We start from the raw sequence: 57671 nt of genomic DNA on the forward strand, positions 1-57671 counted from the left end.
TCTGATTCGGAGTCACTGTCAGATTCGGAGTCGCTGTCTGAGTCCGAGTCGCTGTCAGAATCCGAGTCGCTGTCAGAATCCGAGTCGCTGTCAGAATCCGAGTCGCTGTCAGAGTCCGAGTCACTGTCAGAATCCGAATCGCTGTCGGAATCCGAATCGCTGTCGGAGTCCGCATCGCTGTCTGAATCGGCATCGCTGTCAGAGTCCGAGTCACTGTCGGAATCTGAATCGCTGTCGCTATCCGAGTCGCTGTCAGCGTCAGAATCGCTGTCCGCATCCGAATCGCCGTCAGCATCCGAGTCACTGTCGGAGTCCGAGTCACTGTCCGCATCTGAGTCAGTTTCTGAAATCGAAGAGTGGTGATCTTTATTTGAGGTACCAGCAAACATTGCCGCAATACCCAGCAAAGCCGCGCCCGCCATTACCCATCCGGCAATACTTTGCCCTGCGCCTCCGGAGGCGATGACTTCTGAGAGATCGCTAATCAGCGAATAGTGGGCCCCATCGGTACCCGCACCTTCCAGCCACCATAGTGCGCCGGTCTCATCATCCATGAGCACCAAATCACTGTGCTGTCCATGCTCATCCACAACGAAAAAGTTTTTAATAGTAACGGTATCGCCGTTGTGGAGTTTTAGAACCAGATCATTACCTTGCCGGGTATACGAGCTAATATCTTCACGCTTGACGTGCAGGAGAACCACTGACTGCGTATTGAGATTAATTAGATTGCCATCAATGGTGTATTCAACACCTGTTTCTTTCACTGTCACATTTATATTTTTCATCAGGTTACACCCTTGAAATGAAGACGCAGTCAGAGGTATGAGATAATTCTTAATTAGGCATCTTATTAGATATACCAGAACTTGCAGTCCCGCAAGGAGAGGGAAAACATTCTATTCACATCCTGAAATAATATAAACCTCTTATATTACATAACGTTAAAATAATGAGCTTACATTTTGAGATGTTAATAAAAGAGATAATTAAAACGGTTACTCACGGTTATTACAATAAAGATAAAGTCATGGATAATACTTTTCTAATAGCGTTAAACCGCTATTTTTATGATAATCGAAAAATATCTGTGATATCTCTCAAAAAAATCATACAAGAAAAAGCAAAAAATAATTTAAAGTTTAAAGTAAATTTTAAGCAATATCCATTATATTTATAATGGTTTACTTATAAAAATAAATTGTTTGTGAATGAGGAAATTTATTAATAAGCAAGAGGGAATTCAGAGAGAGTCTTTTAAACCCACAAAGTTAATGTGAGTTACCGGAAATTAAAGAAACGTTTCGATGTAGTTTTAATTAAAATACTACCTACAAATAAATTAATGCATATGCATAATAAAAAACCCCGTCAAGCGGGGTTTTAGGTTTAGCGGGCTAATCCTAATCGCGGAATTTCTATCGCCGGACAGCGATCCATCACCACGTTTAGACCGGCATCTCGGGCGAGCACTGCCGCTTGTTCATTGATGACCCCTAGCTGTAGCCACAAAGTTTTAGCACCGATAGCCACCGCTTCCTGGGCAACGCCCCAGGCTGCTTCTGAGTTGCGGAAGACATCAACCATGTCCACTTTTTCCGGCACCTCGGCCAGCGTGGCATATCCTTTTTGCCCCAGCAGCGTAGTACCCGCAACCTTAGGAGAAACCGGAATGACGTGATATCCCTGCTCCAGAAGGTACTTCATCACCCGATAGCTTGGGCGATCGGGTTTGTCGCTTGCCCCCACCAGGGCGATAGTCCGGGTCGAGGTCAGAATACCTGCGATATCGTTCTCTTTCATCATCATCCTCCTGCTATTTAGCCCAAGTGTATGCTAATCCGAATAAACCAGCATTAGTGCTAACCCACAGATGCGTCAAATTTTTTCATCCCGATGCTTGCAGCAGCAGACACTTCCAGTAATCTGTCTGCAGGCCAAAATGCGGAATGAAATGATGGAACTAACAATACGTACACTGCCAGCACGTAAACATATTGCGCTGGTTGCTCACGATCACTGTAAAGATATGCTGATGAAATGGGTAGAGCGCCACCAGCAGCTTCTGGCACAACATACGCTATCGGCAACAGGTACAACCGGTAATCTGGTATCACGCGCAACCGGGCTGGAGGTGCACGCTATGCTGAGCGGCCCAATGGGCGGCGACCAGCAGGTAGGAGCCCTGATATCAGAAGGTAAAATTGATGTTTTGATTTTTTTCTGGGACCCGCTGAATGCGGTGCCGCATGACCCTGATGTTAAAGCGTTACTCCGTCTGGCAACGGTGTGGAATATTCCCGTTGCAACGAATGTTTCGACCGCCGACTTTATCATCCAGTCTCCCCACTTCAGCGATCCGGTCGATATTTTGATTCCTGATTACCAGCGTTATCTCGCTGAGCGTCTGAAATAAACCACGCTGGCGGCCTCGCCGCCAGTCATTACGGCTTTCTCGCAACCGGCACGTCCAGCGCCTTCAACATATCAACAAACGGTGACGGCTGCTCTTTATTAAACAACAACCAGACCCGCAGACGCGCGCGCGTAAGTGCGACATACAGCAAACGTCTCTCTTCAGCATCGGCAAAATCCTCCGGTTGTGGTAGCAGTGCCTGCTCCATAATCGACTCACGCGCCGAAGCCGGAAATGCATCATCACCGTCCTGAAGACCAAGGATAATGACGTAATCTGCTTGCTGCCCTTTGCTGGCATGAATAGTCATGAAATCGAGCTGAAGATGGGGCCAGCGTGTTGCAGCCTTTTCCAGCGCCGCTGGCTTCAAATGATGGTAACGCGCTAACAGCAAGATCCGCTGTTCCCGCTTGACGTAACCGCTCATTTTATCGAGCAGATCGTCGAGTTTATCCTCCGCTAACAACGTCACCGCTTTTTTGTCGCCTGCAATCAGACTGTTGAGTGGTTTCGTCAACTGATGCGGGTTTTGCTGGATAAATCCGTTTGCGACCTCGCCTATCCGGCTATTAAATCGGTAGGTCGTATCCAGCGCGCAACAATCCCCTTCGCCAAAATAGTGATTAAAAGCCGTCGTCAAAGAGAGTTGAGCACCGCTAAAACGATAGATAGCCTGCCAGTCATCGCCAACGGCAAACAGCGTGGTCTGCGTATTTTGTCGACGTAACGCGGCGAGTAGTGACGCCCGCTGCGGAGAGATATCCTGAAATTCATCCACCAGAATATGCTTCCACGGACTGACAAAGCGGCCTTTATCGAGAATATTTATCGCCTGATGAATCAGACCGGAGAAGTCGACGGCATTTTCATCTTTTAACGCCGTTTTCCAGGCTTTTAGTAAAGGGGCCATCAGCTTGACGCGTTTACTAAAAAGATCGCGTACCTCCTCAGGCGCCCCGGCAATCATCTCAGCCTGCGAGCCGCCATGCATGCGCATCAGGCTTACCCAGCGATCGAGGCGGCTGGCGATGCGGCGCTGCAGCTTTTTATCCTGCCAGAAATCCCCTTCAGGGATCGGCCAGCCCATTTCTTCCTCCAGCCACAGTCGCCAGCCTTTCGCCTGCGCTTTTTTCTCCTGACACTGCTGCTGCCAGCTTTCGAGCAGAAGTTTTTGCCGCGCAGCGCTGTCGTTTTCCAGCTTGCTAATCATCGGCGCTTTTTTACTGCCCTGCTGAATAATATGCAAAGCCAGAGCATGAAAAGTGCGCGCGGAGATCTCGTCGGTTCCGAGGCGTTCGCGAATGCGCTCATCCATCTCCTGCGCGGCCTGTCGACCAAAAGCCAGCAGCAAAATTTGCTCAGCTGCCGCTTCGCCCCGGGTCAATAGCCAACCTGCTCGCGCCACTAAAACAGAGGTTTTACCGCTTCCGGCCCCTGCCAGTACCAGCAATGAACGCTCGCCGTTCACCACGGCGCGCGCCTGAGCCGGATTCAGCGGCGATGATTCAACTGCAGCAAAAAATCCCCGATATTGTTCCAGCATTGATTCAGTAAATTTTTGGTTATGCTCAAGCCTGGCCTTTTCCGTATCCCCCAACCAACTCTGGCACTGCCGCCATAATTCACGGCAGTTTTCAAATCCCTCAAGGCGGCTTGTCGGCACGGGGAGCCCGCTAAGGGCATGGCGAATTTTCTGCTGAATATCGGACACCTGCTGACGCGTCAACCATTTACCCTCGGCGCTTGAACGCGCCACATCAGCCAACTGCTGGCGCAGCAGATCGGCGGAAATCTCGCTCATTTCCGCGCTCCACTGCTGCCAGAGAGCATTCAGATAATGGTAAAAACGCTGAGTTTCGGTCCATTCGGTACCATGCAATCGCACAACTTTCTCGCCCGGGAGGATAAATTCCAGCTCTCCCCACACTAGCCCACGCTTGCAATGAATAGATAATAACTGATTGAAAGGTATAAGATATTCATGGCTATCACCGGAAACCTTTACTCCGGCATTAAGAAGTTGCACCCTGTCATAAGGGTGTTGAGCCATGCGTTTGCCCAATGTTGTCGCTCTGAGTTCCATATAATGTCGAATTTCAATCAGGTTGGATGTTTTTAAGTTTAACCGCCAGCGACCGGGTGCTCCAGCGTAAAAAACGCTACAATGGCCGGACCTTATTATCTACAGAATTAAACCGAGGGTTTATGCGTACCGTTCTGAATATTTTAAACTTTATCCTTGGCGGATTCGCCACCACGCTCGGCTGGCTTCTGGCGACGCTGGTCAGCATAGTACTGATTTTTACGCTGCCTCTCACCCGCTCCTGCTGGGAGATAACAAAACTCTCTCTCCTTCCCTATGGTAATGAAGCCATTCATGTTGATGAACTCGACCCTCAGGGAAAGAATAGCCTGCTTAACGCGGGCGGAACGTTGTTGAATATTTTATGGTTTATTTTCTTCGGCTGGTGGTTGTGCCTGATGCATATCTTTTGTGGGATCGCCCAGTGTCTGACCATCATCGGCATTCCGGTAGGCATCGCCAATTTTAAAATCGCCGCGATTGCTTTGTGGCCGGTAGGCCGGCGAGTCGTTTCCGTTGAGACCGCTCGTGCTGCGCGTGAAGCCAACGCGCGTCGCCGCTTTCAGTAATTGAATGGAACAGAGAAATGCTCAGCCCCCTGCTACGCCGCTATACCTGGAACAGTGCCTGGTTATATTACATCAGGATATTCATCGCACTCTGCGGTACGACCGCATTTCCCTGGTGGCTCGGCGAAGTAAAACTCACCATCCCCTTAACGCTTGGCGTCGTGGCCGCGGCGCTGACTGACCTGGACGATCGTCTGGCAGGACGTCTGCGTAATCTGGCCATTACCCTTGTATGCTTCTTTATCGCTTCGGCCTCGGTGGAGCTTCTCTTCCCCTGGCCCTGGTTATTCGCGGCAGGATTAACCGTTTCCACTATCGGCTTTATTTTGCTTGGTGGTCTGGGACAACGCTACGCCACTATCGCGTTTGGCGCGCTATTAATTGCCATCTACACCATGTTGGGGGTAACGCTTTACAGCCAATGGTATCTCCAGCCGCTGTTTTTGCTGGCTGGCGCGGTGTGGTACAACCTGCTCACCCTCGCCGGGCATCTGATTTTCCCTATCCGTCCCCTTCAGGACAATCTGGCACGTAGCTATGAGCAGCTCGCCCGCTATCTGGAGCTTAAATCCCGGCTATTCGATCCGGATATAGAAGATGAAAGCCAGGCCCCGCTCTATGACCTGGCAATAGCCAACGGCCAGCTGGTGACTACGCTGAACCAGACCAAAGTTTCCCTGCTGACTCGTCTGCGCGGAGATCGCGGCCAGCGCGGTACTCGCCGCACGTTACAGTACTATTTCGTGGCGCAGGATATCCATGAACGTGCGAGTTCATCACATATTCAGTACCAAACGCTACGCGACCATTTTCGTTATAGCGATGTGATGTTCCGCTTTCAGCGTATGCTATCAATGCAGGCGCAGGCCTGCCAGAAACTGTCGCGTGCCATTCTGCTGCGCGAGCCCTACCTGCACGACACTCATTTTGAGCGCGCTTTTATGCATCTTGACGCAGCGCTCGATCGCGTTAAGGCCAGCGGCGCGCCAGCGGAACAGATTAAAGCGCTGGGTTTTTTGCTGAATAACTTACGGGCTATTGACGCCCAGCTGGCGACAATTGAATCGGTCCAGACCACCGAACAGTCCATTCACAGTACGGAAAACCTGTTAGCCGACGACCAGCCTAACGGATTTAGCGATATCTGGCTGCGCTTGCGCAGTAATATGTCTCCTGAGTCAGCCCTGTTTCGTCATGCGGTTCGAATGTCGATAGTCCTGTGCGCAGGTTATGCCTTTATCCAATTGACCGGGCTGAACCATGGCTACTGGATATTACTGACCAGCCTGTTTGTTTGTCAGCCAAACTATAACGCCACTCGCCATCGGCTGGCGTTAAGGATAATCGGGACCTTGATCGGTGTGGCCATCGGCCTGCCGGTACTGCTCCTCGTCCCGTCCGTTGAAGGCCAGCTGCTTTTGATTGTCCTGACCGGCGTGCTGTTCTTCGCTTTCCGTAATGTGCAGTACGCCCACGCGACAATGTTCATTACGCTCCTTGTCTTGCTCTGTTTTAACCTCCTGGGAGAAGGTTTCGAAGTTGCCCTACCGCGCATATTCGACACTCTGATTGGCTGCGCTATCGCCTGGGCCGCAGTGAGTTTTATTTGGCCGGACTGGAAATTCCGCAATCTCCCTCGAGTGCTCGAGCAAGCAATCAATGCCAACTGCCGATATTTAGATGCCATTCTTGAGCAATATCACCAGGGGCGCGACAACCGCCTGGCCTATCGTGTTGCACGCAGAGCCGCGCATAACCGGGATAGCGAACTGGCCTCTGTCGTATCAAACTTATCAACAGAACCCAAAGCGGGCTCACAAACGCGGGAAACTGCTTTTCGTTTGCTCTGCCTGAACCATACCTTTACCAGCTATATCTCTGCTCTGGGAGCCCACAGGGAAAAGCTGACAACGCCAGATATTCTGGCGCTGCTGGACGATGCCGTGTGTTATGTGGATGACGCGCTGCACCATTCGCCAGCCGATGAACTACGGGTACAGCAGGCTTTAGCAAGCCTGCAGACCCGGATCCAACATCTTGACCCTCGCGCCGACAGCAAAGAGCCTTTAGTTCTGCAGCAAATTGGACTGCTGCTGGCGCTACTGCCAGAAATTTGTCGGCTACAGCGACAGGTTGAGATTCAACCTGAGTAGGCCTCCATCTCCTGTACCTGTACCGCCGCCCACTCCTCAAGCTCCTGACGCTGTTGCGTCGGGAGCGTGGCCGCATGCACGCCCGCAATAGCTCCCTCTAATGAATAAAGGACGTTTACCGTTAGCGCTTTATTCATTTTTCGTAGTCTGAGCCAGGCTTCTTTCGCGCCAATTTTTCGCAGCGTTAATTCATCTTTGATACCTGAATTAATCAACTGGAGCTCCATGTGAAAACTAATATTTGGAAGATTCTTTAATCTTCCGGAATGTCGCTGCCGATGTTTTTCATTACGAGCGGTCTGTAATGATAGCGCTGATAAATGAAAAAGCATTTTGCTGTCACGCCAAAGCCCTTCATCTATATGATAGTACTTAAGCGCAACCAGACGACCATTCTTCTGCATCTTCAACAGCGGGTTTTTATGCGCCACGCGATACTGCGCACTCTGCTCACAAACCCGAAGATAGATCTCCCCCTCAGCCATCATGGCAAACACGGTATTATCTATCGCCAGGCTATAGCCACCAAATAAGGGCCGACAGCTTATTTTTCCTAATGGAGACAAACATGCCCGAAACTGATGGATCCTAAGACATACGAGTTTCTTCATGATTATTCCTTTGTTAATCATGTAAATAAGACATAAATTTGCTAACGGATCCGCTAATAAGAAAATAAGGGAGTTCCCTTTATGCAGCAACATGAATTATCTCTTTATTTTACTCAGCTTGTTTTTTTGCGAGCAGCTTTCCGAAAATAGCCTTTTGATGAAGTAAAAAGCAGGAAAGGTAAAATGCTTAATTAATATTAATCAACCCGGAGAACATAAAGCATGGCGTCACCCGCGATTTATAAATGGTTAACGTCATAATTTGTGGGAGGAATTTTTTAAAGAAGAAATGACCACAACGATGAATTCACATTCTGTACACCCCATCACTCAACGCTGTCAGCTTGTCTTCATTGCCAAAGATGTACAAATTTCATCCAGAAAACGAGAAAATAGAGTTGATCTTTCATCCTGTCGCATATACTGTATATGCATACAGTAACCCACAGGCGGGATAGACTATGTTTACATCAGCTCACGCAAATCGTTCACCACTGACTTCTACTTCAGTACGTCGTCGCTCTCATGACGCTGCCGAACAGCCAGCTAACGGGCTGATCAGTGAAATAGTCTATCGAGAAGATCAGCCCATGATGACGCAACTGCTACTGCTTCCTTTATTACAACAGCTTGGTCAGCAGTCGCGCTGGCAGCTCTGGCTGACACCACAGCAGAAGCTGAGTCGCGAATGGGTGCAGTCATCCGGTTTACCGCTATCCAAGGTGATGCAAATCAGTCAGCTCTCCCCTGCTAATACGCTCGAATCAATGGTTCGCTCACTGCGCACGGGAAACTATAGCGTGGTCATTGGCTGGCTGTCGGAAGAACTCACCGTTGAGGAACATGAACGACTGGTTGCCGCTGCAGAAGAAGGTCACGCGATGGGCTTTATCATGCGTCCGGTAAGAAATACCGCTCAGCCTGGCAGACAACATTCCGGGCTAAAAATTCACTCAAACCTGTATCATTAACTGAGTTTAGGATTAATCCTGGAATTTTTTTTGCCCGCGACTGAGATTGGCTTTCATCGCGGGCGTTTTTGTTAAAATGCTTGTCTGATGCGGGTTCGCGACTTTTTTTGCCTCGATTCAAGCCAACCCTATTTGTTAAACATAGCGTACACAACCCTTTTTTTTCATATGCCTGACGGAGTTCACACTTGTAAGTTTCTAACTAAGTTGTAGACTTTACATCGCCAGGGGTGATCGGCTTACGCTGCATGTATCAGCACAGTTAACAACAAGTCACGCCCCGGGTGAAGGATTTAACCGTGAGGTCTTCTGAACCTTCATGGCGAATTTTGGATGATAATGAGGCGCAAAAAATGAAAAAGACAGCTATCGCGATTGCAGTGGCACTGGCTGGCTTCGCTACCGTAGCGCAGGCCGCTCCGAAAGATAACACCTGGTATGCAGGTGGTAAGCTGGGCTGGTCCCAGTATCACGATACCGGTTTCTACGGTAACGGTTTCAAAGGTAACAATGGTCCAGTTCGTAACGATCAGCTGGGTGCTGGTGCGTTCGGTGGTTACCAGGTTAACCCGTACCTCGGTTTCGAAATGGGTTACGACTGGCTGGGCCGCATGGCTTATAAAGGCAGCGTAGACAACGGCGCTTTCAAAGCTCAGGGCGTTCAGCTGACTGCTAAACTGGGTTACCCAATCACTGACGATCTGGACATCTATACCCGTCTGGGCGGCATGGTTTGGCGCGCTGACTCCAAAGGTAACTACGCTTCTACCGGTGTTTCCCGTAGCGAACACGACACTGGCGTATCCCCGGTATTCGCGGGTGGCTTAGAGTGGGCTGTTACTCGTGACATCGCAACCCGTCTGGAATACCAGTGGGTTAACAACATCGGCGACGCAGGCACCGTTGGTACCCGTCCTGATAACGGCATGCTGAGCCTGGGTGTTTCCTACCGTTTCGGTCAGGAAGATGTTGCTCCGGTTGTAGCTCCGGCTCCGGCTCCGGCTCCGGAAGTGACTACCAAGCACTTCACCCTGAAGTCTGACGTTCTGTTCAACTTCAACAAATCTACTCTGAAACCAGAAGGTCAGCAGGCTCTGGATCAGCTGTACACCCAGCTGAGCAACATGGATCCGAAAGACGGTTCCGCAGTTGTTCTGGGCTACACCGACCGTATCGGTTCCGATGCCTACAACCAGCAGCTGTCTGAGAAACGTGCTCAGTCCGTTGTTGATTACCTGGTATCTAAAGGTATCCCGGCCAGCAAAATCTCCGCTCGCGGTATGGGTGAATCCAACCCGGTTACTGGCAACACCTGTGACAACGTGAAAGCACGCGCAGCTCTGATCGACTGCCTGGCGCCGGACCGTCGCGTAGAAATCGAAGTTAAAGGCTACAAAGACGTTGTAACTCAGCCGCAGGCTTAAGTTATCTCGTTAATAAAAAACCCCGCGATGCGGGGTTTTTTTTGCTTCAACTGCTGTCATCAAAGTCAAAGCTGCAGAACGTTGAGGCGCTTATACCCTCGCCCCAATTGCTACTCTTTACCTAGCAGCACCTGCAAATCATGCTTCAGGCTCGACATCTTGCTGGCATACTTCTCTTTATGCTCAGCATCCTCAATCAACTGCACAATGGTTTCCGACAGCGTTTTACCCCGTCTTTGAGCCAGACCGGCGAGGCGTTGCCAGACCATAAACTCCAGATCGATAGACTTTTTACGCGTATGCTGATGCTCCGCGTTAAAATGACGTTTGCGTCGCGCGCGGATCGTCTGCTTCATGCGGTTAACCAGCTCTGGGTTGATATGATGCTCAATCCAGGTATTCACCAGCACGGGTTCATTTTCAAGCGTCAATAATAGATCGACCGCGGCCTGCGCAGCGCTGGCTTCAATGTAGCGGGTAATAAGCTCACCTTCCCGATGCTTTTTTACCAGATATGTCCATTTCCAGCCGCTTTCGAGATTTTCCAGTTGTTGATATTTCATTGCGATCTCAATGTGACCGTGTAACTCATTTCAGGATATCAGTTTTTTCTCGATGTGCTGAGAATAAATCATCTTTCGTGATGTTGGTAGATGGCCGATCGCCGTGACAATCGCAATCCCCCGTGTGCTCAGACGCCGCATAATGTATAATCGCGCGTTTTACATCTGACTAAAAAACAGCGACTTTGACCATTACGAAACTTACCCGAAACGACCTCGCTCCTGATACGGAAAGTTATCAGGCGCTGTTTGCACAAGCCGACTTAGCTCACGCAGAGGCATCCCTCTCAGGCGAACTGCAACCCCGTTTATTCTATGCCCTGGAGCAGCTTCTGGTCACTCCAGCCATTTCGCCATTTATGCTGGTTAAAATTCCGGAAGAGCCGGAGTACCTGCAATGGCTCGCTAACGAAACTCGTACTTTACATCAACCGCCGGAATCCCTCTGCGGAGTACGCTATCAGATTGATGGCGGAAAAATCTCGCTCTCGCCGGCGCAAACCGCTGAAGATAATTTCGCAAGCGTCGCGCCGGTCGAAGCGGCAGATTGGGTCGAAGCGGAGCAGCTATTTGGCTGCGTGCGCCAGTTTAACGGCGAGATCGCTTTACAACCGGGTCTTGTCCATCGGGCTAATGGCGGCGTACTGATCCTCTCCTTGCGGGCCTTACTGGCTCAGCCTCTGCTATGGATGCGGCTAAAAAATATGGTGGCTCGCCAGCGTTTTGACTGGCTGTCATTTGATGAGTCTCGCCCTCTTCCGGTGAGCATTCCCTCTATGCCTTTGAGCCTGAAAGTGATCCTGGTCGGCGAGCGGGAATCTCTTGCTGATTTTCAGGAGATGGAGCCCGAGCTTTCTGCTCAGGCTATCTACAGCGAATATGAAGATAACCTGCAAATCGCTGATGCAGAGACGCTTAAGCAGTGGTGTCAATGGGTCTGGCAAAATGCCCAGCGGCTCGAACTTCCGGGGCTGTCCGCTACCGCCTGGCCGCTGTTGATTCAGGAAGGCGCTCGCTATACCGGTGACCAGGAAACCTTGCCCCTGTGCATACTGTGGATCGCCCGCCAGCTTCGCGAAGCCACCGCCTTCTGTGAAGGTGACGAGATTAGCGCCGAAGAGATGCAAACCATGCTTGAGCGTCGTCTGTGGCGCGAAGGCTATCTTGCCGAACGCATCCAGGATGAAATCCTGCAGGAGCAAATCCTGATCGAGACGGAAGGCGAATGCGTAGGGCAGATCAACGCCCTCTCAGTCATCGAGTTTCCGGGCCATCCGCGCGCGTTTGGCGAGCCTTCTCGTATCAGCTGCGTCGTGCATATTGGCGACGGTGAATTTATTGATGTTGAGCGCAAGGCGGAACTGGGTGGCAATATTCATGCGAAAGGCATGATGATTATGCAGGCATTCCTGATGTCCGAGCTGGAGCTTGAACAACAGCTCCCCTTCACCGCATCTTTGACCTTCGAACAGTCGTACAGTGAAGTGGATGGCGACAGTGCATCCATGGCCGAACTGTGCGCCTTAATCAGCTCTCTGGCCAATGTGCCGATTAATCAAAGTATCGCCATTACCGGCTCGGTCGATCAGTTTGGTCGCGTACAGCCGGTAGGCGGGCTCAATGAGAAAATTGAAGGCTTCTTTGCTATTTGTCAGCAGCGTGGGCTGACCGGTAAACAAGGCGTCATTATTCCTTCCGCCAACGTTCGTCATCTGAGCCTGGCGCAGGAGCTGCAACAGGCGGTTGCGGATGAACAGTTCTTTATCTGGGCGGTCGATGACGTAACCGAAGCGCTGCCCATTCTGACCCAGTTACTCTGGGACGGCGAAGGACAAACTTTACGGCAAACCATACAGGAGCGGATTGCGCAGGCGACACAGCAAGAGAGTCGTCATCGCTTTCCGTGGCCGCTACGCTGGTTAGGCGGTTCAGGTTCGAACTGATCGGACTTGTTCAGCTTACACGTGTTAGCTATCCTGCGTCCCGAACTCAAAATAAGGCTTACTGAAAACATGGTAGATAAACGCGAATCCTATACAAAAGAAGACCTTCTTGCCTCCGGTCGTGGTGAACTATTTGGCGCGAAAGGCCCTCAACTGCCGGCGCCAAATATGCTGATGATGGACCGCGTCATCAAAATGACCGAAACCGGTGGTAACTATGACAAAGGTTATGTCGAGGCAGAACTCGATATTAACCCGGATCTGTGGTTCTTCGGTTGCCACTTCATTGGTGACCCGGTAATGCCGGGCTGTCTGGGTCTGGATGCCATGTGGCAGCTGGTGGGCTTCTACCTGGGCTGGTTAGGTGGCGAGGGTAAAGGTCGTGCGTTAGGCGTAGGTGAAGTCAAGCTCACCGGCCAGGTACTGCCAACGGCGAAGAAAGTAACCTACCGCATTCATTTCAAACGCGTGATAAATCGTCGTTTGATTATGGGCCTGGCGGATGGTGAAGTGCTGGTTGACGATCGTCTGATCTACACCGCAACCGATCTGAAAGTGGGCCTGTTCCAGGACACTTCCTCATTCTGATATAAGCAGTCACGCTTATAAACGGCGAAGCCCCCGCGCAGCGGAGGCTTCTTTTTAAAGAGACAGTCAGGCAATTTGTACCCTGTCCTCCATGGCCTCTCGCCAGCCTCCCAGCCAATAAGACCTCTGGTTTAAGGTCTGGTAAGGACACATTTCCTTCGACCTTCCGGTAATACCGGCCTGGTACCCACGCTGATGTGCCCGTTCCAGGCGATCTCGTTTTTGTCTCTTCATGCCTCGTTTCCCTCATTCTTTGATCTGGTGGAAAAGAAAACAATGGTCACTAAATACGCAACCACGGTTAACGAATACCGCGAATCGGGGATAGCGTCAATGCGCAAAATTCACGCCATTGTCATATTTGTGAGCTACATGAAACTTCATTTGTACAAAAACTGTGAACCAGCACAAGTAACAATCTGATGAGGCAAATAAAAAAGCCGCTGCGATTTTCATTTTCGCCGCGGCTTTTTTTCTTATTAATTTTACTTATGGCAAGCGGTTAATCTCGCTGGCAATCGCCGCCGCTTCCTGAGTCCAGGCCTGAGCTAGCGTTTTCACCATCGCATCGTAGCCATCTTCTTGTTGCTTGAGCTCGATATGGAATGGCCGCTTAATCAGCTGTCCCTGATGCTTCAGTAACCACTCACCGCTAACGATAACCCGACCATCGTAACGACCGTGAAAACCGCTGACGGATACGTTTAGGGTATCCTGCTCGCTACCCAGCGGTTGAGAAGCCACGACCCAGCCGGGAAGCTGATTGCTAAGGTTCGCCACCAGCGTCGTTCTTAGCTGCTGATCGAGCGGACTCGCCCACAGATTGTTATTTGCAATCACATACTGAACATCGGTGGTCTGATAGACCACCCCGTTACCGGCAAGATAATCCGGAATACTGACCTGCTCGACCCAAAGCAAATTTTTGCTCTGGTGTGCGGCGCTTTGCGCGCCGCCCTGAGCCACGGGAAGCTGGTAGTAAGTTTTACTCTCACCGCCGCTGCTGCATGCCGTCAACGCGCATACCGCCGCCGCTATTAGCCATTTCTTCATTATTTCGCTCCCTTCGGCTGCGGATCTTTTTTATCCTTCGCCTCAAATACCAGCGCATTGCTCTTATCATTAAGCGTTTTCAGTACCGGCTGCAGTTCGCGCAGCACCTGGTCAAGACGCTGCATATCCGCAACCATCTTATTGTAAGCCGCGGAGCCAGGCTGGAAGCCCTGCATACTACGATTAAGTTCACGTAGCGTACTCTGCATATCACCCGGCAGCTGCTGCATAGACTGACTTGAGGTGATCTTATTCAGACTGTCGAGCGTCGCCTGTACGTGCTGCATGGTTTTTTCACTTTGCGCCAGCGTACTGGTTGCCTGCTCCAGCAGTGGATTAATTGGCAGATTATTAATCTTATCCAGCGCATCCATCAGGCGCTGCTGGATCTGCGCCAGACCACCGCTTACGGTCGGAATAATCGGATAACCGCCAAATTCCTGGATCTTGCCGCGCGCAGGAGCTTTCGGATAGAAGTCGAGATCGATATACAGCGCGCCGGTCACCAGATTGCCGGTTTTAAGCGAACCGCGCAGCCCGCGATTCATTAGATCATCGATATGCTTACGAATGTCAGGATCGGCGCCTAACTGATTGATCAGACGTTCCGGCTCAATTCGCACTTCTACCGGGATACGGTAATCGTCGTTTATGTTCTGCTTCAGGCCTGGAATAAAGAACGGTACCTTGCCTACGGTCCCAAGACGGATACCGCGGAATTCAACCGGCGCGCCGGGCTGCAGACCGCGAATCGAATCTTTAAAGAACATTACGTAGTCAATGTGTTGAGTGAACACCGAGTCCTGAATGCTGCGTTGATCGTCAAACAGATGATATTCGGTTTTATTCGCCACCGGTTCCCCTAGCGGGAGTCCTTCAGGGATATCAAAGCTGACGCCGCCGCCAAACAGCGTCGACAGCGATCCCATCTCAACGCGCATGCCGGCCGCGGTCAGATCCACCGCAATACCGCTATCCTTCCAGAAACGCACGTTATTAGTGACCAGCCGATCGTTAGGCGCGCTAATAAACAGCTGATAGGTGATATTGCGTTTTTGCGCATCGAAGGTGCTGGTTTCCACCGAACCTACACGATAGCCGCGGAAAAGCACCGGGTCGCCGGGTGACAGCTGACCCGCTTTGCTACTTTCCAGTAGAATACGAATGCCTTTCGCATCGGGTGAGGCCAGCGGCGGTGAATCCAGCAGTGGATACTGCGCAGGGACAGAGCCTTTAGTCCCCGGCTGCAGTTCGATATAGGCGCCGGACAATAGTGTGCCGAGGCCGCTGATACCTTCACGACCAACCTGCGGCTTAACCACCCAAAAAACCGAATCCTGATGAAGCAGTTTTTCCATGCCAGAATTCAGTCGGGCTTTAACCTCCACGTGAGTCAGGTCGTCCGTCAGCGTTGCGCTTTCAATCACGCCGACGTCAACGCTGCGGCTTTTAATGCGGGTCTTTCCCCCTTCAATGCCTTCGGCGTTGGTTGTGATCAGGGTCACTTCCGGCCCCTGGTGGCTATAGTGGTAAAAAAGAATCCAGGCGCCAATTAGCGCCGTCACTATCGGGAAGATCCACACCGGTGACCAGTTCTTCACCTTTTGCACCTTCGCTTCTCCGCTCTTATTTTCCATGCTGCAGTCTTTCCTCATGGCTTGAATCTGGCTCACGATCCCACAACAAACGCGGGTCAAAGGTCATGGCCGAAAACATTGTCATCACTACCACCAGCGCAAACATCACCGCCCCTATCGCCGGATAGATATTCATTAACCCACCTATGCGCACCAGAGCGGAGAGGACTGCGATGACAAACACATCAATCATTGACCAGCGGCCAACAAACTCGACGACTTCATAAATCAGATGCATGCGCTCTGAGTCGCGATCTCCCCTGCCGCTGGCGTTCCAGCAGAGCCAGCCAATGGCGATCATTTTTAAGGTTGGCACCATAATACTGGCGATGAATATCACCATCGCCACTGGATAAGATCCTTCGCTCCACAGCAGGATCACCCCCGCCATAATGGTGGAAGGCATTTTATCGCCAAGCAGATCGGTAATCATGATCGGCAGAATATTGGCGGGCATATAAAGGATTAGCGAAGTCATTAACAGCGCCAGCGTCCACTGCAGGCTGTTTTTACGCCGGGCAGTCCCCTTTGTATGACAGCGCGGACAGACGGCCTCATCAATCGGCAACACCGCTGTACAGCATGAGCATGAACGCAGCCCCTGACGCAGTCCAGACACGCCAACTTTCAGCGGCTGCTTGATAGCCGGCATTGGCGCAATATCATCCCACAGCCAGCGGCGATCTACGCACTGGAACGTCCGCAGCTGTAATACGCAGAACATACACCACGGGACAAAGCTCAGGCCAACGCCAATATCGCCATAGGCCATCAGCTTAACGAAGCTGACCAGTACCCCGGCGAGAAAGATTTCCGCCATTCCCCAGGTTTTAAGATGAAACAGGATACGCGCCAGAAACGCTTTCAGCCCGGATGGCATGCGCACCCGGTTGACCAGCAGGAGTATAGTGACCAGACAGAAAGCCGGCACCAGCTGGACGAAAAGCAAAAAGAACGTACCGAGGCTGGCATAGTCCTCGGTGAAGAGGACGTTCGGGATTTCCAGCAATTCAATTTCGCTGCTAATCCCCCCGACCTTCATATAGATGAAGGGAAACAAATTGGCCAGCAGCAACATGAACAACGCGACCAGCGCATACGCGGTAGGACGCTGCCGTGGCGCGTCCCATGACGTTGTCAATGTCGTTCCGCAGCGCGGACATGCAGCTTTCTGGCGATGCTCCAGCTGCGGCAAAGCCACCAGCAGATCACATTGTCGGCACAGAATATGCCGCGCAGCATGATGATGATCGCACATGAAAACTCCTCAGCTTATGCGCCGTTTTTTAGCCCTTCAAGATATTCCCAGCGTTCGAAGGCGGCTTCCAGCGCCTGCTCCGCTTCACTCAGCTGCGCCAGTACCTGCTGCGTATGGTCATGCGACTGACCAAAGAAAGAAGGGTCGGCAACCTGCTCTTGCAAATTCTGCAGCTGGGCTTCCAGTTCTTCCAGCTTCTGCGGCAGCTGTTCCAGCTCGCGCTGCAGGTTATAGCTTAGTTTGCTGGCAGCACGTTTGACACTTTCTGCTTTCGGTTGAGCAACTTCAACACTCTTTTTGGAAACCGGCTGCTTACGCGCGAGGTACTGCGCTTGCTGACCGCGGGCGTCATGATAGCCGCCAACGTATTGGCCAATTTGCCCTGCGCCTTCAAAGATCCAACACTCTGTTACCGTATTATCGACAAACTGACGGTCGTGGCTAACCAGCATCACGGTTCCCTGATAGCCGTCGACAAGTTCTTCCAGCAGTTCGAGGGTTTCGACATCCAGATCGTTTGTCGGTTCGTCGAGAATCAACAGGTTACTGGGCTTAAGGAACAGACGCGCCAATAGCAGACGGTTGCGCTCGCCGCCCGATAGCGCACGCACCGGCGTCATCGCGCGTTTCGGATGGAACATAAAATCCTGCAGATAGCCCAGGACGTGGCGCGGCTTGCCGTTCACCATCACTTCCTGTTTACCTTCCGCGAGGTTGTCCATCACCGTTTTATCCGGATCAAGTTCCGCGCGGTGCTGGTCGAAGTAGGCCACTTCCAGCTTGGTGCCTACATGAATACGTCCGCTATCCGCCTGCAGCTGACCGAGCATCAGCTTCAGCAGCGTAGTTTTGCCGCAGCCGTTCGGGCCAATCAGCGCAATTTTGTCGCCGCGCTGGATTTGGGCGGTGAAGTCTTTAACCAGCACCTTGCCATCAACCTGGTAGTTGACGTTCTCCATTTCGAACACAATCTTGCCCGAACGCGCGGCCTCTTCCACCTGCATCTTCGCGCTGCCCATCACTTCACGACGCTCGCCGCGTTCGCGACGCATGGCCTTTAACGCCCGCACGCGCCCTTCGTTACGGGTGCGGCGCGCTTTGATCCCCTGTCGGATCCACACTTCTTCCTGCGCCAGCTTGCGATCGAACTCCGCGTTCTGTAGCTCTTCCACGCGCAGCGCTTCTTCTTTATCCAGCAGATACTGATCGTAGTTACCCGGATAGGTCACCAGCTTGCCGCGATCGAGATCGACAATACGCGTCGCCATATTGCGAATGAAGGAACGGTCATGCGAAATAAAGATGATGGTGCCTTTAAACATCTTCAGGAAACCTTCCAGCCAGTCGATGGTTTCAATATCGAGGTGGTTGGTCGGTTCATCGAGCAGCAGCACCCGCGGCCCGCTGACCAGCGCGCGACCGAGGGCCGCTTTACGCAGCCAGCCGCCGGAGAGCGATGATAGCTCGGCGTTAGGATCCAGATTCAACTGTTCCAGCACTTCATTAATACGACTGTCGAGCTGCCACAGCCCTAAATTGTCCAGCTGTTCCTGCAGACGCGCCAGCTCATTGAGATTCTTGTCGCTCGGATCGGTCATCACCAGCTGCGAAACATCGTGATAACCCTTAAGGTATGCTGCTTGCTCAGCAATCCCTTCCGCCACAAAGTCATACACGGTTCCGGTGACGTCACGCGGCGGATCCTGCTGCAAACGCGCCACAACCAGATCCAGCTCATAGATAATGCGCCCATCATCAAGACCTTGTTCTCGGTTGAGGATCTTCATCAGGGTCGATTTACCCGCGCCGTTGCGCCCCACCAGGCAGACACGTTCGTTATCTTCGATATGCAGTTCAGCATTATCCAGCAGCGGCGCATCGCTGAAAGAGAGCCAGGCGCCGTGCATACTAATTAAAGACATTCTTTATTCCTTTCAGGCTGCGGTAATCAGCCAGCAGTTGTGAATCTGACGGTTGCGGGCAAAGTCCTGAGACAGCGTTTTTTGCGTAATCTCCTGCGCCTTCAGGCCCAGCTGCGCCAGCCCGTCATGATCCATACGGAAACCGCGTTTGTTGTTTGAGAACATAATCGTGCCGCCTTTACGCAGCAGACGTTTTAAATCGGTCATCAGGCGCAAATGGTCGCGCTGAACGTCAAAGGCGTCATCCATACGCTTCGAGTTGGAGAAGGTGGGCGGATCGATAAAGATCAGGTCGAACTGTTCGGTCGTCTCCCGCAGCCAGCCCAGCACATCGGCCTGCATCAGGCGATGCGCGCGACCGGTTAAACCATTGAGGCGCAGGTTACGCTCAGCCCATTCGAGGTAGGTACGCGACATATCAACCGTGGTCGTGGATCGCGCGCCGCCAAGGCCGGCGTGAACGCTGGCGCTGCCGGTATAGGAGAACAGATTGAGGAAGTCTTTACCTTTACTCATCTGCCCCAGCATGCGGCGAGCGATACGGTGGTCGAGGAACAGCCCGGTATCCAGATAGTCGGTCAGATTAACCCACAGACGCGCGTTATACTCCTGCACCTCAATGAATTCACCTTTTTCGCCCATTTTCTGGTACTGATTTTTACCTTTCTGCCGCTCGCGGGTTTTCAACACCAGCTTATTCGGCGCAATCCCAAGCACGGCAATGGTGGCAGCAATAATATCGAACAGACGCTGACGGGCTTTATGCGCGTCAACGGTTTTCGGCGGCGCATACTCCTGCACCACAACCCAATCGGCGTAACGGTCAATAGCGACGTTGTATTCCGGGAGGTCGGCATCATACAGGCGATAGCATTCAATACCCTCCTGGCGCGCCCACTTCTCATATTTTTTCAGGTTTTTACGCAGGCGGTTGGCGAAATCTTCCGCCAGCATCGCGGTTTTGCCGCCTTCGTTTTCCGCAAGGTGGTAATTCTTCTGTACACAGTCGAGCGGGCCGTTTTTCGCTTTGAACTGCTTATCGGCGCGCAGCTGCAGGCAGCTCAGCAGATCCGGCGAGGCGCTAAACAGCGACAGGTTCCAGCCGCCAAACTGGTTTTTCATAATCCGCCCCAGCAGGCTATGCAGGGCAATCAGCGCCGGCTCGCTCTCCAGACGCTCGCCGTATGGAGGGTTGCTAATCACTGTCCCGTAAGGGCCCTTCGGCAACGGGTTGCTCAGCTGGGCAACATCTTTCACTTCGAAGGTAACCAGCTCGCCAATACCGGCACGGCGGGCGTTACGCTGCGCGCGTTCGATAACCCGGGCGTCAACGTCGGAACCGTAAAAGCGCGACTCATACGCCGCCAGCCCCTGACGGGCGCGGGTTTGCGCTTCGGACTTCACCTCTTTCCAGATAGCATCATCATGCTGCGCCCAGCCGCCGAAACCCCAATGGCCGCGGTGTAAACCCGGCGCCCGATCGGTCGCCAGCATCGCCGCTTCAATCAACAGCGTACCGGAACCGCACATGGGATCGAGCAGCGGCGTACCGGTAGCCCAGCCGGAACGCATCACTATCGCCGCGGCCAGGTTTTCTTTGATTGGCGCCATACCGGTACCGTCGCGGTAGCCGCGCAGGTGCAGGCCCTCGCCGCTGAGATCCAGAGAGATATGCGCGGTCTCTTTATTCAGCCAGACGTTAATGCGCAGATCGGGGTTTTCGCGATCGACGTTGGGACGCGGCAAATTCTTACGCGTAAAGCTGTCGACGATGGCATCTTTAACCTTCAGCGCCCCATACTGGCTGTTGCGGATCTCTTCGTTCAGCCCGCTAAAATGCACGGCAAAAGTGGCATCCTGGCTGAAAATCTCCGTCCATGGAATGGCCTGCACGCCAAGATACAGATCCAGGTCGCTGTATACGCTGCACTGCCCCAGCGGCAGCATAATCCGCGAAGCCAGTCGGCTCCACATCAGGCTTTGATACAGCAGCCGCGTATCTCCCTGAAAATGGACCCCGCCCTGGACCAACTGGCAGTCCACCGCGCCCAGCCCTTCCAGTTCAGTTTTTAACAGCTCTTCCAGCCCACGAGCCGTACTGGCAAACAGAGAATTCATATCGTCACTTTTACTAAAAGAAAATTGGTGCGCATTATAGCCAATATGCGCCCCATGTCATAAAGTTAAAGGCTTATTTTTAAAGCCAGGGGCAGCGTATGGTAACCCTTTCGCGACTTTTTATTCATCCCGTCAAATCGATGCGGGGAATTGGCCTGAGCCACGCTTATGCAGACATCAGCGGGCTGGCCTTCGATCGTATATTTATGGTGACGGAAACCGATGGCACCTTTATCACCGCTCGTCAGTTCCCGCAAATGGTCAAGTTTACTCCCGCGCCGCTCCATGATGGTCTGCATCTGACCGCTCCGGACGGCAGTAGCGCGATCGTGCGCTTCAGCGATTTCTCCGTGCAGCAGGAGCCGACCGAAGTCTGGGGCAACCATTTTACAGCCCTGATTGCCCCGGCCGGGGTGAACCAGTGGCTAAGCGGTTTTTTCAACCGCAGCGTTCAGCTGCGCTGGCTGGGGCCAGAGCTTAGCCGTCGGGTAAAACGTCACGATGCCGTCCCCCTCTCCTTTGCCGACGGCTTTCCCTATCTGCTGGCCAATGAGGCCTCGCTGCGGGACCTGCAAAATCGCTGTCCGGCCAGCGTAAGCATAGAACAATTTCGCCCGAATCTGCTGGTGACCGGCGCGGCCGCCTGGGAGGAAGATACCTGGAAAGTGGTGCGTATTGGCGAGGTCGTTTTTGATGTCGCGAAACCCTGCAGCCGCTGCGTGTTGACAACCGTCAGCGCGGAACGTGGGCAAAAGCACCCTGGCGGTGAGCCATTAACCACCCTACAGGGATTCCGCACGGCGCTGGATAATGGCGATGTTGATTTTGGCCAGAATTTGCTCGCGCGAAATAGCGGCACGATCCGCGTCGGCGATGAGTTAGAAGTGCTGGCCCGCGGCCCGGCGAAGGCCTACGGCGCCGGGGAAAGCGACAATTCGCTGGCGCCTGAGACTCAGCAGAACGCAACGGTGGAAATTGAGTGGCAGGGACTGAGCTTTACCGGTAATAATCAGCAGATCTTGCTGGAGCAGCTGGAACAGCAGGGAATTCGCATTCCTTACTCCTGCCGGGCAGGGATTTGCGGCAGCTGTCGCATCCGTCTGGAAGAAGGGGAAGTCAGCGCGCTGAAGAAAAATGCGGTCGCCGCCGATGGCACCATTTTGTGCTGCAGTTGCGTACCGAAAACCGCGGTAAGGCTGGCGCCTTAAACCGCCTGGCCCAGGCTGTAGCTGGCGACGGCGGTCGCTGGCTGCAGTCGGTCGTTCATAATTTTAATCACGTCTCCCAACTGCATCACTCGCCCGGCAAGCGTCAGTCCCGGCTGCGCTAGCAGGCACAGCGCGGCGTTTTCGCCGGGCTCAACCACCAACAGATTAACCTGCTGACCGGTATCGCTCAGCCATGCGCTAGCGGCATCACCGGTACCGGGCTGCCAACTCTGTTGATGAGTAGTGAAATGCCAGCTTTTCGGCATCTGCGGCTTAAGGAAACGAATGGCGACCAGCGCATTGAGCACTAATTCAGCGCGCTGTTCTTTGGATAATTCAAGGTCGCGGCATTTTTCTTCAAATGAAAAATAGAGTGCGGCGTCATCAACGCAAAATCCGGAAGGGGCGAAGGCATCTGGCGTCAGCATCCGGCGGGGAAAACGGGATCGGAATAACATACCATTAGCCAGATCGAGCATCATGCGGTCATGCTCTTCATCGTAATACCAGCGCCAGTTATCGTCAGGTTTAATCCGCATTTCTACCCCCGTCCTCTTTCACATCCATCTGCAATAAACAGCAAAACTGCTACAGAATATTTCAAAAATTAAGAAAAGACTAAAATGTCTAAATAAGCAACAATGAAGGAATATAAAACAACCAGGGCTATAAATAAAGCCCTGGTGGAGTATCAGAAGGGGAAAAGATTAGATATGGGTAACAATTTCTTTAATCAGCGGCGGACCTTTAAAAATAAATCCGGAATAAATCTGCACCAGAGTCGCACCGGCGGCTATCTTTTCACGAGCGGCAATCACTGAGTCAATACCGCCGACGCCGATAATTGGCAGACGGCCATTTAATTCCTCAGATAGCATACGGATGATTTCGGTACTTTTCAGCTGCAGCGGACGCCCGCTAAGCCCACCGGTTTCATCGCAATGTTTCATTCCCTGCACCAGTGAACGATCCAAAGTGGTATTGGTGGCAATGACCCCATCGATATTATGTCGGACTAAACTGTCCGCAACCTGGATCAATTCCTCGACGGAAAGATCCGGAGCGATCTTTACTGCCAGCGGAACATATTTTTGATGTTTTTCCTGGAGTTCACGCTGCTTATTTTTAATACCAGAGAGCAGATCGTCGAGAGCTTCTCCGTATTGTAACGTACGCAAGCCCGGGGTATTCGGCGAGGAGATATTAATGGCGATATATCCGGCGTAAGCGTAGATTTTTTCCATACAAATCAGGTAATCATCTTTGCCTTGCTCTACCGGGGTATCTTTATTCTTACCGATATTAATCCCCAGAATGCCGTCAAAATGCGCTTTTTTTACGTTCTCTACCAGGTTATCCACGCCATGGTTATTAAAGCCCATGCGGTTGATCAAACCTTCGGCATCAACCAGGCGGAAGATCCTTGGCTTATCGTTGCCCGGCTGCGGACGAGGCGTTACGGTACCAATTTCAATGGAACCAAAGCCCATTGCGCCAAGGGCATCGATGCATTCGCCGTTTTTGTCCAGCCCGGCGGCCAGGCCCAGCGGGTTCTTGAATGTGAGTCCCATGCAGGTCACCGGCTTAGCCGGCACCTTCTGGCGAACCAACATTTCCAGCGGGGTACCCGAAACACGGCGTAATTGTTGAAAAGTGACTTCATGAGCGCGCTCAGGATCGAGCTGAAAAAGGGCTTTACGAACGAAGGGGTAGTACATGAACTCTCCTGGATTCCCGGTGTGCAAACCGGGGGCGTATTATGTGCGATCCACCCCGGAAAGGGAATTGACCTACGACAAAAAATCTTATCTCCGACGCAAACGTTTACTTTTCCCCCTCCGTTATGCGCTTTCTGACAATCCAACGCCGGATAAATCATTTAGGGAAAGATAAGCGCTCTGTCACACTGCGGCTAAATGTTATCAATTATAGATAAATGAAAATATTTGGTTATAAGGAGAGAATATGCGAGTCATAACACTTGCGGGTAGCCCGCGTTACCCTTCCCGCTCCAGCGCGCTCCTGGAATACGCCAGAGAGACCCTCTCCGCGGCGGATATCGAGGTTTGCCACTGGCACCTGCAGAATTTTGCCCCGGAAGACCTGCTCTATGCTCGCTTCGATAACCCCGCTCTTCACGCGCTTAATGAACAGCTTGCCGGCGCGGACGGGCTGATTATTGCCACGCCGGTCTATAAGGCTTCTTTTTCAGGCGCACTCAAGACGCTGCTTGATCTGCTGCCGGAACGCGCGCTGGAAGGCAAAATCGTTCTGCCGCTGGCTACCGGCGGGACCATCGCGCATATGCTGGCGGTGGATTACGCCTTAAAACCGGTACTCAATGCGCTGAAAGCTCAGGAGATCCTCCACGGCGTTTTTGCTGACGATAGCCAGGTCACGGATTATCAACATAAACCGCAGTTTACGCCGAATCTGCAGGGTCGCCTCGACCTGGCGCTGGAAACTTTCTGGCAGGCGCTGCATCGCCCCAGCAGCCGCGCGCCGGCGCTGAAAACCTTACAGCGGGTTGAGCATGTTTAACGACCAGCGTATTGCCCTGAACAGGGCAATACGCTAGCGAATAAGGAATACTCCATGGCGACGCTTTCGCAAAAATTTCTCATCCGCATAGCTCCCTGGCTTTTACCGGTGGGCAGCGTGATTATTTGGCAATTCGCCTCCTCCATCGGCTGGCTTTCCACCCGGATTTTACCGTCGCCGGAAGGCGTGCTCAAAGCCTTCTGGACGCTCTCCGCCAGCGGCGAACTATGGCAGCATCTGGCCATTAGCTCGTGGCGGGCACTTATTGGTTTCAGTATCGGTGGCTCCATTGGTTTGGTTCTCGGGCTTATCAGCGGCCTCTCGCGCTGGGGAGAACGCCTGCTGGATACCTCTATTCAGATGCTACGTAACGTGCCGCACCTCGCCCTGATTCCACTGGTCATTTTATGGTTTGGCATTGATGAAAGCGCCAAAATTTTCCTCGTGGCGCTGGGGACGATGTTCCCGATTTATATCAACACCTGGCACGGCATCCGCAACATTGACCGAGGGCTGGTAGAGATGGCTCGCAGCTATGGCTTATCGGGCTTTGCGCTGTTCCGTCACGTGATCCTGCCCGGCGCCCTGCCCTCAATTATGGTCGGTATCCGCTTTGCGCTCGGCCTGATGTGGTTAACGCTGATTGTTGCGGAAACCATTTCTGCTAACGCCGGTATTGGCTATCTGGCAATGAACGCTCGCGAATTTCTGCAGACCGATGTCGTAGTCGTCGCCATTATTCTTTACGCTATTCTCGGCAAACTGGCCGACTTCAGCGCACAGCTCCTTGAACGCGTCTGGCTGCGCTGGAATCCGGCTTATCACCTTCAGGAGGCCAGCGCATGACAACCGCGCGTCTTAATCCCGGAATTCCGCTGCTGTTAAACGGCGTAAGCAAGCGTTACGGCAGCAAGACGATTCTGAATGAACTCGATCTGCATATCCCCACCGGGCAATTCGTCGCGGTGGTCGGTCGCAGCGGCGGCGGTAAAAGTACGCTGCTGCGGCTGCTGGCAGGGCTGGAAAAGCCCAACGGCGGCCAGCTGCTGGCGGGCTCGACGCCGCTGGCGCAAATCCAGGACGATACCCGGATGATGTTCCAGGATTCCCGCCTGCTGCCGTGGAAAACGGTGATCGACAACGTCGGACTGGGGCTGAAAGGCCAGTGGCGTGAGGCGGCGCTTAAGGCCCTGGCGAGCGTTGGCCTTGAAGACCGCGCCGGTGAATGGCCTGCAGCGCTTTCCGGCGGGCAAAAGCAGCGCGTAGCGCTGGCGCGTGCGTTAATTCATCGTCCTGGATTATTGCTGCTTGATGAGCCGCTCGGCGCACTCGACGCGCTGACTCGTCTGGAAATGCAGGATCTGATCGTTTCTCTGTGGCAGGATCATGGCTTTACCGTCCTGCTGGTCACCCACGACGTCAGCGAGGCGGTGGCGATGGCCGATCGCGTATTGCTGATAGAAGAGGGAAAAATAGGTCTGGATCTGCTGGTGGACATCCCCCGTCCGCGGCGCACCGGCTCGGCGAAGCTGGCCGAACTGGAAGCGGAAGTGCTGCATCGGGTGATGCAGCGCGGCAAGAATGAATCCTCGCCACGCTTAGTGAGCCACGGTTAACGACTGCGACGTTCCCCCGCTCGCGCAGCGCGAGCGGGGCGACAGGTTTGGACTCGTGCGGGCGTTATGCCAGCGCTTTACTGATTTTCTCGAACAGATCCCCGGAAAGATTCTCCAGACCTTTCAGCTGCTCAAGCGCCCCGCGCATCAGCGCCTGACGCTTGTTATCATAGCGTTTCAGACGAATCAGCGGTTCAATCAGACGCGACGCAACCTGTGGATTACGGCTGTTCAGTTCAGTGAGCATTTCCACCAGGAACTGATAGCCGCTGCCGTCTTCGGCATGGAACGCCGCCGGGTTGCTGCCGGCAAAAGCGCCGATTAGAGAACGGACGCGGTTCGGGTTACTCATGCTGAACGAACGATGATTCAGCAGGCCGCGAACCGTCTGCAGGACGTTATCGGCCGGGCTAGTTGACTGCAGGATAAACCATTTATCCATCACCAGGCCGTCCTGATGCCATTTATCATCATACTCCTGCATCAATGCATCACGGCACGGCAGCTGGGCAGCGACTGCCGCCGCCAGCGCCGCCAGCGCGTCGGTCATGTTGTCCGCATGGTGATACTGCGCGCTAACCAGTTTATCCGCCAGCTCCGCGTCGCCAAACGCCAGATAGCGCAGGCAGGTGTTACGCAGAGAACGCTTGCCGATATCGGCATGCTCAACGCGGTAGCTGTCAAGCTTGTTGGCGTTGTAAATCACCAGGAACTCGTCTGCCAGCTCTTTCGCCAGCGTACGGGTCAGCGCTTCACGCACCGCGGCGATAGCTAGCGGATCGATAATCGCAAACAGCTCAGCAATTTCATTCGCCGAAGGCAGCGTCAGGATCTCCGCCGCCAGCGCCGGATCGATCTTCTCATCCAGCAGGATGGCGCGGAAAGCATCGGCTACGTGGATCGGCAGCGACAGCGGTTGCCCCTGCTGGTGGCGGTTAACGTTGAGTTTGATATAGGTTGCCAGCAGGCTCTGCGCCGCGTCCCAGCGGGAAAAATCATTACGCGCGTGGCGCATCAGGAAAGTCAGCTGCTGATCGCTCCATTTGTACTCCAGCTTCACCGGGGCAGAGAACTCGCATAGCAGCGCCGGTACCGGCTGGAAGTAGACATTATCGAAAACAAAAGTCTGCTCCGCCTGGGTCATGTTCAGCACATGATGCACCGGGTGACCGCCCTTCTGCAGCGGGATGACTTTGCCTTCGTTGTCGTAGAGTTCGATATCGAACGGAATATGCAACGGCAGCTTCTCAGCCTGCTCAGCGGTCGGCGGCGTGCGCTGGCTGATGGTCAGCGTGTACTGCTCCGTTTCTGGATTGTAGTCATCATGGACGGTAACGATCGGCGTCCCGGACTGACTATACCAGCGGCGGAAGTGGGATAGATCAACGTTCGAAGCGTCTTCCATCGCCTGGACAAAATCATCGCAGGTCGCGGCGCTGCCGTCATGGCGTTCAAAGTACAGCTGCATTCCTTTCTGGAAATTCTCTTCGCCCAGCAGCGTATGCAGCATGCGGATCACCTCAGCGCCCTTCTCATACACCGTCAGGGTGTAGAAGTTGTTCATCTCGATAACCTTATCCGGCCGAATCGGATGCGCCATCGGGCTGGCATCTTCAGCGAACTGCAGACCGCGCATAGTACGCACGTTATTAATGCGGTTGACCGCACGTGAGCCGAGATCGGAACTGAACTCCTGATCGCGGAAAACGGTCAGGCCTTCTTTCAGGCTGAGCTGGAACCAGTCGCGACAGGTTACGCGGTTACCGGTCCAGTTATGGAAATATTCGTGGCCAATGACGCGCTCGATATCCAGATAGTCTTTATCGGTCGCGGTATCGGTGCGCGCCAGCACGTATTTAGAGTTAAAGACGTTAAGCCCTTTGTTCTCCATGGCGCCCATGTTGAAGAAGTCAACGGCGACAATCATATAGATATCAAGATCGTACTCGAGGCCAAAGCGGGTTTCGTCCCATTTCATTGAGTTTTGCAGCGAAGTCATCGCCCATGGAGCGCGATCGAGGTTGCCGCGGTCTACATACAGCTCCAGCGCAACCTCACGTCCCGAACGAGTTTTGAAAGTATCGCGCAGGACGTCGAAATCACCGGCCACCAGCGCAAACAGGTAGCACGGTTTGGGGAACGGATCCTGCCACTGAACCCAGTGGCGACCATTCTCCAGCTCCCCCTGGGCTACGCGGTTACCGTTGGAGAGCAGGAACGGGTATTTGGCCTTGTCGGCGATAATTTTGGTAGTGAAGCGCGCCAGCACGTCCGGACGGTCAAGGTACCAGGTAATATGGCGAAAACCTTCCGCTTCGCATTGGGTACACAGCGCTTCGCCGGACTGATACAGCCCTTCCAGCGCGGTATTGGCCGCCGGGCTGATTTCATTGACGATAGTAAGGGTGAAATGTTCCGGCAATCCGCCGATCGCCAGCTGGTTATTTTCTTCCTTATAGTCGCTCCACGGCTGACCATTAACCAGCAGAGAAACCAACGTCAGGTCTTCGCCATCCAGACGCAATGGCACATCAGACGCAGCCGCGTGGCGGGAGACCTTGCTCTCAGCCGTAACAACGGTTTTCGCGGCATCCAGGTCAAAGGTCAAATCGATATCGCTAATCAGATACTCCGGCGCACGATAGTCGTGGCGGTATTTGGCTTGGGGCTGTTGTGTCATAAAAAACCTTTAGCATGTCCTGTAAAGTGTCGACTCAGTCTATTCCTGTTGCGCAAATCTCGCTATGCAGAATCTTCATCTTTTCAATGCTAAACATGAAAATTGCTACATTCTGATAACACCAGAGGCACGAAATGCGCTCGACCAGGCGCAAAGCTTGTGGTGTGATGCGTGTTCAATATATTAAACTAGGCCTCGCAAATGACCGTTAGCGTCGCCATCAGCCGTCGCCGCGGGACAGAGTCGGGTATTACAGGTATACTCCGCCTCCTTTTACCGCTTTGGTTTTGATGGAAACGCTCCAGTGAGAGGATGCTACTGCGCACCATGACCCAATTCACTTCTCCTGTACTGCATTCGCTGCTTGATACGGATGCCTACAAGCTGCATATGCAGCAGGCTGTCTTCCACCGCTACAATGATGTACAGGTTGCGGCGGAGTTCCGCTGCCGCGGGGACGATCTGCTCGGCATCTACGCCGATGCGATTCGCGAGCAGGTTGAGACGATGCGCGACCTGAGGCTGCAGGACGATGAATATCACTGGTTGTCGAGCCTGCCCTTCTTTGCGCCAGATTATCTCGACTGGCTACGCGGCTTCCGCTACGATCCGCGCCAGGTTACCGTCACTAATGACAACGGTAAGCTGAATATTCGCCTGTCCGGGCCATGGCTTGAAGTCATCATGTGGGAGGTTCCGCTGCTGGCGGTGATAAGCGAGCTGGTGCACCACTACCGCTCGCCGGAAATCACCGTGACGACAGCGCTGAATACCCTTGAACATAAGCTGTCCGACTTTAACCGTCTCACCGCTGATGTCGATATGTCCGGCTTCCGCCTGATGGATTTCGGTACTCGCCGCCGCTTCTCACGCGAGGTGCAGCAGGCCATTGTTCAGCGTCTGCAGCAGGAGCCGTGGTTCACCGGCACCAGCAACTACGATCTGGCGCGTCGGCTTAACCTGACGCCAATGGGAACCCAGGCGCACGAATGGTTCCAGGCGCACCAGCAGATCAGCCCGAACCTGGCCAGCAGCCAGCGCGCGGCCCTCGCGGCCTGGCTGGAAGAGTATCCCGATCGGTTAGGTATCGCACTGACTGACTGCATCACGATGGACGCTTTCCTGCGCGATTTCGGGCCGGAATTTGCAACCCGCTATCAGGGGCTGCGCCACGACTCCGGCGACCCGGTAGAATGGGGCGAGAAGGCTATTGCCCATTACAAGAAGCTGGGCATCGATCCGCTGAGCAAAGTGCTGGTATTTTCTGATAATCTCGACCTGGCGAAAGCGGTCGATCTTTATCGCCACTTCTCCTCACGGGTCAATCTGAGCTTCGGTATCGGCACACGTTTAACCTGCGATATTCCCCAGGTTAAGCCGCTGAATATTGTTATTAAGCTGGTGGAGTGCAACGGCAAGCCGGTAGCGAAACTTTCCGATAGCCCGGGTAAAACGATTTGCCACGATAAAGCCTTCGTGCGCGCCCTGCGTAAAGCCTTCGATCTGCCGCCGGTCAAAAAAGCCAGCTAACACTATGCGAAAAAATGCGTCCGTAAAACCGGACGCATTTTTATTATCATCCCCCTTTCCGTTCAGAAAAGTGTTTCATATTCACCGCCCTGTTTTCATTGCGAAATGCCCTGCGCGGGATAAAGGCAATGCTCAAAACTCTCTTAATATCAGGCTCTCCCGTCGTAAAGGAGACAATCTCCTTATTTATTTCCTAAAACACCCCTTTCTTGCGCGAAATCTACTTGTCTGATGGAAGATGACAGGTAACATAGATATCCCCCTGTCGAAGGGGTATACAGATTTTTCTATTGGACTAACAAGAGAGACTATTATGAGCGTTGTGCCTGTAGCCGACGTACTCCAGGGCCGCGTTGCCGTTGACAGCGAAGTCACCGTGCGCGGATGGGTGCGTACCCGCCGAGATTCTAAAGCTGGCTTTTCTTTCCTCGCCGTCTATGACGGTTCCTGCTTTGATCCTGTACAGGCCGTTATTAGTAATTCTCTTCCCAATTACAATCAGGAAGTGCTGCGCCTGACCACCGGCTGTTCAGTCATCGTGACCGGTAAAGTCGTGGAATCCCAGGGTCAGGGCCAGAGCTTTGAGATTCAGGCCAGTCATGTTGAAGTAAGCGGCTGGGTAGACGATCCGGAAACTTATCCGATGGCGGCTAAACGCCATAGCATTGAATACCTGCGTGAAGTTGCCCACCTGCGCCCGCGCACCAACCTGATTGGCGCCGTGGCGCGCGTTCGCCATACCCTGGCGCAGGCGCTGCACCGCTTCTTTGACGAACAGGGTTTCTTCTGGGTTTCTACCCCGCTGATTACCGCTTCCGATACCGAAGGCGCGGGCGAGATGTTCCGCGTTTCCACGTTGGATCTGGAAAACCTGCCGCGCAACGATCAGGGCAAAGTCGATTTCGATAAGGACTTCTTTGGTAAAGAGTCATTCCTGACCGTTTCTGGCCAGCTGAACGGCGAAACCTACGCCTGCGCGCTATCCAAAATCTACACCTTCGGCCCAACCTTCCGTGCGGAAAACTCCAACACCACCCGCCACCTGGCAGAGTTCTGGATGCTGGAGCCGGAAGTCGCCTTTGCTAATCTGAACGATGTGGCAGGTCTGGCGGAAGCGATGCTGAAGTACGTTTTCAAAGCCGTTCTGGAAGAGCGGGCAGATGACATGCAGTTCTTTGCCGAACGCGTTGATAAAGATGCGATCGATCGTCTGCAACGTTTCGTTTCCGCGGATTTCGCTCAGGTGGATTACACTGACGCGGTCACCATTCTGGAAAATTGCGGTAAGCAGTTCGAAAACCCGGTGTACTGGGGCGTGGATCTCTCCTCCGAGCACGAACGCTATCTGGCGGAAGAGCATTTTAAAGCGCCGGTAGTCGTAAAAAACTACCCGAAAGAGATCAAGGCGTTCTATATGCGCCTTAACGAAGACGGGAAGACCGTCGCCGCAATGGACGTTCTGGCGCCGGGTATCGGTGAAATTATTGGCGGCTCCCAGCGTGAAGAACGCCTGGACGTACTTGACGCGCGCATGGCGGAAATGGGTCTTAATAAAGAAGACTACTGGTGGTACCGCGACCTGCGCCGTTACGGCACCGTGCCGCACTCCGGTTTTGGTCTGGGCTTCGAGCGTCTGATTGCCTACGTGACCGGCGTACAGAACGTTCGTGACGTGATTCCGTTCCCGCGCACTCCACGTAACGCCACATTCTGATTTTTTTGTTATCTCACGCAAAGGTCGGCGCAAGCCGGCCTTTTTTTATGTCAATTTACGTTAATGAATTTCAGGAAATTTAAACATCAACCCGCGATATTCATAAATATGTTACGCACTATTTCGCTCATACCTGAAGTTACAAACCGCACTTAATGTCCAAAAATCGTCAAACCTGCTGATTATATTGCTCACTATTTAACCAACCACCGCACATCTTGCAACGACAAGATCTGAATAAAAAAAAAGCAAAAAGCAGCTGTAAAATGCGCAACCCCTCTGTTATCTAAATTAATCATAATTAATTCATATAGATATATAAAGAGAGCTGATTTTGTCAGCGAACAGGGACGGAATGTTGATAGAGTTCACAAAGTTCCCAAAAATACACATTTAGTTACATAGAATTTCCTTTTGTTACTCATATGCGATATTGGTAGCATTTTCAGGCTAGCGAAACGTTGTTCTGAATGGAAAGATGCCTCCAGACACCAAACTATCATCAATAGTTCCGTAAATTTTTATTGACGAAACGTATTGGCGGCAGTGGCAAGTGTTCATAAAAAAATATAAATGAGGGTAATAAATAATGATGAAGCGCAAAATTCTGGCAGCGGTAATTCCTGCCCTGCTGGTAGCCGGTGCAGCTAACGCTGCAGAAATCTATAACAAAAACGGCAATAAACTCGACTTTTACGGAAAAATGGTTGGCGAGCACGTCTGGACCACTAACGGTGACACCAGCAGCGACGACACCACCTACGCCCGTATCGGCCTGAAAGGCGAAACCCAGATCAACGATCAGCTGACCGGTTACGGCCAGTGGGAATACAACATGGATGCGTCCAACGTTGAAGGCTCCCAGACCACGAAAACCCGTCTGGCTTTCGCTGGCTTAAAAGCCGGTGAATACGGTTCATTCGACTACGGTCGTAACTACGGCGCCATCTACGACGTTGAAGCGGCGACCGATATGCTGGTTGAATGGGGCGGCGACGGCTGGACCAACACCGACAACTTCATGACCGCGCGTACCAACGGCGTTGCGACCTACCGTAACTCTGATTTCTTCGGTCTGGTTGATGGCCTGAGCTTTGCGCTGCAGTACCAGGGTAAAAACAAAGAACGCGCTGTGAAGAAACAAAACGGCGACGGCTTCAGCACCGCGGCTACCTACGCGTTTGATAACGGTGTAGCGCTGTCCGCTGGTTATGCTAACTCCAGCCGCAGCGGCGACCAGAAAGCAGACCGTCAGGGCGAAAAAGCTGAAGCATGGGCAACCTCCGCTAAGTATGATGCGAACAACATCTACGCTGCAGTCATGTACTCTCAGACCTACAACATGACTCCGGAAAACGAAGGCAACTATTTCGCTAACAAAACTCAGAACTTTGAAGCCGTTGTTCAGTATCAGTTCGACTTCGGCCTGCGTCCGTCCATCGGCTACGTACAGACTAAAGGTAAAGACCTGCGCTCCCGTGCTGGCTTCTCCGGCGGCGATGCTGACCTGGTTAAATACGTCGAAGTGGGTACCTGGTACTACTTCAACAAAAACATGAACGTCTACGCTGCGTATAAATTCAACCAGCTGGACGACAACGACTACACCCGTGCTGCGAAAGTCGCGACCGATGATCAGGCAGCGGTTGGTATCGTTTACCAGTTCTAATTTGCAGTACACCCCTTCGTGATATGCCTAAAAAGCAGGACTTCGGTCCTGCTTTTCTGCGTTCCTGAGAGGAAGATCGTAACTTTTAAAAACCTTCTCGCTTTTTGTCGCAAACGGTTGGCAATTAACATAACTCCCGTTAACCTGATAGCGGATTTCCCTTCAGTAATCACAATGGAACCTCGTCATGTTTGAGAACATTACCGCCGCCCCTGCCGACCCAATTCTGGGCCTGGCCGATCTGTTTCGTGCCGATGACCGCCCAACAAAAATTAATCTTGGAATTGGTGTTTATAAAGATGAAACGGGTAAAACACCGGTCCTGACTAGCGTGAAGAAAGCAGAACAGTATCTGCTGGAAAATGAAACCACCAAAAATTACCTGGGTATTGATGGTATTCCAGAGTTTGGTCGCTGCACCCAGGAGCTGCTGTTTGGGAAAGGCAGCGCAATTATCAATGATAAACGCGCTCGTACCGCCCAGACTCCCGGTGGTACAGGCGGCCTGCGCGTCGCCGCTGATTTTCTGGCGAAGAATACCGACGTTAAACGTATTTGGGTGAGCAACCCAAGCTGGCCGAACCATAAAAGCGTGTTCAATTCAGCCGGACTCGACGTTCGCGAATATACCTACTACGATGCCGCAAACCACAAACTCGACTTCGATGGACTGCTGGCCAGCCTGAACGAAGCGCAGGCCGGTGACGTGGTTCTGTTCCACGGCTGCTGCCACAACCCAACCGGTATCGATCCAACGCTGGAACAGTGGCAACAGCTGGCGCAGCTCTCCGTAGAGAAAGGCTGGCTGCCGCTGTTTGACTTTGCCTACCAGGGCTTTGCCCGTGGCCTGGAAGAGGACGCTGAAGGCCTGCGCGCTTTCGCCGCGCTGCATAAAGAGCTGCTGGTAGCCAGCTCCTACTCGAAAAACTTCGGCCTGTATAACGAACGCGTAGGCGCCTGCACGCTGGTTGCCGCTGACCAGGAAACGGTAGACCGCGCCTTCAGCCAGATGAAGTCCGTTATCCGCGCAAACTACTCTAACCCGCCGGCTCACGGCGCCTCGGTAGTGGCGACCATTCTCAGCAATGACGCACTGCGCGCCATCTGGGAACAAGAGTTAACCGACATGCGCCAACGCATCCAGCGCATGCGTCTGCTGTTCGTTAATACCCTGCAGGAAAAAGGCGCCAGCCGCGATTTCTCTTTCATCATTCAGCAAAACGGGATGTTCTCGTTTAGCGGCCTGACCAAAGAGCAGGTCCTGCGGTTACGCGAAGAGTTTGCGATTTACGCCGTGGCATCCGGGCGTATTAACGTCGCGGGCATGACGCCAGACAATATGGCGCCGCTATGCGAAGCGATTGTTGCCGTACTGTAAGCCCGCTCTGTAGCAAAAGCAAAAGGCCGCATTCGCGGCCTTTTCATCTATTTTCTTCCGGCAAATTTACCAGACAGGCATCTCATCCTGCAGGAATGGGTTATGCAGACGCTCATACCCAAGCGTCGACGTAGGGCCATGGCCAGGAATAAACGATACGTCATCGCCCAACGGCAAGAGTTTGCGTTTAATCGCATCGATCAGCTGGCTATGGTCGCCACGAGGGAAATCGCTACGCCCCACCCCACCTTTGAATATGACATCGCCAGAAATCAGCAGTCGGGAAGCGGCATCGAAGAAGACCACGTGCCCTGGAGTATGACCGGGACAGTGCAACACCTGCAGAGAGACGTTCCCCACGCTGACTACATCGCCTTCGTTCAACCAGCGATCCGGCTGCAGCGGCTGGCAATCTTCCAGACCAAACATCCGGCTCTGCGCCGGTAATCCTTCCAGCCAGAACTCATCTTCTTTTTCCGGCCCGATAATCGGCACGCCATAATGTTGCGCCAGCTCCGCCGCCGCACCAACGTGATCGAGATGGCCATGCGTCAGCAGAATTTGCATCAGGCTGACGCCTGCCGCGGTAACTTCCTGTTTAATTCGCTCAGCATCACCGCCGGGATCCACCAGCGCCGCCAGCCTGGTTTGTTCGCACCAGATTAAAGAACAGTTCTGCGCGAACGCGGTAACCGGAATAATACGATAGTTCATGAGGCTCCTTTCGTTACCAGTGCCGTACCGGCCCGGTATCAATATGCACAAAGTTGCTACGTGGGTAGTATCCTACACCACCTGTACGCATAGATAACGCGGCTTTGCGAACATTGCTTAACGAAACGCCTTCAATATGGAAATCCATGGCCTGGCCTTTGGTGTGGTAGCTGTGTTTCGCTACTCCCCGGCTGCGCGCGCGAAGCTCATTATTGGTATCAACAGAGCGATAACCGGAAATAAGCTGGACAGGCTTGTTCGTACCAAGTAATCCCTGCAGACGATAGAGTTGATCGAACAAACCGGGATCGATGGACTTAATCTTATTCGCGCGATAGTCGCGGAAAAAATGATTAAGTCTTGCTAATTCATCCTGAATATAGCCTCTGCCATCGAAAAACTCCGCCTTGAGTGATTCACCAGTATGCAGGTTGTTCAGCGTCAAAATACGCGGTCGTGGGGTCGAGAGGGTGGCAAATGCCGGCGCAGGCAGAATGGCAGCAGCACCGAGCGCGGCTCCACCTAACGCCAGCAGTTTGCGGCGATTAGCGTCAAATTTGTCCATGATAATCAGGTCTACAGGTAAATGAATCGTAATATACTTTTCCCGCAATCCGCCCGTTAGCCGCCAGCATACGCTCGTTCTCCGGCGGCTAATCGATATCAGCGACGAAGACCTGGCTTGCTCACCACCATTACGCTTTTGCAGGATTATATGTATATGCACTTCTGGCGCACGAAAGGCACCTTACCGGGCATTATTGCCAACGTCAAGGCAGCCTCCCCCCAGTAAACTCGGGCCTTGCAGACTGCAAGACCCGTTTTCACACACAGATAGGACAACCGAATCCGTTGAACTACTTCATTTATCTGATTAATTGTTCAGCTTTAGGCAGGATTTGTGCGCTGGATCGCGCGGTGAGATCGTAATTGTAAATATCTGTTCGATATTGTGTACGTCCATCAGCCCCGACAAAGGCGGTCAAATAATAGAGATTAACCGGGATATTCTGACGAATATTCACATAGCGGGTATTTCCCTGCTTGAGGGCATCCGAAATACGCGCGTCGTTCCAGCCCGCGTCCTGCAACAGCATATTCGCCAGCTCTGAAGCTTTATTCACCCGCACACATCCAGAGCTCAGCGCTCGCCCATCCCGTTGGAACAGAGTGTGATTTGGCGTGTCGTGCAAATATATGGCATCTGAGCTTGGCATATTAAATTTATAGCGCCCCAGCGAATTACGCGCGCCGGGAGCCTGCTGGAAGCGGAACGGCAGATTCGATGCGGTTATCGTCTCCCAGTCCACCTGATAAGGATCGATGGCCTCTTTGCTGTTCCAGCCGCGCATCATCGTATAGCCGTGTTGTTCAAGATAGCCGGGGTTATTGCGCACCTTCGGCAGGATATCTTTGCGCGCCAGCGTCGGCGGCACGTTCCACGGCGGGTTGACCACCACATTGTTTAGGGCACTGCTCATCATCGGCGTTTTGCGGTCCGGGCGGCCAACGATAACCCGTGATGCCAGCACCTCGCTGCCATCCTGGTAATAAACCAGCGAAAAGGCTGGAATATTAACCATAATACCGGTCGCAAGATTACCCGGCAGCAGACGCAAACGCTGGATATTTAAGGCCAGCACGCCGGCGCGCTGCGCGGGAGAGACGTTGAGCCAGTCGCGGGTCGCCTGACCGATCACGCCATCAGCGCCCAGCCCCTGCCACGCCTGAAAGCGCTTAACGCCTTCAACCAACTGGCGATCGTAAACGCCGCGGCCGCTGTTTTTAGCCTTTTTCCCGGCGGATGGGCTCACCACGTCATCGCCCGGCAGGGCAATTTTCGCCGAGTCATCGAGCATACCGGTGCGCTGTAAAATTTCCCTGAGCGCACCGGCATCATTGCTCCACTCCCCGGGACGTAGCGAGGTCTTACCGGTGAGCTGCGGCCACGGACGCGAATCGGCAACCTGCGCCAGTAGCGCCTGATGCATTGCGGCATACTGCGGATGCTGCGGCGCCAGGCCCGCAATGAACTGCGGCAGCGAACCGCTATCCAGCGCCACCTGCCACTGATTAACCACCGATAGCGGCGGTGTCGACATGGCATACGGTTTGGTGCCATACAGCCAGCGGTTGCCCTGAGTGGGAATACCACTAATAAAATGCAGATAGCCCATCATGGCGTCAGACAAAACAACATCCCGCGCCAGACCGTTCACCGCCGGGTCGGTTAACAGCTCAACCCAGGTGGTGAACTGCGGCTGAAAACCGGCAATAGCGACTTCAGCCAGCTGCTGCTGAAACGCCTGCACCGCCTCACGGTTATCCCACATCGGCTTCATATCCCTGGCCGCATACAGCGAGACCAGCGGATTCATAAAGACGGGTTGATAACCGGACGGCAGTACCGCCTCAATATCGGCACGGCTTTTCGCCGCCGCATCGGCAGGTAGCGCCTGCTCGCCAGCCATTTTGGCAACCGCCGCAGACTGGTTTGCGCTTTGGCTGAGTGCGGAAGAGAGCTCGCTGATGGTGGCTGAGCTATCCGATGGTACAATTTCAGGCTCTTCGGCCTGGACATTGAACAGTGGAGCGAATGCAAAAGCCAGGCCCAGACTGAGCGCTGACAATTGACGACCATACCGTTTCTTAAGCAACATCCCTTGCCCCCTGTTAACACATTGCTGCCCGCTAAAATGGGGCTTACTTTCAGTATATGAAGACGAAAACGCTTTTGCCTTCCCAAATGTAAAGAAGTTAAAAGATTATACAATCCTAAAATACAGGTACGGATAACAAAAAGGGCGACATCATGTCGCCCTTTGGCTACTTATTGTACAACCTTATGAAGCATTAGCCGTTCCCGGCAGCGTTTCAGGCAGCTGCGGCGCGAAGCCACGCAGACCTACTACATGCACATGCTCGTGATTGTTCACCACTTTACGCACCAGTTTGTAGGTGGTGCCTTTTTCCGGGCTGATATTTTCCGGCGCTGCGATAATCAGCTGCATCTCCAGTCGATCGCACAGTTCGAACAGCGTGGCGATAGAACGGGCATCCAGACGCGCGGCTTCATCGAGGAACAGCAGGCGGCACGGCGAAATATCCTTGCCGCGCAGGCGCATGGATTCATCTTCCCAGCTCTGCACCACCATAACAAGAATCGACATCCCGGTACCGATAGCTTCACCGGTCGATAGCGCACCGGATTCAGCGCGCAGCCAGCCGTCGGAACCGCGGTTAACTTCCACTTCCATCTCCAGATAGTTGCGGTAGTCCAGCAGCTCTTCACCAATGGTCTGCGGCGTACGCTGCCCCATATCAATTTGCGGATTCAGGCGCTGATACAGCTTCGCCAGCGCTTCCGAGAAGGTCAGACGATTGCTGTTGAACAAATCCTGATGCTGTTCATGCTGCTCGGACAGCACGTCCAGCAGCATCGAGTGGGTTTCCCGCACGTTGACGTTCAGCCGCACGCTGTTGACCTGGCCGAAGGAGACGCTCTGCAGCCCCTGGTTGAGCATGCGAATACGGTTCTGCTCGCGCTGGATTGTCTTGCGGATGATGTTGGCCACGCTGCGAGAGCTGATGGCCAGCTTCTGCTCGCGGTTGGTCAGCTCTTCCGTCAGTCGACTGAGTTCAATCTCCATCTGCTCAATCGCTTCCACCGGATCGTCGGTACGGATAATATCCTGGCGGATACGCTCGCGCAGATGCTGATAAACGGCGACAAAGAACTGGATTTTGCGTTCCGGGCGTTTCGGATCTTCCGAAATACGCAGCACATCGCGCAGATGTTCGTTATCAGAGACCGCCAGACGCAGCGCCCCGAGCGCCTTATCCGACATTGAGCGCAGCTCATCAGCAGAAAGGTAGGCCAGCTCGCGGCGATGCAGACGACGCTCCACGCCGTTGTCTTTCACCAGGCGCATGACCGCGCACCAGCCGGCTTTGGCGCTGACCACCTGTTCGCGCATTTCGCAGTAATCACGCTCCAGCTTGCGCAGCCTGCGGGTCAGGTTATCCATTTCCGCTTCGCAGAAGGTCAAGGCTTTTTCAAGCTGGTTACGCCGCGCGCGGTTGTTGCTGAGCTGAGCATGAAGCTCATCGCGACGCAAACGGGCGCGCTCTTCGGCGCCGGCGTCGGCGCGTACGCCAATATCCTGAAGCTCTTTATGCAGATCGTTGAGCAGCTCTTTTTTGGTGTCGTAGGAGCTTTTCAGCGATGCCAGCACCTGGTTGTACTGATTGAGCTGCGCGGCGTGGGTACGCAGCGCTTCGCGGGTGCGGGCGCGCTCCGCTTCCGCCTGTTCCAGGCGCTGGCGCAGCTTCTCGTTCAGATCGCTATTACCGCTGAGCATCTCTGCGGAATCAGAGTAGCTAAAGTGGGCGCGGCGCTGCACGACTTCGGTCAGCGCAAACGCCTGCTGACGCGCATCGCGCTGAGTCTGCTGCGAGTACGCGTAATCTTCTTTTAGCTGTTCAAACTGCTCCGGATCGCTCTGCAGAACGGAAACGATCGGTTCCAGCTTAGCCAGCTGGTTACCATACTGCTGCACAAAGCGCGCGGCCTCCTGCGCTTCGTCGAGCCGCTCCTGGATTTCATCGACGCGATCGGCCAGCGAGTCGTCGGCCAGCAGATTCAGACGTGGCAACAAGCGGTTGAGCGCGGATACCCCCTCTTTCGCCTGCTCATACTGCACCCGGTTCTGCTGGTTATCGCTCTCATGGGCGGTCAGCGCCCGCTCCAGCTCGCCGCGACGAGTATTCAGTTTGCGGATTTCTTCTTCCGGGTCGTCCTCAAAGGCCACCGCCAGATGGTTACCGATAAAGCGGCTGAACGCCTGGTGGAGGCGCTGGGTTTTCTGCACATCAAACGACAGGGTCGCAAAACGCTCGGAGAGGCTTTCACGCTCGGCGTGCAGCGTTTCAACGCGGCTTTCACGCGCGGCGCGGCCAAACAGCGGCAGCGTCGGGAAGCGTGAATAGCGCCACTGACGATCGGCAATCTTAACGACAACGGCTTTTTCCAGCTCATCGACGCTAAATACGCTGTCATCAAACGACTGCGGATCGCCCTCGATCAGGTAGAGATCTTCGGGGCAATCTTCAAGGCCTTCCAGCTGCCCGGCAATCAGCGACAGATCCGGTACCACAATAGCGTGGCGGGAAGGGCCGTACAGCGCCGAGTAATACGGCGCATCATCGAGGCTAACGTCATCATAGATTTCCGACAGCAGTACGCCGCCAAAGCGTTCCGCCAGCGCGTTCAGGCGCTGATCTTCTGAACCACCCGGCTGGCTAAGGCGCTCGATTTCATCATCGATTGCGCGCTTACGGGCGCCAACTTCGTCGCGCTCTACGATAGCTTCGCGTTCACGCTCCAGCAGTTGCTGGAGATATTCGGTGACTTCCTGGCTCGACTCAAACTGCTCTCCGCTCTGTTCGCACAGCTGATTGAGGCTGTTCTGCGCCGCCAGCCAGATGGGCGCGCGGCGCATCAGCGTTTGCGTCCGCGTCTGCAGCTGTTCCAGCTCCTGACGCAGGGTCATCCGCCGTTCGCTGGCGGAGGAAACGCTGTCGGAAAGCGAGGCTATGCGGGCTTCCAGCTCCTGATGCAGGGCTTCCAGTTCGTCGATATCGTAACGTTTGCCCTGACGCTTACAGAATTCGTTCAGCTGGCGTTCAGCATCCTGCTGTTCACGCAGACGCTGTTCAAGTTCCGTCAGGCGACTGCGCAACCCGTGCGCCTGCTCTGCCTGGTGGCGTTGATTAACGCCTTCGCGCAGCAGCTCGCGCGCCACGTCCCAGGCTTCATTACGCGCCAGCGGACCGTTGATCTCCACCACCAGCTGGTATGCCTGTTCAAACTGGCTATGCGCAGTTTGCGCCACGCTCATTTTCTGTTCCAGCGACAGCATTTTCTCCGTCGCTTCCTGCTCTTTCGCCTGGAAAGTTTCCAGCCACTCGTCGGCGCTCTCCGGGGTTAAATCCGGCAGATGGCAAAGCGCTTTTGCTCTTTCCAGCGCCTGCAGCGCCTGGTTGTACTGAATCGCACGGGTCTGCTGCACGTCCAGCGCCTGCTGGTAGTCGGCAAGCTGGTTTTTCAGTTCATCCACTTCCAGCTCGGCGGCTTCGGCGCGGGCTTCGTTCTCTTCCTGCTGGTCAACCGCTTCCGCAACGACTTCATTTTGCTCTTCGAGGCGAATCTGCAGTTCATCAAGATCCGCCTCATAGCGCTCGATTTTTTCCTGCTGGCGCAGAGCGGTCTGCACCAGGTTCAGATGGTCGCTGGCGGCCTGATAATCGGCTTCCAGATCGCCTTCCGCGCCGTTATGTTCCTGCAGCTCGCGGGCCATATCGACGTGCTTATACTGTTCAGCCGCGAGCTGAGCGCGGGAGCTGAACAGATCGCGGCGATACTCCAGCGCTTTGTCGAGATGAATGCGTCGCTCGTTTGCGTGGCGCATATAGTCGGCGGCAACGTAGTTGGTGGCTTCGCTGATCAGATGTTTGAACAGGTCGCGATCCGACTGCGTTACGCGGATCGCTTCCAGGGTCATGCGGTTTTCACGCAGCGCCGCTTCCATATCCTGGAATGCTTTACGCACGCCGCTGTTTTCCGGCAGCAGGTAGTCGCGCAGCGAGCGGGTAATGGTGCTTGAAATGCCGCCGTACAGCGACGCTTCGATCAGGCGATAGTACTTGCTACGGTCGGAAGCTGAACGCAGGCGGCGAGCCACCACGCCCAGATCGAACATCAGCGAGTGATACTCGGTAATAGAGTTAAACTGCTTGAACTGTACCCCTTCCATCGCTTCGAGCTTATCTTTCAGCTCGTTGAGCGTCACCACGCGTGCCTGGCGCTCGTTAAGGGTTTCGGTCAGCAGCTGAGTCGGCTGGATGGAGGTAGGCAACCCCTGAATCGCAAAAGGCTTGATATCAACTTTACGATCGCGACCGGCGACCTGCTGTAAGCGAACGCCAACCACCACGCGCTGGTGGCGAGAGTTAATGACGTCCAGCACCGAGTAACAGACGCCTGCGCGCAGCTTACCGTGAAGCCCTTTATCTCGCGAGCCGCTGGTGGCCCCGGCTTCCGTAGTATTACGGAAATGCAGCAGCGTCAGGTCGGGGATCAGCGCGGTGACGAAGGCCGCCATGGTCGTGGATTTACCGGCGCCGTTACCGCCGGAAAGCGTGGTCACTAATTCATCAAGATCAAAGGTGCGGGCAAAAAAGCCGTTCCAGTTAACCAGCGTCAGCGAGCGAAATTTACCGCGTTCAATCATTACTCTTCCTCCCCGCTATCCGGCTGATTCTCTTCATTCTCATCATTAAGCTGCAGACGATTTTCCAGCGCCATGGCTTCACCGTCACGGATCATACGCAGCTGCGCTTCGCGCGGGTCGTCACCGGCGCGCACGTCGGCGCCGAAGCGAAACACCGATTCGGTGATGCGGAATTTGCTGCTGTCGTGGCCCATAAACCACACCATGCCGAGGCGGCGCAGCCGGTTGAGCGAAGCGCGCATTTTTTCCTGCAGCTTCTGGCGGTCAAGGTCGGAGCCGGTCGAACGGTTATTGACCAGCTTCAGCAGCTTGGCTTCGTCCGCCAGGGTCAGCAGCTCGTCGTAAAGCTCCTGCTGGGTGAAGATGCCTTCATTCGCCAGGCGCTCCGGACTGAGGTAGAGATAGCAAAGAATTTTGCCCACCATCATATCCAGCTCGGAGAGCACCGAGCGCGGGATCAGCGTGGTCGAGCGCGGGCGTAGATAGAAAAACCCCTCCGGCGCGCGAATCAGCTCGACGTTGTAGCGAGCATAAAACTCTTCCAGGTAATCCTGAAAATCCATTAAAAATGCGTGATTATCCAGCTCGTCAAGGCCGATATGACGGCCCGCGCGCAGGGCGCTATCCAGCGCCGGAAATAACGGATTAGCCAACGCTTGCGCCAGTTTAACCGGCATCACTTGTTCAATATTTGTCGATGACATGCGCCTGTACCTTGGCTCCGTAATCATTAATCGGCTGCCATTTTGCCGGCAGTCCGGTGAAATCTGCTTGCGCTACGCCCAAACGTACCGCCTGGTCGACAACAATACGCGCGACGTCAAAGTGGCGAGCGCGCGGATACTGCGACAGATATTCGCGTACCACCAGACCAAGATCCAGCGGCAGTCCCTTCTCTTTATAGACCGCCAGCTGACCTTCAATCAGCGCTGCCAGCTGTTCGCGAATTTCGTTAAACTCTTCGTACTCCAGATCCGCCGGAAGTTCTCCGGTAACCTCTTCATCATGCAGCGCCATCTCTTCATCGCGCATATCAAGCAGACGATCGGCATTCGCATGGGTGAGCGCCCAGGGAGCGTCGAAGTAAGTCTGGACCGACTGGCGTAAACGCTGCGCGAAGACGCGGTTTTTATCCATATCGATAGCGGTACGGATAAATTTATGCACGTGGCGATCGTAACCGATCCACAGGTCTATCGCCTGCTGACCCCAGCTGACGATGCGGTCCAGCTTGCTTTGCAGGTCGAACACCAGACGATCGATAAAATTCAGATCGTCGCGCGCCATGGTCGAGTCCTGGATACGCAGCAGGTTTGCCTGCAGCTTATCGCCCGCCGCATCCAGAGTATCCTGCAGCTCGCGCAGGGTGCCGGACGTTTCCGACAGCAGCAGCTCGCAGCTGGAAATCGCCGCCCGCCAGTCTTTATTCAGCAACTGGGCAATATCATCTTTCACCAGCTGCTGCTGCTCATCCATGATCCGCTGGGTCAGATCGATACTGTCAAAAATTTCCGCAACCGAGTACTTCAGGGGAGCGAAAACGTTACGATGCCAGTGGAACTCATCGCCGCCCTCTTCTGCCGAGTCGGCGGCGCGCTTGAGTTCGCCGGCAACGATGGAGAGCTGCATCGACAGGCGCAGGGTGGAGAACTCGCGCTGACGAATATAGTAATCGGTGATCCCGATGCCCAGCGGCGTCAGGCGATAAATAGCGTTACCCTCGGTGATTTCGCTGGTAAAGCGGTTCAGCAGACGCTGGCGCACCATATCGTTAATGGCATTATTGGCGCGCTGGCTGATGGTTTCGCTGGTCTGCTCAAACGCATCACTGACGTGGCGGAACGCGTCCACCAGTTCTCCCTCGGTCATTTCCCCTTCCATCCGCTCGCCGTTCAGCGTGGCAATCGCCAGCAGAAAAGAGAGTCTGTCGACCGGCAGCGAAATAGAAAAATCATTTTTCCTGGCCCAGGCAACCAGTTCGGGGACTGTCTGGGAAAATTCACTCATAGTTTATCCTTGCATCTGCGGCTTAAGCGCGGTGACGTGAATATAACGGCCTAAGCTAATATACGGCTCCTGGCGACAGTAGCGCGTTTCCAGCTCCAGCAGCGCCGCAAATTTGTCGTGCTGTTGGTGTTTTTCACGCAGATAATCATGAAACACCCGCACGCCGGTCTTACCGGTAATCTGCCAGCCAATCTCTTCCAGCCAGCCGTAAACCTGCTGCGGATCGCGCGGATAGTCCGGCGACAGCGTGCGTTTTTTCTTTTTCGGCATGCCGATTTGCACATAGTCCAGATTGCCGGCGACCATATTGTGCATCAACAGGCCGTTAGCATTGTAGAACATCAGCGATAACGCGCCGCCGGGGCGCAGCATCGACCACAGCGTACGCAACATCGCCTGTGGTTCGGCTACCCATTCCAGCACCGCATGAAACAGTATCAGATCGACCGGACTTTCCAAATGCTGCTCAATATCCTGAGCCGCGCATTGTACAAAATGCATGTTGTCGATCACACCTTTATCGGCAGCCGCCTGCCTGGCGCGAGCCACCATTTCACCAGAGAGATCGCATAACGTGACGTGATGGCCCATTTCCGCCACTTTGATCGCCGTTTGCCCTTCGCCGCCGCCCGCGTCAAGAACTCGCAATGGCCCAGGCCCCATCTGGTTCAGCAGCGGTTGTAGATCCTGCCAGAGGATCGCCTGCCGCAGCTGGCCTTTGGTGGTGCCGTATATATTGCGCGAAAACTTTTCAGCAATATCATCGAAATTACGATCCTGCACGGGTGACTCCACAAGCCAACACAAAGCCGCTATTTTGTCATACCCGCGCGGAGAATGAAGCGATCTGTTGTAAGATCCGGGTATATCTTTGGTTATATGGTTAAAAAAGGAACCGTTGGGCATGCTTTTTACGCTGAAAAAGGTTTTAGGCGGCATGATGCTGCCGCTTCCCCTGCTGCTGTTGCTTATGGCGGTCGGCATCGCCTTGCTGTGGTTTAGCCGTTTCCAGCGCACCGGCAAGCTCTGCGTCAGCTTCGGCTGGCTGCTGTTGCTGCTATTAAGCCTGCAACCGGTGGCCGATAGTTTGCTCAAACCGATTGAAGATAAATACCCGACGTGGCGGGGAGAAGAGCGCGTACAGTACGTCGTCGTACTGGGCGGAGGATACACCTGGAATCCAGCCTGGGCGCCCAGCTCAAATCTCATTAATAACAGCCTGCCGCGGCTGACAGAGGGCATCCGCCTGTGGCAGGAAAATCCGGGAGCCAAAATGATCTTTACCGGCGGAAGAGCGAAGACCAACCCGGTAAGTTCTGCGGAAACCAGTGCCCGGGTAGCCGAGACCCTGGGCGTACCGCGCAGCGAAATTATCGTTCTCGATAAACCCAAAGATACCGAAGAGGAAGCCGCCGCGGTGAAAGAGGCGGTTGGCGATGCGCCTTTCCTGCTGGTCACTTCCGCTTCACATCTGCCGCGGGCGATGATTTTCTTTCGCCGCGCCGGGCTGGCGCCCTTGCCCGCCCCGGCCAACCAGCTGGCGATTGAGTCACCGCTCAACCCATGGGAGCGGGCAATCCCCTCGCCGGTCTGGCTAATGCATAGCGATCGGGTTGGTTACGAAACGTTAGGTCGCATCTGGCAGCGACTGAAAGGATCTTCAGGCGAGCCAGGGCAGAATTGATTTAGCCGCCAGATCAAACCGGACGCGGTCAAAGCGTCCGGTATTGACCAGATTATCCACTTCATCCCACAGCAGATACAGCCAGCGCCGCCAGAGAAACGCTTCCGCTACCGGCGCCCGGCGGAGATAGTGCCACAGCAGCTGCTCTTCCTGGCCGCTATCAACCAGACGGAATAGCTCATATTCACGCGGCGCCCAGAGCATCATGCCCGGACCTACCATCGCCAGCAGCTGATCGCTGCGCGGATCTTTAAGCATGCTGCGCAGCGTGAAGCTACCGTGGACCAGCACGCAGTTATCATTGAAATCCTTAAACAAATCCATAAGGCATTCGCGAGTGCGGAACAGAATGCGTTTGTCCTGCATCGTCAGGCCGGTATCCTGATAAAGGTTCAGCGTGCTCCATAGCACCTCTACACGCTGGCGGTACCAGTATGGCCAGAGATTTTCCTGAGTGCTGTCGACCATCCCGACGCAGCCGCCGCTATCCTGACGGTGCCAGGCCAGCAGCGCTTCAACAATCTGCTCCTGTAGCTGTTCCCAACGCTCCGGCGTACGGGCGGGGGCTTCTACCGAAACGCCGCGCAGTCGTTCGATCAGCAGTACATCTGGGCCCGGATGCTCTTCGTGCGTCATTACGCCGTAGACCACCGGCATACGGACAGTACCGCTTCGCGCGAGGGTTGATATCTTCCACGCCAGCTGACGCGCCACGCCCGGCGTCGTAAAGCTGCGCGCCAGCAGCGGCATTGGGTTTCCCTGCGCATCATATAGCGACCACAGCGCCGACGAGGGTTTCTCGCTGACGCACTCCACGCGGCTTAGTTTTTCACCCAGCAGGTGGCTCAGCTCGGTACGCAACTGTTCCATTTCTGATTACCCCTATGAACACTACTGGTTTCATAATGAGCGCCTGTGCCGGGGTTGTCATCGGGTAAGATCAAAATTGACGTAAAAAAGTATGGAAAAACGGCCTGAAGATATCCCCTCCTGGCGGAGGGGATGGAGGGAAATTAACGTAGCTCCGCGCGGACGCGTTCCAGATCTTCCGGCGTATCGACGCCTGTACCGGGAACCACTTCCGCCACCGCGACATGGATTTTCTCGCCGTACCACAGCACGCGTAGCTGCTCGAGCATCTCGATCTGTTCAAGCGGGCTTGGCGCCCAGCTAACATAGCGACGAATAAAACCGGCGCGATAGCCATAGATCCCGATATGACGCAGCAGCGAATCGCCGATAGCCTCGCGGGATTTAGCGAAACGATCGCGATCCCACGGGATGGTGGCGCGAGAAAAATAGAGGGCATAGCCAGCTGCGTCCATGACAACCTTGACCGCATTCGGATTAAACGCCTCTTCCGCATCGTGGATTGGCACCGCTAAGGTTGCCATACCGCTCGTGCTGGCAGCCAGATTCTCGGCTACCTGGCGCACGATGGCGGGCGGGATCATCGGCTCATCGCCCTGGATATTCACAATGATGGTGTCATCGCTGAAAGCGCATTTTTCAACCACCTCGGCCAGGCGCTCGGTGCCAGACTGATGATCTTCACGCGTCATGCAGACTTCACCGCCGGCGGCTTCAACCGCTCGGGCTACGTCTGCATGATCGGTGGCAACGATAATACGCTCGGCCCCGGATTCACGGGCTCGCTCAAGGACGTGGACAATCATCGGCTTGCCGTTGATATCCTGGAGCGGTTTGCCTGGCAGACGAGTAGAAGCGAAGCGCGCGGGGATGATAACCACGAAACTCATGACTGGCTCTCTTCTACAGCAAGCGCGCGGGCTTCGGTTTCCAGCAGTACGGGGATACCTTCACGCAGCGGAAAAGCCAGGCTATCGAGTTTGCAGATCAGTTCTTGCTTATCCTGGCTGTAATAGAGCTTACCGTTACAAACCGGACAGGCGATAATTTCAAGTAAACGGTGATCCATGATTCCTCCAGATGGACCGAATAGATTCTTTAGCAGCATATCATACGCTGACTCAGGCGGCGTCAATTTCCCAACCCTGTTGCCGCCCGGCAAAAAGTTCCGCCGGCAGCTTCCCGCAGCTCACCCGTGTCGCCTCCTGCCAGAGGGCAAAATCATCAATGGCGCGTTTTAGCCCGCTCTCGAGTCCCGAGGTCACCTTGACCCCCTCCTCCAGCCACAGAGCGATAATTTCCAGAACGCCGGTTTTACGATGCATTTTGCTATCCATTCTGCCCACCAGCTTCCCCTGATGCAGCAGCGGTAATACGAAATAGCCATACTGACGTTTCGGCGCGGGCGTATAGCACTCCAGGCGATAGGTGAAGTTAAATAGCTGCTCAGCCCGCTTGCGATCCCACACCACCGGATCGAAAGGCGAGAGCACCGCGCTGTGGCTGGCGGCGAGCCTGCCGCCGGGTGAGGACTCCAGCAGCTTCAGCGCATCACGGTGAAGCCACATTTCCCCCAGGGTTTCCACGTTTACCGGTTTCACCAGCCCCTCATCCTGCCAGCTCGCCAGCAGCGGGGGTAGCGAGGGTCGACGTAGACGATAATAATCCGCCAGCCACTGCGCACGGAAGATCCCGAGGCTGCGTGCGCTATTGCGTAACATAATGGCTTCGGCCTGCTCCTGAGAGAGGCCATCCCGCTCATCCTCCCAGTCCGGCATGACCCGCTGCGTGAGATCGTAAACGCGCTGAAAGTTGCGCCGCTCGATAACCATCAGCTCTCCAGCGGTAAATAAACCTTCAAGATGGCGCTTATGCGGTTTCCACTCCCACCATCCGCTGGCGCCCTTACGCGGATGTTCAAAGTCTGCCGAGCGAACCGGGCCATTTTCAGCAATATGGGCCAGCAGTTCCTGAATGGCCGGAGCGTGCTCGGTCATCCATGCGGTATGGTATTTCCAGCCCATTTTATCCGGCGTCAGCATACGGTGACGCACCAGTGAAAAGTCGCTGCGCGGTAAGAAACAGGCCTCATGCGCCCAGTATTCCATCAGTTCACCGGCGCGAAGCGCCTCATCCAGCCAGCGCTGCGGATAGTGGCCAAGGCGGCTGAAAAGCACCAGATAAGGGCTGCGGGCAACAACGTTGATGGTATCGATTTGCAGCAGGGACATCTGCTTAATGGTTTGCAGAACATCCTCGGGTTTGGCGCGACGGCGGGGCTTTTTCAGCAGCCCCTGCGCGGCCAGGTGAAGATGGCGAGCTTCTTTAAGCGAGAGGGACAATACCGGCATGCAGCTTCTCCGTAAAAGGTTCCGGCGCAGGCGGTGATAAGCGAAATTAGCGCTGCGCCAGCGTCACTAAATCCGTGAGCAGGCGCTGTGCGCGCTGGTCAGTCATTATCGCGTCGACCGGTAGATACCACCAGTTTGCCTGCGCAAAGTCGCGGCACTTCACCGCATCTTTTTCGGTCATCAGCAGAGTTTGCTGCGGCGCCGCCAGCGCGGCGACATCGCTCTGCGACAGAGCCTGATGATCGGCCAGGGAGATGGTTTTCACCGGACGTACGCCGCAGCTCTCGAGGGTGGCGAAGAAACGCGGCGGATGGCCGATTCCTGCCATCGCCACCACGTTGTCCAACGCCGCCGCATCCCGGCGTTCACCGGTCAGCAGATTCACCGCCAGCCCGGGACGAAGCTGCATAGGTATCTCTCCCGGGCGGGCGAGACCGCCGTTAACGATAACCGCATCCACGCTGCGCAAACGCGAAGCGCGCTCGCGCATAGGACCCGCAGGCAACCACCAGCCGTTACCAAAACGACGTACGCCGTCAATCACCACAATCTCTTTGTCACGCGCCAGCTTATAGTGCTGCAGACCATCATCCGTGACGATAAGCTGAAGATCGTTGGCGGCGAGCAGCGCCTGAACCGCATCGCTGCGTACCGGCGAGACGGCAACCGGCGCGCCGGTACGCTGATAAATCAGCACCGGCTCATCGCCCGCTTCCCCGGTATGCGTATCCACATTAAGCAGCAGCGGATAGCTCGCGGCTTTTCCGCCGTAGCCGCGTGACACCACGCCGACGCGAATACCGCGCTGCTGAAGCTGTTCCACCAGCCAGACAACAACCGGTGTTTTGCCATTGCCGCCGGCGGTCAGATTGCCAACCACCACTACCGGCACCGGCGCTCGCCACACTTTTCGCCATCCCAGTTTATAGCTTAGCCGTATTAATCCGCTCACCAGGCCATAGAGCCAGGAGAGCGGAAGCAGTAGCCGCCATAAAGGCGATTCGCCGGACCAGATGCGCGCAATCATGCGCCGAACTGCATCTTATGCAGTTGAGCGTAAACGCCCTTATGTTCAAGCAGATCGGCATGGCTGCCGCGTTCAACGATCTGGCCATCTTCCACTACCACAATTTCGTCAGCCTGCTCAATCGTCGAGAGACGGTGAGCAATAACCAGCGAGGTGCGGTTTTTCTGCAGTTCGTCCAGCGCCGCCTGAATGGCGCGCTCTGATTCGGTATCCAGCGCCGAAGTTGCTTCATCAAGGATCAGTATCGGGCTGTTGCGCAGCAGGGCGCGAGCGATAGCGATGCGCTGGCGCTGGCCGCCGGAAAGCATAACACCGTTTTCACCGATAATCGTATCCAGGCCATTGTCCATTTTATTGATAAAGTCCATGGCATAAGCCATGCGGGCCGCTTCCTCAATCTGCTCGCGGCTGTACTCTTCGGTTCGGGCATAGGCGATATTATTCGCCACGGTGTCGTTAAAGAGATGGACGTTTTGCGACACCAGCGCAACCTGATCGCGCAGAGAACTCAGCGTGTATTCACGCAGGTCGTGGCCGTCCAGCAAGATCTGCCCCTCATCAACATCATAAAAACGCGTAATCAGGCTGGCGATGGTCGATTTACCCGACCCCGAGCGCCCTACCAGCGCCACGGTTTTCCCTTCCGGAATATTGAGGTCAATATTGCGCAGCGCAGCGACTTCACGCCCCGGATATCTGAAGGTAACGTTTTTAAATTCGAGGTTGCCCTTCGCACGTTCGATAACCCGCGTGCCTTCATCTTTCTCCTGCTCGGAGTCAAGAATAGCGAAAAGCGTCTGACAAGCGGCCATCCCGCGCTGGAACTGCGCGTTGACGTTAGTCAGCGATTTTAGCGGACGCATCAGCGCGATCATTGAGGAGAAGACAACGGTAATTGTACCAGCCGTTAACGTCTCCATTACGCTCGGGAAGCTTGCCGCATAAAGTACGAAAGCCAGAGCCAGGGAGGCGATTAGCTGGATAATAGGGTCAGAAATTGAGGACGCGGAGACCATTTTCATCCCCTGCAGACGCATCTTGTTGCTGACTTTATCAAAGCGCTTGGTTTCGACGGCCTGACCGCCAAACATCAGCACTTCTTTATGCCCTTTCAGCATCTGCTCTGCACTGGTCGTCACCTGGCCCATGGTGTTCTGCATATTCTTGCTGATATTACGAAAACGCTTCGAGACCACGCGAATAGCAATAGACACGATCGGCGCCAGAACGATCAGAATCAATGACAGCTGCCAGCTGTAATAAAACATCATCGCAAACAGGCCAATAATCGACGCGCCTTCACGCACGACGGTAATCAACGCGCTGGAGGAGGAAGAGGCCACCTGCTCCGAATCATAGGTAATACGTGATAGCAGCGTCCCGGTGGACTGCTTGTCAAAGAATGCAACCGGCATTCCCATCATGTGGCTGAATAAACGACGGCGCATCGTCATCACGACTTTGCCGGACACCCAAGAGATGCAGTAGCTCGAAACGTAGCTGGTGATGCCGCGCAGAACCATCAATCCGATCACCACCAGCGGCATCCATATCAGCACCGAGCGATCCGTTTTACCAAAACCATCATCCAGTAACGGTTTAAGAAGCGATAGCATGAAGGTATCACTAGCCGCGTTAAGCACTAACGCTACCGCTGCAACGATTAGCCCGGGTTTAAACGGCGCTATAATCGGCCAGAGTCGGCGGAAGGTCTGCCACGTGGAAAGATCTTTATCGTTCTGCATTCAATAAACCAGCTTGTGTTGAAATAGCCGCATATTCTACCCGTTCTGAACGTTCCCGCCAAACCACTGATGATACCATCGCGGTAAAACTTGATCCCGTAAGCTATGGATTTGCCAGCCATCCGCGGAAAAAACAACCGTAATTTGCCCCTGATGCGGCGTGTCGAACCACTGATAGTTCTGGTTTCGATAGCGCTGTTTCACCTTGGTTGAAGGCATACGCCATGCGTTATAGCGGGAAGCAGAAGCTAGCGCAGCCTCCCCACCAACGCTGCGCAACAGGGCGGTCCCGGACGACGTATTACTGCCGTGATGGGGAACCTGGATAAGTGTAGACGCAAGATGTTGCCAGTAGTGGCTAATCATCGTTTGCTCCGCGGGCGTTTCGATATCCCCGGTGAGCAGGATACTGTGCTTGCCGTCATCAACACGCACCACGCATGAGCGATTATTCCCCTGCTTTGTCGCGCCGGGCAGCGGCCAGAACGCACGAAAGGTTAAACCTCGCCACTGCCAGATCTCTCCGCGCTGGCATGCTAAATGGCCCGCCCAGCCTAAAGGGCTTCGTATCCATATTTGAGGCCATGCTTTTAACACCGAGTTGAGTCCCCCGCGGTGATCGAGATGCTCATGGCTGAGTACGACGCCTTCCAGATGCAAGTGATGCCAGCGTAGCCAGGGGATGATAATCTGCTCACCGCTGTCACCCTCAGGCCAGGCGAGTCCGGTATCGTAGAGAAGGGCCGCGCCCTGGCGTTCAATCACCATAGCCAGCCCCTGCCCGACATCCAGCATGGTGACTCGCCATTCGTTGGCAGCCGTACTCCGCCAGAATGGCCAGCTTAATAGCCCGAGACATGCTAAACAAAACGCCGGCAACGTGCGCCACGCATGAAAACGCCAGAGAATTAACGCCGGCCACGGCAGCAGGCTTATCCCAAGCCAGCGAGCATCCAGCTCGAGCCAGCCGGGCGGCAGCTGCCGCAGGAACCCGAATAGCGCCGCCAGGATACGGTCTGCTGATTGCCATATCACCATCTCAATGGTGAGCGGAGCACAGAGGTGTAAAAACATGGCGGTCAGAATCAGCGGAACAACGATAAAAGTCACCAGAGGCACGGCAATCAAATTCGCCAGCACCGACGTTAAGCTGATGCCGTGGAAGAGAGCAATCTGTAAAGGTGCAAGTAAAAACATCAAGCCGATCTGCAGATGACATAACGCGAGGCTTTGGCGCAGCAGCCAGCACCTTTTACCGCCAGGCATCGGGGCCAGCTGATACCAGAAGATAAGCGCCGCAACGGCAAACGCCGATAGCCAGAGGCTTTCTGACAACGCTGCCAGCGGATCGGCAAACAGTATTGCACCAATGCAGCAGAGCCATATCTGCCATGGCGACCAGCGTTTCCCGGATAGCCGCAGCGCGCAGCCAACGATCAGGGCAACACAGGTGCGCAGCGCGGGCGGCTGCATTCCGGTTAGCCAGGCGTAAAAAATAGCGCTCGCCAGGCCAGTAAGCAGCGGCGCCCGCCAGCCCAGCCAGCGGCACGGAAGAAAGAACTGCAAACCCCTTAGCAGCAACCAGCCCAGAGTGGCTCCTAACGCGATATGTAACCCTGAGATCGCCATCAGGTGCGATGTACCGGTTTCCTGCATCAGGATCTTTATCTCGCGAGGGATCGCCAGACGTTCCCCCATGCCTAACCCCAGCATCACCGATTGCCAGGGCAGTTCCGCCAGGGTTTGATTGAGCGAGGCCAGATAACGCGCTCGTACACTACAGTTTCGCTCGCGAACTTCAGCGCTGATAAAGCGTCCGGTTAACGGACGATGCTGTGATAGCGCATAGCGCTGGCTGTCAAACCCGCCTTCGTTGAGCTGACCATGTACCGGACGCGCGCGTAGCGTCATGGCCCAAACCTGCCCTGCACAGGGCGGTTCAGGCAAATAATTACCGTAGAGGCTTACCCCTGGCGCGGGAAATAGCCGTCGCCCATCCAGACGGACAATTCTGCCCTGATGAGTTGTCTGCCCATCTGTTGCGGTCAGCACAACCTCAACCTGACGATTCCCGTTTGTTAACGTCTGTGTCGGCCATAGGGCCTGGCGAGCGCTGAGTACTCCCCAGACAAAAAACAGCGTTATCAATGCCGCGTATTGCGCAGCTCTACGGCGACATTGCGCAATAAGCAGCACCAGCAGCATCAGTCCCCAGGTAACCGAACGCCCGGGCAAATCGGGCAACCAGAGCAGCGGCAGAATGCCGATAATTACACAGCCAGCAAGTTGTGGTAAACGCATTAGCACCTCCCTGTCAGAGGGAGTGTTGCGCTAAATGCAGAAAGTGTCTTTGAGGACTGAAAAGAAGTGGATTGCGCGATCCAGAGAACTTTCTCTGTTAACGCAAAAGAACTGACGTTTTGCGAGGCAACTTCCAGTACAGCTTTAAAGGCATAAAAAAAGCACCCAAAGGTGCTTTTTTAACGTTTAAGTATGTTGTCGCCGCTCAGCGAAACTTACTCTTCGTAAATATTGGCGCGGTCGCGTAATTCTTTGCCCGGCTTAAAGTGGGGAACGTACTTACCTTCCAGTTCAACTTTATCGCCAGTTTTTGGGTTACGCCCGGTGCGGGGTGCTCGATAATGCAGAGAGAAGCTGCCGAAACCGCGGATTTCAATGCGCTCGCCTTGAGCAAGCGTTGAGGCCATATGCTCCAGCATTTCTTTAACAGCATCTTCCACTGCTTTCGCAGGAATGTGAGATTGCTGGCTGGCAAGTCTTTCTATCAATTCTGACTTGGTCATTATTCCTCCGGTTTCCTTCAAGGCAAAATTAGCTAACAGCTTAAACAAGGGCGGCCGTAGCCGCCCTTTGTGCTTGATTACAGGACGAATCCTGCAATCTGTCAAGTAAACTCGTCATAATTCAGGTTGTTGTAACCCGCAAGACTAAGATTACTCGCCTTTAGCTGCTTTGAAAGCTTCAGCCATTGCGTTGTTGGAGAAGTTTGCATCTTCCTGTTTGTTAACAGTTGCGATGGCATCTTTCTCATCAGCTTCGTCTTTCGCACGAACAGACAGGCTGATTGCACGGTTCTTACGATCAACGCCGGTGAATTTAGCTTCAACGTCGTCGCCTACGCTCAGAACCAGAGTGGCATCTTCAACGCGGTCACGGGAAGCTTCAGAAGCGCGCAGGTAACCTTCAACGCCGTCAGCCAGTTCTACGGTTGCGCCTTTAGCGTCAACTGCAGTCACTTTACCGTTTACGATTGCGCCTTTCTTGTTCAGTGCAACCCAGTTGTTGAACGGATCTTCTGCGAGCTGTTTAACGCCCAGAGAGATACGCTCGCGCTCTGCGTCAACCTGCAGAACAACTGCTGCGATTTCGTCGCCTTTTTTGTATTCACGAACTGCTTCTTCGCCTGCAACGTTCCAGGAGATGTCAGACAGGTGAACCAGGCCATCGATGCCGCCGTCCAGGCCGATGAAGATACCGAAGTCAGTGATAGACTTGATTTTACCTTCAACACGGTCGCCCTTGTTGTGGGTTTCCGCGAACTGCTGCCATGGGTTGTTTTTGCACTGCTTCAGGCCCAGGGAGATACGACGACGTTCTTCGTCGATATCCAGAACCATAACTTCCACTACATCGCCAACGTTAACAACTTTGGACGGGTGGATGTTTTTGTTGGTCCAATCCATTTCGGAAACGTGAACCAGGCCTTCAACGCCTTCTTCGATTTCAACGAAGCAGCCGTAGTCGGTCAGGTTGGTCACGCGACCGGTCAGTTTGGTACCTTCCGGATAACGTTTAGCGATAGCTACCCACGGATCTTCGCCCAGCTGTTTCAGGCCCAGAGATACACGAGTACGTTCGCGGTCGAACTTCAGCACTTTAACAGTGATTTCGTCGCCAACGTTTACGATTTCGCTCGGATGCTTAACGCGTTTCCATGCCATATCGGTAATGTGCAGCAGGCCGTCAACGCCGCCCAGATCAACGAATGCACCGTAGTCAGTGAGGTTCTTAACGATACCTTTAACTTCCATGCCTTCCTGCAGGTTTTCCAGCAGCTGATCGCGCTCTGCGCTGTTTTCGGATTCGATAACGGCACGACGAGAAACAACGACGTTGTTACGTTTCTGGTCCAGCTTGATGACTTTGAATTCAAGCTCTTTGCCTTCCAGGTGCAGCGTGTCGCGCACCGGACGAACGTCTACCAGGGAGCCCGGCAGGAACGCACGAATACCATTCAGCTCAACAGTGAAGCCACCTTTAACTTTGCCGTTGATAATACCGACTACAGTTTCAGCGTCTTCGTAAGCTTTTTCCA

Annotated in this window: 45 protein-coding genes and 1 pseudogene (1 of these 46 running past the window's edge); 16 read left to right on the forward strand and 30 right to left on the reverse strand. The window is 54.1% G+C overall.

Annotation, left to right across the window (positions count from 1 at the left end; all coding sequences use genetic code 11):
* Both ABLV11_RS11150 and ABLV11_RS11155 read right to left on the reverse strand, forming a co-directional pair.
* The coding region (locus ABLV11_RS11150) for a BapA prefix-like domain-containing protein (protein ID WP_348855312.1) at window positions 1-788 on the reverse strand (788 nt) is incomplete at its 3' end.
* 601 nt (window positions 789-1389) lie between these two features.
* The gene (locus ABLV11_RS11155; RefSeq protein ID WP_004100789.1) at window positions 1390-1803 is read right to left on the reverse strand and encodes a CoA-binding protein; all 414 of its coding nucleotides are present in this window, start codon (window positions 1801-1803) and stop codon (window positions 1390-1392) included.
* Between the two features lie 154 nt (window positions 1804-1957).
* On the opposite strand from ABLV11_RS11155, the gene mgsA reads away from it, so the two are divergent.
* Window positions 1958-2416, forward strand: coding sequence for a methylglyoxal synthase (mgsA, locus tag ABLV11_RS11160; protein WP_126489704.1), 459 nt, complete (start codon window positions 1958-1960; stop codon window positions 2414-2416).
* A gap of 28 nt (window positions 2417-2444) precedes the next feature.
* On the opposite strand, the gene helD is transcribed toward mgsA, so the two are convergent.
* Window positions 2445-4499 (reverse strand): DNA helicase IV, encoded by a 2055-nt coding sequence (helD, locus tag ABLV11_RS11165; RefSeq protein WP_105890007.1) that lies wholly within the window; start codon window positions 4497-4499, stop codon window positions 2445-2447.
* Window positions 4500-4621: 122 nt separating this feature from the next.
* On the opposite strand from helD, the gene ABLV11_RS11170 reads away from it, so the two are divergent.
* Both ABLV11_RS11170 and yccS read left to right on the forward strand, forming a co-directional pair.
* A complete protein-coding gene (locus ABLV11_RS11170) occupies window positions 4622-5068 on the forward strand; it encodes a YccF domain-containing protein (protein ID WP_004100782.1) in 447 nt (148 codons plus the stop codon).
* A gap of 17 nt (window positions 5069-5085) precedes the next feature.
* Complete coding sequence (yccS, locus tag ABLV11_RS11175) at window positions 5086-7221, forward strand: YccS family putative transporter (protein WP_105890006.1); 2136 nt, start codon at window positions 5086-5088, stop codon at window positions 7219-7221.
* On the opposite strand, the gene ABLV11_RS11180 is transcribed toward yccS, so the two are convergent.
* Window positions 7209-7832 carry a TfoX/Sxy family DNA transformation protein gene (locus ABLV11_RS11180; protein ID WP_004100775.1) on the reverse strand — a complete coding sequence of 208 codons (624 nt, stop codon included), beginning with the start codon at window positions 7830-7832 and terminating at the stop codon, window positions 7209-7211. The genes yccS and ABLV11_RS11180 overlap by 13 nt on opposite strands.
* A gap of 461 nt (window positions 7833-8293) precedes the next feature.
* Here ABLV11_RS11180 and sulA point away from each other — a divergent pair, with 461 nt between their 5' ends.
* Both sulA and ompA read left to right on the forward strand, forming a co-directional pair.
* Window positions 8294-8803: an SOS-induced cell division inhibitor SulA gene (gene sulA, locus ABLV11_RS11185; RefSeq protein ID WP_024273980.1), complete on the forward strand. Its 510-nt coding sequence runs from the start codon at window positions 8294-8296 to the stop codon at window positions 8801-8803.
* Window positions 8804-9156: 353 nt separating this feature from the next.
* Window positions 9157-10227, forward strand: a complete 1071-nt coding sequence (ompA, locus tag ABLV11_RS11190; RefSeq protein ID WP_004100770.1) for a porin OmpA — start codon at window positions 9157-9159, stop codon at window positions 10225-10227.
* Window positions 10228-10337: 110 nt separating this feature from the next.
* On the opposite strand, the gene matP is transcribed toward ompA, so the two are convergent.
* Window positions 10338-10790 (reverse strand): macrodomain Ter protein MatP, encoded by a 453-nt coding sequence (matP, locus tag ABLV11_RS11195; protein ID WP_004100768.1) that lies wholly within the window; start codon window positions 10788-10790, stop codon window positions 10338-10340.
* A gap of 185 nt (window positions 10791-10975) precedes the next feature.
* Here matP and ABLV11_RS11200 point away from each other — a divergent pair, with 185 nt between their 5' ends.
* Both ABLV11_RS11200 and fabA read left to right on the forward strand, forming a co-directional pair.
* A complete protein-coding gene (locus ABLV11_RS11200; protein WP_016808048.1) occupies window positions 10976-12733 on the forward strand; it encodes a Lon protease family protein in 1758 nt (585 codons plus the stop codon).
* 69 nt (window positions 12734-12802) lie between these two features.
* Window positions 12803-13321: a bifunctional 3-hydroxydecanoyl-ACP dehydratase/trans-2-decenoyl-ACP isomerase gene (gene fabA / locus ABLV11_RS11205; RefSeq protein ID WP_004100765.1), complete on the forward strand. Its 519-nt coding sequence runs from the start codon at window positions 12803-12805 to the stop codon at window positions 13319-13321.
* A gap of 66 nt (window positions 13322-13387) precedes the next feature.
* Here the strand turns inward: fabA and rmf are convergent, their stop codons facing one another.
* The 6 genes from rmf to rlmKL all read right to left on the reverse strand — a co-directional run bounded on the left by rmf (window position 13388) and on the right by rlmKL (window position 21309).
* On the reverse strand, window positions 13388-13555 hold the full coding sequence (rmf, locus tag ABLV11_RS11210; RefSeq protein WP_004100764.1) for a ribosome modulation factor: 168 nt from the start codon (window positions 13553-13555) through the stop codon (window positions 13388-13390).
* A 255-nt stretch (window positions 13556-13810) separates the two neighbouring features.
* Window positions 13811-14374: a membrane integrity-associated transporter subunit PqiC gene (pqiC, locus tag ABLV11_RS11215; protein ID WP_004100758.1), complete on the reverse strand. Its 564-nt coding sequence runs from the start codon at window positions 14372-14374 to the stop codon at window positions 13811-13813.
* Window positions 14374-16011: an intermembrane transport protein PqiB gene (gene pqiB / locus ABLV11_RS11220; protein WP_105890003.1), complete on the reverse strand. Its 1638-nt coding sequence runs from the start codon at window positions 16009-16011 to the stop codon at window positions 14374-14376. The genes pqiC and pqiB overlap by 1 nt, the downstream gene beginning before the upstream one ends.
* The gene (gene pqiA / locus ABLV11_RS11225) at window positions 16001-17269 is read right to left on the reverse strand and encodes a membrane integrity-associated transporter subunit PqiA (RefSeq protein WP_004100751.1); all 1269 of its coding nucleotides are present in this window, start codon (window positions 17267-17269) and stop codon (window positions 16001-16003) included. Before pqiA ends, pqiB begins: the two co-directional genes overlap by 11 nt.
* A gap of 14 nt (window positions 17270-17283) precedes the next feature.
* Window positions 17284-19191, reverse strand: a complete 1908-nt coding sequence (locus ABLV11_RS11230; RefSeq protein WP_004100750.1) for an ABC transporter ATP-binding protein — start codon at window positions 19189-19191, stop codon at window positions 17284-17286.
* Window positions 19192-19203: 12 nt separating this feature from the next.
* Complete coding sequence (gene rlmKL / locus ABLV11_RS11235) at window positions 19204-21309, reverse strand: bifunctional 23S rRNA (guanine(2069)-N(7))-methyltransferase RlmK/23S rRNA (guanine(2445)-N(2))-methyltransferase RlmL (RefSeq protein ID WP_004100749.1); 2106 nt, start codon at window positions 21307-21309, stop codon at window positions 19204-19206.
* A 98-nt stretch (window positions 21310-21407) separates the two neighbouring features.
* On the opposite strand from rlmKL, the gene ABLV11_RS11240 reads away from it, so the two are divergent.
* A complete protein-coding gene (locus ABLV11_RS11240; protein WP_126488876.1) occupies window positions 21408-22517 on the forward strand; it encodes a YcbX family protein in 1110 nt (369 codons plus the stop codon).
* On the opposite strand, the gene zapC is transcribed toward ABLV11_RS11240, so the two are convergent.
* Window positions 22514-23056, reverse strand: a complete 543-nt coding sequence (gene zapC, locus ABLV11_RS11245; RefSeq protein WP_004100747.1) for a cell division protein ZapC — start codon at window positions 23054-23056, stop codon at window positions 22514-22516. The genes ABLV11_RS11240 and zapC overlap by 4 nt on opposite strands.
* Window positions 23057-23224: 168 nt before the next feature.
* Window positions 23225-24235, reverse strand: coding sequence for a quinone-dependent dihydroorotate dehydrogenase (gene pyrD, locus ABLV11_RS11250; protein ID WP_004100745.1), 1011 nt, complete (start codon window positions 24233-24235; stop codon window positions 23225-23227).
* 247 nt (window positions 24236-24482) lie between these two features.
* Between pyrD and ssuE the strand changes: the two genes are divergently transcribed.
* Genes ssuE through ssuB form a run of 3 tightly spaced genes read left to right on the forward strand, consistent with a single transcriptional unit; the run spans window position 24483 to window position 26674 of the window.
* Window positions 24483-25058 carry an NADPH-dependent FMN reductase gene (gene ssuE / locus ABLV11_RS11255; protein WP_004100743.1) on the forward strand — a complete coding sequence of 192 codons (576 nt, stop codon included), beginning with the start codon at window positions 24483-24485 and terminating at the stop codon, window positions 25056-25058.
* Window positions 25059-25112: 54 nt separating this feature from the next.
* Entirely contained in the window at window positions 25113-25904 is a 792-nt protein-coding gene (gene ssuC / locus ABLV11_RS11260; protein WP_004100742.1) for an aliphatic sulfonate ABC transporter permease SsuC, read from the forward strand.
* Complete coding sequence (gene ssuB, locus ABLV11_RS11265; RefSeq protein ID WP_016808054.1) at window positions 25901-26674, forward strand: aliphatic sulfonates ABC transporter ATP-binding protein; 774 nt, start codon at window positions 25901-25903, stop codon at window positions 26672-26674. The genes ssuC and ssuB overlap by 4 nt, the downstream gene beginning before the upstream one ends.
* A 64-nt stretch (window positions 26675-26738) precedes the next feature.
* On the opposite strand, the gene pepN is transcribed toward ssuB, so the two are convergent.
* Complete coding sequence (gene pepN / locus ABLV11_RS11270; protein ID WP_196550985.1) at window positions 26739-29354, reverse strand: aminopeptidase N; 2616 nt, start codon at window positions 29352-29354, stop codon at window positions 26739-26741.
* A 327-nt stretch (window positions 29355-29681) separates the two neighbouring features.
* Here pepN and pncB point away from each other — a divergent pair, with 327 nt between their 5' ends.
* The 4 genes from pncB (at window position 29682) to ABLV11_RS11290 (ending at window position 35645) form a co-directional block, all read left to right on the forward strand.
* Window positions 29682-30884 (forward strand): nicotinate phosphoribosyltransferase, encoded by a 1203-nt coding sequence (pncB, locus tag ABLV11_RS11275; RefSeq protein WP_004100738.1) that lies wholly within the window; start codon window positions 29682-29684, stop codon window positions 30882-30884.
* 313 nt (window positions 30885-31197) lie between these two features.
* Entirely contained in the window at window positions 31198-32598 is a 1401-nt protein-coding gene (gene asnS / locus ABLV11_RS11280; RefSeq protein ID WP_004100736.1) for an asparagine--tRNA ligase, read from the forward strand.
* Between the two features lie 589 nt (window positions 32599-33187).
* Window positions 33188-34267 carry a porin gene (locus tag ABLV11_RS11285; protein ID WP_004100735.1) on the forward strand — a complete coding sequence of 360 codons (1080 nt, stop codon included), beginning with the start codon at window positions 33188-33190 and terminating at the stop codon, window positions 34265-34267.
* A 187-nt stretch (window positions 34268-34454) separates the two neighbouring features.
* A complete protein-coding gene (locus ABLV11_RS11290) occupies window positions 34455-35645 on the forward strand; it encodes an amino acid aminotransferase (RefSeq protein WP_004100734.1) in 1191 nt (396 codons plus the stop codon).
* A gap of 66 nt (window positions 35646-35711) precedes the next feature.
* Here ABLV11_RS11290 and ABLV11_RS11295 read toward each other — a convergent pair whose 3' ends face one another.
* The 7 genes and pseudogenes from ABLV11_RS11295 to cmoM form a co-directional block, all read right to left on the reverse strand.
* Window positions 35712-36359 carry an MBL fold metallo-hydrolase gene (locus ABLV11_RS11295; protein ID WP_105890001.1) on the reverse strand — a complete coding sequence of 216 codons (648 nt, stop codon included), beginning with the start codon at window positions 36357-36359 and terminating at the stop codon, window positions 35712-35714.
* A gap of 13 nt (window positions 36360-36372) precedes the next feature.
* A complete protein-coding gene (locus ABLV11_RS11300) occupies window positions 36373-36924 on the reverse strand; it encodes a YcbK family protein (protein ID WP_064345263.1) in 552 nt (183 codons plus the stop codon).
* Between the two features lie 301 nt (window positions 36925-37225).
* Window positions 37226-39019 (reverse strand): L,D-transpeptidase, encoded by a 1794-nt coding sequence (ldtD, locus tag ABLV11_RS11305; protein ID WP_348855313.1) that lies wholly within the window; start codon window positions 39017-39019, stop codon window positions 37226-37228.
* A gap of 183 nt (window positions 39020-39202) precedes the next feature.
* On the reverse strand, window positions 39203-43651 hold the full coding sequence (gene mukB, locus ABLV11_RS11310) for a chromosome partition protein MukB (protein WP_348855314.1): 4449 nt from the start codon (window positions 43649-43651) through the stop codon (window positions 39203-39205).
* Complete coding sequence (gene mukE / locus ABLV11_RS11315; RefSeq protein WP_004100725.1) at window positions 43651-44355, reverse strand: chromosome partition protein MukE; 705 nt, start codon at window positions 44353-44355, stop codon at window positions 43651-43653. The genes mukB and mukE overlap by 1 nt, the downstream gene beginning before the upstream one ends.
* Entirely contained in the window at window positions 44336-45658 is a 1323-nt protein-coding gene (gene mukF / locus ABLV11_RS11320; RefSeq protein ID WP_004111885.1) for a chromosome partition protein MukF, read from the reverse strand. The genes mukE and mukF overlap by 20 nt, the downstream gene beginning before the upstream one ends.
* Window positions 45655-46441 (reverse strand): annotated as a pseudogene (cmoM, locus tag ABLV11_RS11325) (tRNA uridine 5-oxyacetic acid(34) methyltransferase CmoM). The gene mukF and the pseudogene cmoM overlap by 4 nt, the downstream one beginning before the upstream one ends.
* Window positions 46442-46562: 121 nt before the next feature.
* On the opposite strand from cmoM, the gene elyC reads away from it, so the two are divergent.
* Window positions 46563-47342, forward strand: coding sequence for an envelope biogenesis factor ElyC (gene elyC, locus ABLV11_RS11330; protein WP_134882549.1), 780 nt, complete (start codon window positions 46563-46565; stop codon window positions 47340-47342).
* Here elyC and ABLV11_RS11335 read toward each other — a convergent pair.
* The 9 genes from ABLV11_RS11335 to rpsA all read right to left on the reverse strand — a co-directional run.
* Window positions 47319-48212 (reverse strand): YcbJ family phosphotransferase, encoded by an 894-nt coding sequence (locus tag ABLV11_RS11335; protein ID WP_004100717.1) that lies wholly within the window; start codon window positions 48210-48212, stop codon window positions 47319-47321. The two genes, elyC and ABLV11_RS11335, sit on opposite strands and share 24 nt — an antisense overlap.
* Window positions 48213-48355: 143 nt before the next feature.
* A complete protein-coding gene (kdsB, locus tag ABLV11_RS11340; RefSeq protein WP_004100715.1) occupies window positions 48356-49102 on the reverse strand; it encodes a 3-deoxy-manno-octulosonate cytidylyltransferase in 747 nt (248 codons plus the stop codon).
* A complete protein-coding gene (ycaR, locus tag ABLV11_RS11345) occupies window positions 49099-49281 on the reverse strand; it encodes a protein YcaR (protein ID WP_004100713.1) in 183 nt (60 codons plus the stop codon). The genes kdsB and ycaR overlap by 4 nt, the downstream gene beginning before the upstream one ends.
* Window positions 49282-49333: 52 nt before the next feature.
* Complete coding sequence (locus tag ABLV11_RS11350) at window positions 49334-50563, reverse strand: winged helix-turn-helix domain-containing protein (protein WP_016808061.1); 1230 nt, start codon at window positions 50561-50563, stop codon at window positions 49334-49336.
* A gap of 46 nt (window positions 50564-50609) precedes the next feature.
* Window positions 50610-51590 carry a tetraacyldisaccharide 4'-kinase gene (gene lpxK, locus ABLV11_RS11355; protein ID WP_004100710.1) on the reverse strand — a complete coding sequence of 327 codons (981 nt, stop codon included), beginning with the start codon at window positions 51588-51590 and terminating at the stop codon, window positions 50610-50612.
* Window positions 51587-53335 carry a lipid A ABC transporter ATP-binding protein/permease MsbA gene (gene msbA / locus ABLV11_RS11360; protein ID WP_004100709.1) on the reverse strand — a complete coding sequence of 583 codons (1749 nt, stop codon included), beginning with the start codon at window positions 53333-53335 and terminating at the stop codon, window positions 51587-51589. Before msbA ends, lpxK begins: the two co-directional genes overlap by 4 nt.
* Before the next feature lie 36 nt (window positions 53336-53371).
* On the reverse strand, window positions 53372-55636 hold the full coding sequence (locus tag ABLV11_RS11365; protein ID WP_126488872.1) for a ComEC family protein: 2265 nt from the start codon (window positions 55634-55636) through the stop codon (window positions 53372-53374).
* A 215-nt stretch (window positions 55637-55851) separates the two neighbouring features.
* Window positions 55852-56139, reverse strand: a complete 288-nt coding sequence (gene ihfB, locus ABLV11_RS11370; protein WP_004100704.1) for an integration host factor subunit beta — start codon at window positions 56137-56139, stop codon at window positions 55852-55854.
* Window positions 56140-56289: 150 nt separating this feature from the next.
* A protein-coding gene (gene rpsA / locus ABLV11_RS11375) for a 30S ribosomal protein S1 (protein ID WP_004100702.1) crosses the window boundary here: on the reverse strand, window positions 56290-57671 show its 3' portion. Its footprint extends 292 nt past the window's final position; 1382 of the gene's 1674 nt are visible here — the last part of the coding sequence; its start codon lies off the right edge, out of view — the gene reads right to left on this strand; the stop codon is at window positions 56290-56292.

Origin of the sequence: Klebsiella sp. GW_Kp181, assembly GCF_040062315.1 — a bacterium.
GTDB classification, from domain to species: Bacteria; Pseudomonadota; Gammaproteobacteria; order Enterobacterales; family Enterobacteriaceae; genus Klebsiella; species Klebsiella oxytoca.

Coding starts and splice junctions, on each gene's coding strand:
- ompA (WP_004100770.1), top strand. CDS start 9,157: ATGAAAAAGACAGCTATCGCGATTGCAGTGGCACTGGCTGGCTTCGCT.
- pncB (WP_004100738.1), top strand. CDS start 29,682: ATGACCCAATTCACTTCTCCTGTACTGCATTCGCTGCTTGATACGGAT.
- rlmKL (WP_004100749.1), bottom strand. CDS start 21,309: ATGAATTCTCTGTTTGCCAGTACGGCTCGTGGGCTGGAAGAGCTGTTA.
- mukF (WP_004111885.1), bottom strand. CDS start 45,658: ATGAGTGAATTTTCCCAGACAGTCCCCGAACTGGTTGCCTGGGCCAGG.
- ABLV11_RS11335 (WP_004100717.1), bottom strand. CDS start 48,212: ATGGAACAGTTGCGTACCGAGCTGAGCCACCTGCTGGGTGAAAAACTA.
- pqiB (WP_105890003.1), bottom strand. CDS start 16,011: ATGGAAAATAAGAGCGGAGAAGCGAAGGTGCAAAAGGTGAAGAACTGG.
- helD (WP_105890007.1), bottom strand. CDS start 4,499: ATGGAACTCAGAGCGACAACATTGGGCAAACGCATGGCTCAACACCCT.
- matP (WP_004100768.1), bottom strand. CDS start 10,790: ATGAAATATCAACAACTGGAAAATCTCGAAAGCGGCTGGAAATGGACA.
- ABLV11_RS11170 (WP_004100782.1), top strand. CDS start 4,622: ATGCGTACCGTTCTGAATATTTTAAACTTTATCCTTGGCGGATTCGCC.
- ABLV11_RS11290 (WP_004100734.1), top strand. CDS start 34,455: ATGTTTGAGAACATTACCGCCGCCCCTGCCGACCCAATTCTGGGCCTG.
- ABLV11_RS11295 (WP_105890001.1), bottom strand. CDS start 36,359: ATGAACTATCGTATTATTCCGGTTACCGCGTTCGCGCAGAACTGTTCT.
- mgsA (WP_126489704.1), top strand. CDS start 1,958: ATGGAACTAACAATACGTACACTGCCAGCACGTAAACATATTGCGCTG.
- ABLV11_RS11300 (WP_064345263.1), bottom strand. CDS start 36,924: ATGGACAAATTTGACGCTAATCGCCGCAAACTGCTGGCGTTAGGTGGA.
- ssuB (WP_016808054.1), top strand. CDS start 25,901: ATGACAACCGCGCGTCTTAATCCCGGAATTCCGCTGCTGTTAAACGGC.
- mukE (WP_004100725.1), bottom strand. CDS start 44,355: ATGTCATCGACAAATATTGAACAAGTGATGCCGGTTAAACTGGCGCAA.
- pqiA (WP_004100751.1), bottom strand. CDS start 17,269: ATGTGCGATCATCATCATGCTGCGCGGCATATTCTGTGCCGACAATGT.
- ABLV11_RS11365 (WP_126488872.1), bottom strand. CDS start 55,636: ATGCGTTTACCACAACTTGCTGGCTGTGTAATTATCGGCATTCTGCCG.
- yccS (WP_105890006.1), top strand. CDS start 5,086: ATGCTCAGCCCCCTGCTACGCCGCTATACCTGGAACAGTGCCTGGTTA.
- ycaR (WP_004100713.1), bottom strand. CDS start 49,281: ATGGATCACCGTTTACTTGAAATTATCGCCTGTCCGGTTTGTAACGGT.
- ssuC (WP_004100742.1), top strand. CDS start 25,113: ATGGCGACGCTTTCGCAAAAATTTCTCATCCGCATAGCTCCCTGGCTT.
- ABLV11_RS11155 (WP_004100789.1), bottom strand. CDS start 1,803: ATGAAAGAGAACGATATCGCAGGTATTCTGACCTCGACCCGGACTATC.
- ABLV11_RS11240 (WP_126488876.1), top strand. CDS start 21,408: ATGGTAACCCTTTCGCGACTTTTTATTCATCCCGTCAAATCGATGCGG.
- pepN (WP_196550985.1), bottom strand. CDS start 29,354: ATGACACAACAGCCCCAAGCCAAATACCGCCACGACTATCGTGCGCCG.
- ABLV11_RS11285 (WP_004100735.1), top strand. CDS start 33,188: ATGATGAAGCGCAAAATTCTGGCAGCGGTAATTCCTGCCCTGCTGGTA.
- pyrD (WP_004100745.1), bottom strand. CDS start 24,235: ATGTACTACCCCTTCGTTCGTAAAGCCCTTTTTCAGCTCGATCCTGAG.
- pqiC (WP_004100758.1), bottom strand. CDS start 14,374: ATGAAGAAATGGCTAATAGCGGCGGCGGTATGCGCGTTGACGGCATGC.
- fabA (WP_004100765.1), top strand. CDS start 12,803: ATGGTAGATAAACGCGAATCCTATACAAAAGAAGACCTTCTTGCCTCC.
- kdsB (WP_004100715.1), bottom strand. CDS start 49,102: ATGAGTTTCGTGGTTATCATCCCCGCGCGCTTCGCTTCTACTCGTCTG.
- asnS (WP_004100736.1), top strand. CDS start 31,198: ATGAGCGTTGTGCCTGTAGCCGACGTACTCCAGGGCCGCGTTGCCGTT.
- msbA (WP_004100709.1), bottom strand. CDS start 53,335: ATGCAGAACGATAAAGATCTTTCCACGTGGCAGACCTTCCGCCGACTC.
- elyC (WP_134882549.1), top strand. CDS start 46,563: ATGCTTTTTACGCTGAAAAAGGTTTTAGGCGGCATGATGCTGCCGCTT.
- lpxK (WP_004100710.1), bottom strand. CDS start 51,590: ATGATTGCGCGCATCTGGTCCGGCGAATCGCCTTTATGGCGGCTACTG.
- ABLV11_RS11180 (WP_004100775.1), bottom strand. CDS start 7,832: ATGAAGAAACTCGTATGTCTTAGGATCCATCAGTTTCGGGCATGTTTG.
- sulA (WP_024273980.1), top strand. CDS start 8,294: ATGTTTACATCAGCTCACGCAAATCGTTCACCACTGACTTCTACTTCA.
- ABLV11_RS11350 (WP_016808061.1), bottom strand. CDS start 50,563: ATGCCGGTATTGTCCCTCTCGCTTAAAGAAGCTCGCCATCTTCACCTG.
- rmf (WP_004100764.1), bottom strand. CDS start 13,555: ATGAAGAGACAAAAACGAGATCGCCTGGAACGGGCACATCAGCGTGGG.
- ldtD (WP_348855313.1), bottom strand. CDS start 39,019: ATGTTGCTTAAGAAACGGTATGGTCGTCAATTGTCAGCGCTCAGTCTG.
- ihfB (WP_004100704.1), bottom strand. CDS start 56,139: ATGACCAAGTCAGAATTGATAGAAAGACTTGCCAGCCAGCAATCTCAC.
- zapC (WP_004100747.1), bottom strand. CDS start 23,056: ATGCGGATTAAACCTGACGATAACTGGCGCTGGTATTACGATGAAGAG.
- ssuE (WP_004100743.1), top strand. CDS start 24,483: ATGCGAGTCATAACACTTGCGGGTAGCCCGCGTTACCCTTCCCGCTCC.
- ABLV11_RS11230 (WP_004100750.1), bottom strand. CDS start 19,191: ATGTCTTTAATTAGTATGCACGGCGCCTGGCTCTCTTTCAGCGATGCG.
- mukB (WP_348855314.1), bottom strand. CDS start 43,651: ATGATTGAACGCGGTAAATTTCGCTCGCTGACGCTGGTTAACTGGAAC.